This window comes from Acidilutibacter cellobiosedens, assembly GCF_004103715.1.
Classification (GTDB): Bacteria; Bacillota; Clostridia; order Tissierellales; family Acidilutibacteraceae; genus Acidilutibacter; species Acidilutibacter cellobiosedens.
Genome location: NZ_CP035282.1, coordinates 2,652,888 through 2,710,558 on the forward strand (window position 1 = coordinate 2,652,888; position 57,671 = coordinate 2,710,558).

The 57,671-nt window shown below is 32.7% G+C and carries 42 protein-coding genes and 1 other RNA gene (1 of these 43 only partly in view); 4 read left to right on the top strand and 39 right to left on the bottom strand.

Going from position 1 to position 57,671, the window contains the following annotated elements; translation table 11 throughout:
- Positions 1 to 186: 186 nt before the first annotated feature.
- The 34 genes from EQM13_RS12835 to rpoN form a co-directional block, all read right to left on the bottom strand.
- A complete protein-coding gene (locus tag EQM13_RS12835) occupies positions 187 to 8,694 on the bottom strand; it encodes a GH36-type glycosyl hydrolase domain-containing protein (protein WP_128752910.1) in 8,508 nt (2,835 codons plus the stop codon).
- Between the two features lie 27 nt (positions 8,695 to 8,721).
- Positions 8,722 to 11,169, bottom strand: a complete 2,448-nt coding sequence (locus tag EQM13_RS12840; protein WP_128752911.1) for a sugar phosphate nucleotidyltransferase — start codon at positions 11,167 to 11,169, stop codon at positions 8,722 to 8,724.
- A gap of 179 nt (positions 11,170 to 11,348) precedes the next feature.
- On the bottom strand, positions 11,349 to 13,034 hold the full coding sequence (locus tag EQM13_RS12845; protein WP_128752912.1) for an ATP-binding cassette domain-containing protein: 1,686 nt from the start codon (positions 13,032 to 13,034) through the stop codon (positions 11,349 to 11,351).
- Complete coding sequence (locus tag EQM13_RS12850; RefSeq protein WP_128752913.1) at positions 12,991 to 14,724, bottom strand: ABC transporter ATP-binding protein; 1,734 nt, start codon at positions 14,722 to 14,724, stop codon at positions 12,991 to 12,993. Before EQM13_RS12850 ends, EQM13_RS12845 begins: the two co-directional genes overlap by 44 nt.
- A gap of 25 nt (positions 14,725 to 14,749) precedes the next feature.
- Positions 14,750 to 16,552, bottom strand: a complete 1,803-nt coding sequence (locus EQM13_RS12855) for a B12-binding domain-containing radical SAM protein (protein ID WP_128752914.1) — start codon at positions 16,550 to 16,552, stop codon at positions 14,750 to 14,752.
- Positions 16,553 to 16,662: 110 nt separating this feature from the next.
- Positions 16,663 to 16,833, bottom strand: a complete 171-nt coding sequence (locus EQM13_RS18280; RefSeq protein WP_161567251.1) for a hypothetical protein — start codon at positions 16,831 to 16,833, stop codon at positions 16,663 to 16,665.
- An 85-nt stretch (positions 16,834 to 16,918) separates the two neighbouring features.
- Complete coding sequence (locus EQM13_RS12860; protein WP_114218486.1) at positions 16,919 to 17,425, bottom strand: hypothetical protein; 507 nt, start codon at positions 17,423 to 17,425, stop codon at positions 16,919 to 16,921.
- A 25-nt stretch (positions 17,426 to 17,450) separates the two neighbouring features.
- Positions 17,451 to 18,725, bottom strand: a complete 1,275-nt coding sequence (locus tag EQM13_RS12865) for a M16 family metallopeptidase (protein ID WP_114218487.1) — start codon at positions 18,723 to 18,725, stop codon at positions 17,451 to 17,453.
- Between the two features lie 226 nt (positions 18,726 to 18,951).
- Complete coding sequence (istB, locus tag EQM13_RS12870; RefSeq protein WP_114217624.1) at positions 18,952 to 19,716, bottom strand: IS21-like element helper ATPase IstB; 765 nt, start codon at positions 19,714 to 19,716, stop codon at positions 18,952 to 18,954.
- 1 nt (position 19,717) lies between these two features.
- Positions 19,718 to 21,301, bottom strand: coding sequence for an IS21 family transposase (gene istA, locus EQM13_RS12875; protein ID WP_128751667.1), 1,584 nt, complete (start codon positions 21,299 to 21,301; stop codon positions 19,718 to 19,720).
- Positions 21,302 to 21,855: 554 nt separating this feature from the next.
- Complete coding sequence (locus tag EQM13_RS12880; RefSeq protein ID WP_128752915.1) at positions 21,856 to 23,574, bottom strand: phospho-sugar mutase; 1,719 nt, start codon at positions 23,572 to 23,574, stop codon at positions 21,856 to 21,858.
- Positions 23,575 to 23,593: 19 nt separating this feature from the next.
- Positions 23,594 to 24,769 (bottom strand): M20 metallopeptidase family protein, encoded by a 1,176-nt coding sequence (locus EQM13_RS12885; protein WP_128752916.1) that lies wholly within the window; start codon positions 24,767 to 24,769, stop codon positions 23,594 to 23,596.
- 85 nt (positions 24,770 to 24,854) lie between these two features.
- Positions 24,855 to 25,709, bottom strand: a complete 855-nt coding sequence (locus EQM13_RS12890; protein ID WP_128752917.1) for an SDR family oxidoreductase — start codon at positions 25,707 to 25,709, stop codon at positions 24,855 to 24,857.
- A gap of 44 nt (positions 25,710 to 25,753) precedes the next feature.
- On the bottom strand, positions 25,754 to 26,389 hold the full coding sequence (locus EQM13_RS12895) for a flavodoxin family protein (protein ID WP_128752918.1): 636 nt from the start codon (positions 26,387 to 26,389) through the stop codon (positions 25,754 to 25,756).
- Positions 26,390 to 26,428: 39 nt separating this feature from the next.
- Complete coding sequence (locus EQM13_RS12900) at positions 26,429 to 26,830, bottom strand: NUDIX hydrolase (protein WP_206172699.1); 402 nt, start codon at positions 26,828 to 26,830, stop codon at positions 26,429 to 26,431.
- Positions 26,831 to 27,011: 181 nt separating this feature from the next.
- Entirely contained in the window at positions 27,012 to 27,533 is a 522-nt protein-coding gene (locus EQM13_RS12905; RefSeq protein ID WP_128752920.1) for an RpnC/YadD family protein, read from the bottom strand.
- The gene (locus tag EQM13_RS12910) at positions 27,497 to 28,471 is read right to left on the bottom strand and encodes a PstS family phosphate ABC transporter substrate-binding protein (RefSeq protein WP_128752921.1); all 975 of its coding nucleotides are present in this window, start codon (positions 28,469 to 28,471) and stop codon (positions 27,497 to 27,499) included. The genes EQM13_RS12905 and EQM13_RS12910 overlap by 37 nt, the downstream gene beginning before the upstream one ends.
- A 285-nt stretch (positions 28,472 to 28,756) precedes the next feature.
- Positions 28,757 to 29,416 (bottom strand): potassium channel family protein, encoded by a 660-nt coding sequence (locus EQM13_RS12915; protein WP_128752922.1) that lies wholly within the window; start codon positions 29,414 to 29,416, stop codon positions 28,757 to 28,759.
- 15 nt (positions 29,417 to 29,431) lie between these two features.
- Positions 29,432 to 30,082, bottom strand: coding sequence for a potassium channel family protein (locus EQM13_RS12920; RefSeq protein ID WP_128752923.1), 651 nt, complete (start codon positions 30,080 to 30,082; stop codon positions 29,432 to 29,434).
- A 16-nt stretch (positions 30,083 to 30,098) separates the two neighbouring features.
- Positions 30,099 to 32,912, bottom strand: coding sequence for a cation-translocating P-type ATPase (locus tag EQM13_RS12925; RefSeq protein WP_128752924.1), 2,814 nt, complete (start codon positions 32,910 to 32,912; stop codon positions 30,099 to 30,101).
- A gap of 240 nt (positions 32,913 to 33,152) precedes the next feature.
- Positions 33,153 to 33,507, bottom strand: a transfer-messenger RNA (tmRNA) gene (gene ssrA / locus EQM13_RS12930).
- A 13-nt stretch (positions 33,508 to 33,520) separates the two neighbouring features.
- Positions 33,521 to 33,982, bottom strand: coding sequence for an SsrA-binding protein SmpB (smpB, locus tag EQM13_RS12935; RefSeq protein ID WP_071140022.1), 462 nt, complete (start codon positions 33,980 to 33,982; stop codon positions 33,521 to 33,523).
- A gap of 67 nt (positions 33,983 to 34,049) precedes the next feature.
- Positions 34,050 to 36,164: a ribonuclease R gene (rnr, locus tag EQM13_RS12940; RefSeq protein ID WP_071140021.1), complete on the bottom strand. Its 2,115-nt coding sequence runs from the start codon at positions 36,162 to 36,164 to the stop codon at positions 34,050 to 34,052.
- 79 nt (positions 36,165 to 36,243) lie between these two features.
- Positions 36,244 to 37,401, bottom strand: coding sequence for a D-alanine--D-alanine ligase family protein (locus EQM13_RS12945; RefSeq protein ID WP_071140020.1), 1,158 nt, complete (start codon positions 37,399 to 37,401; stop codon positions 36,244 to 36,246).
- Positions 37,402 to 37,418: 17 nt separating this feature from the next.
- Positions 37,419 to 39,044 carry a UDP-N-acetylmuramoyl-tripeptide--D-alanyl-D-alanine ligase gene (locus EQM13_RS12950; RefSeq protein WP_071140019.1) on the bottom strand — a complete coding sequence of 542 codons (1,626 nt, stop codon included), beginning with the start codon at positions 39,042 to 39,044 and terminating at the stop codon, positions 37,419 to 37,421.
- A gap of 1 nt (position 39,045) precedes the next feature.
- Positions 39,046 to 39,813, bottom strand: a complete 768-nt coding sequence (locus EQM13_RS12955) for an alpha/beta fold hydrolase (RefSeq protein ID WP_128752926.1) — start codon at positions 39,811 to 39,813, stop codon at positions 39,046 to 39,048.
- 288 nt (positions 39,814 to 40,101) lie between these two features.
- The gene (gene secG / locus EQM13_RS12960) at positions 40,102 to 40,329 is read right to left on the bottom strand and encodes a preprotein translocase subunit SecG (RefSeq protein ID WP_071140017.1); all 228 of its coding nucleotides are present in this window, start codon (positions 40,327 to 40,329) and stop codon (positions 40,102 to 40,104) included.
- 118 nt (positions 40,330 to 40,447) lie between these two features.
- Entirely contained in the window at positions 40,448 to 41,740 is a 1,293-nt protein-coding gene (gene eno / locus EQM13_RS12965; RefSeq protein WP_114218499.1) for a phosphopyruvate hydratase, read from the bottom strand.
- A 1-nt stretch (position 41,741) separates the two neighbouring features.
- Positions 41,742 to 43,277, bottom strand: a complete 1,536-nt coding sequence (gene gpmI, locus EQM13_RS12970) for a 2,3-bisphosphoglycerate-independent phosphoglycerate mutase (protein WP_071140015.1) — start codon at positions 43,275 to 43,277, stop codon at positions 41,742 to 41,744.
- Positions 43,278 to 43,290: 13 nt separating this feature from the next.
- Positions 43,291 to 44,034, bottom strand: a complete 744-nt coding sequence (gene tpiA, locus EQM13_RS12975) for a triose-phosphate isomerase (RefSeq protein ID WP_071140014.1) — start codon at positions 44,032 to 44,034, stop codon at positions 43,291 to 43,293.
- Positions 44,035 to 44,046: 12 nt separating this feature from the next.
- The gene (locus EQM13_RS12980) at positions 44,047 to 45,240 is read right to left on the bottom strand and encodes a phosphoglycerate kinase (protein ID WP_071140013.1); all 1,194 of its coding nucleotides are present in this window, start codon (positions 45,238 to 45,240) and stop codon (positions 44,047 to 44,049) included.
- Positions 45,241 to 45,329: 89 nt separating this feature from the next.
- Complete coding sequence (gene gap / locus EQM13_RS12985; protein WP_128752927.1) at positions 45,330 to 46,340, bottom strand: type I glyceraldehyde-3-phosphate dehydrogenase; 1,011 nt, start codon at positions 46,338 to 46,340, stop codon at positions 45,330 to 45,332.
- 45 nt (positions 46,341 to 46,385) lie between these two features.
- The gene (locus EQM13_RS12990) at positions 46,386 to 47,408 is read right to left on the bottom strand and encodes a sugar-binding transcriptional regulator (RefSeq protein ID WP_128752928.1); all 1,023 of its coding nucleotides are present in this window, start codon (positions 47,406 to 47,408) and stop codon (positions 46,386 to 46,388) included.
- Positions 47,409 to 47,664: 256 nt separating this feature from the next.
- A complete protein-coding gene (gene rpoN, locus EQM13_RS12995) occupies positions 47,665 to 49,044 on the bottom strand; it encodes an RNA polymerase factor sigma-54 (RefSeq protein ID WP_128752929.1) in 1,380 nt (459 codons plus the stop codon).
- 379 nt (positions 49,045 to 49,423) lie between these two features.
- Between rpoN and EQM13_RS13000 the strand changes: the two genes are divergently transcribed.
- From EQM13_RS13000 to EQM13_RS18285, 4 genes are all read left to right on the top strand, one after another.
- The gene (locus EQM13_RS13000) at positions 49,424 to 50,749 is read left to right on the top strand and encodes a helix-turn-helix domain-containing protein (protein ID WP_128752930.1); all 1,326 of its coding nucleotides are present in this window, start codon (positions 49,424 to 49,426) and stop codon (positions 50,747 to 50,749) included.
- Entirely contained in the window at positions 50,749 to 51,102 is a 354-nt protein-coding gene (locus EQM13_RS13005) for a hypothetical protein (RefSeq protein WP_128752931.1), read from the top strand. Before EQM13_RS13000 ends, EQM13_RS13005 begins: the two co-directional genes overlap by 1 nt.
- Before the next feature lie 275 nt (positions 51,103 to 51,377).
- Positions 51,378 to 52,685 carry a tetratricopeptide repeat protein gene (locus EQM13_RS13010; protein WP_128752932.1) on the top strand — a complete coding sequence of 436 codons (1,308 nt, stop codon included), beginning with the start codon at positions 51,378 to 51,380 and terminating at the stop codon, positions 52,683 to 52,685.
- 2 nt (positions 52,686 to 52,687) lie between these two features.
- Positions 52,688 to 52,852 carry a hypothetical protein gene (locus tag EQM13_RS18285; protein WP_161567252.1) on the top strand — a complete coding sequence of 55 codons (165 nt, stop codon included), beginning with the start codon at positions 52,688 to 52,690 and terminating at the stop codon, positions 52,850 to 52,852.
- A gap of 114 nt (positions 52,853 to 52,966) precedes the next feature.
- Here EQM13_RS18285 and EQM13_RS13015 read toward each other — a convergent pair whose 3' ends face one another.
- The 5 genes from EQM13_RS13015 to EQM13_RS13035 all read right to left on the bottom strand — a co-directional run.
- Entirely contained in the window at positions 52,967 to 54,169 is a 1,203-nt protein-coding gene (locus EQM13_RS13015; protein WP_071140006.1) for an FprA family A-type flavoprotein, read from the bottom strand.
- A 72-nt stretch (positions 54,170 to 54,241) separates the two neighbouring features.
- Complete coding sequence (locus EQM13_RS13020; RefSeq protein ID WP_128752933.1) at positions 54,242 to 54,748, bottom strand: type 1 glutamine amidotransferase domain-containing protein; 507 nt, start codon at positions 54,746 to 54,748, stop codon at positions 54,242 to 54,244.
- A 113-nt stretch (positions 54,749 to 54,861) separates the two neighbouring features.
- Complete coding sequence (locus EQM13_RS13025; RefSeq protein ID WP_373419510.1) at positions 54,862 to 55,791, bottom strand: ABC transporter permease; 930 nt, start codon at positions 55,789 to 55,791, stop codon at positions 54,862 to 54,864.
- On the bottom strand, positions 55,784 to 56,908 hold the full coding sequence (locus tag EQM13_RS13030) for an ABC transporter permease (protein ID WP_071140004.1): 1,125 nt from the start codon (positions 56,906 to 56,908) through the stop codon (positions 55,784 to 55,786). Before EQM13_RS13030 ends, EQM13_RS13025 begins: the two co-directional genes overlap by 8 nt.
- Positions 56,889 to 57,671, bottom strand: partial view of an ABC transporter ATP-binding protein gene (locus tag EQM13_RS13035; protein WP_071140033.1) — the 3' portion only. Its footprint extends 744 nt past the window's final position; only the last 783 of its 1,527 coding nucleotides appear in the window; its start codon lies off the right edge, out of view — the gene reads right to left on this strand; it ends in the stop codon at positions 56,889 to 56,891. Before EQM13_RS13035 ends, EQM13_RS13030 begins: the two co-directional genes overlap by 20 nt.

Here is a 57,671-nt window from a genome sequence, read left to right on the forward strand (position 1 = left end):
AATTTATTGGTGTTTCAACTTATATTTTAATAGGATGATATCTTCTTTTCAACTATATATGGAAATATATTCTATTTCCCTACTGTAATTTTACACTAACTATTTGCCCCTATATACATAAAAATGCAATTTCGGCTAAGCGAAATTGCATTTTTCAAAGGACACATTTAGATTTATATCTTCCTTCTAACTGTCTCTATAACTTCCCAATATTACCTCAATGAGATGTTCCCCTCCGTCATTTTGCAATAAAATATACTTTTCGGCAATTTTATTCCCGTCAATCATTATATAATTAACCCCTCTGTTGACTTTATACGGATTTTTAATCAATATATTATAACGGGTATTTTTATATCTGTACTTAATAGTATATTTATCCCATTTCCTCGGTATACATGGATTTATATACAATCTGTTTCCTTCCTTTTTAAATCCCAATATATCTTCAAGGCCAACTTTGTACATCCACCCTGCCGATCCCGTATACCACGTCCATCCGCCTCTTCCTACATGAGGATTAACGTTATAGACATCTGCTGCCATAACATAAGGTTCAACTTTATAATTGGAACATTCTATGGCACTCCTTGAGTGGTTGATAGGGTTAATCATGTGAAAAAGCTCATAAGTTCTGTCTCCCTTTCCGGTTTTGGCAAAGGCACTTATTACCCATATTGCCCCGTGAGTATATTGTCCTCCGTTTTCTCTCACTCCGGGAACATAACTCTTTATATAACCGGGGTCTTCGGATATATTATCAAAAGGAGGAGTAAACAAAAGTATCATACCCTTATCTTCATTAATTAAATATTTTTCTAATGAATTTAGGGATTTTTCAATTCTGTCCCAATCTCCCATTCCCGATATTACTGCCCAAGATTGAGAGATAGAATCTATTATACACTCACTGCTTTCTTTTGACCCTATGGGAGTCCCGTCATCAAAGAAAGCTCTTAAATACCAATCTCCATCCCAGCAATTTTTTTCAATGGAATATTTAATATCATTAATAACTCCTTTGTACCGGCTGACTTTCTCCTTATCATTCATTTTTTCACATATAGGAATAAATTTCTCAAGTACCGATATAAGGAACCATCCAAGCCATACGCTTTCGCCCTTTCCTTTAAATCCTACTCTGTTCATACCGTCATTCCAGTCTCCCGAACCCATAAGAGGTAATCCTCTTTCTCCGAAGACAAGGGATTTCTCTATTGCTTTTACACAATGCTCATAGACGTTCTCTTCTACATTTGAAATATCAGGTATCTCATATCTTTCATATTCTTCTTCATTTAACGGCATACTTTCTATAAAATAAACTTTCTCATTTAAAATCTCATAATCTTCCGTAATCTTGACATATTCGGCTAATACATAAGGAAGCCATAAAAGATCATCTGAACATTTTGACCTTATTCCCTTGTGGACGTCAGAATAGGGATCCGGATGCCACCAGTGTTGTATATCCCCTTCCAAAAATTGGTGACGGCAATTTAATATAATTTGTTTTCTTGTTAACTCAGGAAACACATATATGCAGTTCATACTGTCCTGAATTTGATCTCTCGCTCCGTAGGCACCTCCAACCTGATAAAATCCTGCCCTTGCCCATAACCTGCAAGCAATGGTCTGATACAGAAGAAAATTATTCATAAGTAGATTCATGGATTCATCGGGAGTTTCTATCTGAATTTTAGTTAACAAATCCGTCCAAAAATATTTGGCTTTCTCCAGCATCATTTTAGAGTATCCAATGTCTTTATATTTGCTTATCGTCTCTCTTCCGCTCTTGACTCCCTTACTTTCACCAATTAAAAAAACCAATTCCTTTTCTTTTCCCGAGGGAACAGTTAAATCAATATTTATTACACAGCAAGGGTCCATGCCTATTCCTGCCATATTAGAAAAGCTGTCTCTTTTCATTCCTTCCGGATTTTCGAAGGAACCTGAACCAAGAAATTCTTTTCTATCTCCCGTGTAGCTTTTGATCTTCTCCGATGAACCCATATATAGGGTACTTCCTCTAAATTCACTATTAGTACTGTTTAGTGCATAAAATATCTCTTTTTTTTCATCCATATATGTTTCAACGTGCTTCCTTTCTTTGCCGTCTTCAACCCCTAAAACAGGTCTTGCGAAATATGCCAAGGATAATTTCCTTTCAAAAGGAGAATTGTTTTTAATCTTTATATAATTAATTTTTATATTGTCTTCCATGGAAACAAACATAGTCAAATTCTGCTCCATTCCATTGCTGTCATGATAAAAATTTGTATATCCCATTCCGTGGGAGATAATATAATCCTCATTTTCTCTTATAGGCCCAGGAGTTATATTCCATATATGCCCTGTTTCTTCATCCCTTATATATATGATCTCCCCCGACGGATCTTCTGCTAAATCATTGTACCAAGGTGTAAGTTTATTTTCTCTGCTGTTATCAGCCCAAGTAAAACTGCTTCCCCTTTCGCTTACTATAAATCCGAATTTGTCGTTGGAAATAACATTTATCCAAGGTAACGGAGTATTGATATCCTTATTTAATTTGATAATATATTCCCTTCCGTCTTGAGAGAAGCCTCCATAACCATTGAAAAATCTTAATTCTAAATTTTTATCCGAAGAATCATACTTTATCGGGTCTTTATTATATTTTTTATAAGGTATGCCAACCTTTTTGTAATTTTCCTTTATATATCCTACAGATGAATCTATCACAATATTTGCCCATTTATAAAAAAGCCCTTTATCCTGCAGAGGTATGTCATTGCCATTTTGTATAAATATTCCTCCTTGTATTTCTACAAAATTTCCTCTATATTCGTAGACCATATCTCTCACATTATCTAACAAAGGTTGATAATATGAGTTTCCATCTTCAATTAAAATCAGCAAATCAATTTTTATACCTTTAAATGTCCAATACTCATGAGCTCTTAAAATAGTTTTTAAGTTATCAATTCCGTCTACATTTTTGATAACTACCAATACCAAGGGAAGATCCCCTGAAATTCCGTAAGCCCATAATCCGTTCTGCCCTTTTTCATTTTTCCTTATTATTTCATCATATCTTCTTTTACTGTTGCCTTCCAGCAGTAAAATATCATTCAGAATATCCTGATACAGCCTAATTTCATTGGATTTCAAGTTTAAATATCCTATTTCCGTCTGACTTCTCGTATAAGCTAATTCCAGCGACCTTTCCATTTGTCCTTGGTCCGAATATTTTTTGCCGATATTTACGGCATTTTCTTTTGTATCGGTAATTCCGGTTAAAAAATAAATTGTTATACTTTCCTTTCCTTTTATCTTAACCCTTTTTCCTATACTCATAATGGGATCCAATACAACTCCGGCCGTATTCGTGAGTCCCTTAGATAAAGCATTGGGATATCTCAAATTTTTTCCTCTGCCAACAAAATTCAGCCTGTTGGTCTCATATTGAAAATTTTCTTCCGCATTTTCGTATATCTTTCCCATATGGTATACCCATACTTTTTCTTCATTTTTATTTCTCTTTCTTCTCTCTCCGAGAAGCATATGGATTTCTTCACATATCTCGGTTTTTATAAATAAATTGTTAAAAACCGAATGGGTAGTATCATTTTCTATCTTATCCCCGACTAATTCCAAATAGCTTGTTATTTCTATTAATGTATCTTCATTGCCGATATTCTTTATAGTAATTTTCCTGACTTCTCCTTCTTCTTCAGGAAGAAGAACTATTTCCGTTTTGGTTTCAATATCCCCGTCCAACCTATAAAAATCAACCTTATGATTTGAAAATTCCACCTTATACTTTTCGGGAATTACATTAGTCGGCTCATAGGTATTAGACCAGAATTTATTCCTTTTCAGGTCGGAAATATATACAAAATTCCCGTAACTTTTAGTTAAAAAATCTTCTCTCCATCTGTTTATATATATATCGCCTTTTTTTGAAAATCCGCTTCCTCTGTTCGTAATCATCAAAGAATAGTCTCCCGATGACAATACATGGCATTTGGTATAGGAAAGACTTCTTTCATCATACCTTCTTATAATATTCATCTCATTTTTCTTGGCTTTTTCTTCTGTACGAATAAGATTTTCGGTTTCCTTTGCCACAATAGCTCTTAAAGGTATTTTTTCCTGAAGAAACAGCTCTCCGCATTTCATCTCCGGATCTCGGTGAAATCTCTTAACCATGGAATTATCCTTCAAAAAATTGTCTATGGATACGAATATCATTCCCTGATGATGGGTCATATAACTTTTAACTACAGCTTTATCCATATTCATAGGAAGTCTGCTGTAAGTATAATCTATGGATTCAAAAAATCCGTATTCTCCTTCCAAGTTTTCCTCTATTAATTTTCTTATATTCTCTAACGCAGCCTCATAGTTTATGTTCAAAGACAGAATAGTAGAATAAGGGGATACTACGGTATCGTCCTTTAGTCCTCTTTTAAATCCCAAAAATGGAACTCCAAAGGCTTTATATTGGTAGTTCAAATTGGAATCAAAGGCAAAGAAACACGACTCGGATATTCCCCAAGGTATCTTTTTATCCGTTCCATAGTCTATATGAATTTTAACCGAAGTTTTATAGGTTTCATCCAAAAGCGTATTTTTGTAACTCTTTATTGTCAAAGCAGGCATCAAATATTCAAACATGGTTCCTGCCCAAGATGCTAAACTTCTGAACCCTTTTTTCACGACCAAAGGTCTCCCCAGTTTAAACCAATGGTCCGCGGGTACTTCTCCTCTCGATAAAGATATATAGCTGGCCGTTCTTGCTTCAGAAGCCAATAAATCGTAATAGGAATTTACAATCTTTTTATCCTCAACATTATATCCAACGGAAAATAAACATTTTTTGTTATCGTATAAAGGTTTGAATTTTGTTTCGGATATTAAATGTTCAATATTGTCTATCAGATTCTTACATCTTTCTATAAAATCCTCAGCATTACATTTCAATCTAAAAAGGTCTTTATATGAATCACTTTCTGCTTCCTCTTCATTAATCAGTTCTTCATAATATTTAACTAATTCTGCAGGTTTTAACTCAAATGTATCTTCTATATTGCTGTCAGAAAAAAATTCGGTATATTCAGCTTTTAGATCTTTGATAAATCCTATAGAATTTTCTAACCACTTATCTTTTTTATTTTCATTATTATCTTTACAAACAATAAATTTATTTTCTATATCGGTTAATTCCTTTTCCCTTATCTTAGACACGGAGTTAAATTCATTCAAAATCAAATTTCTTACTTCATTATCCTCAATTAAAACCCCCGTATCAATAAAGCCGTCAATAATACTTCCTTCAAAAAACGGTCTGTTTAAATATTCCTTAATTCCCTCTTTCAGCACTATCAAATAAGCTACAAAATTTCCGCTGTCTACGGTCGAAATAAAATAAGGTCTTAAGGGTTTTAAATCCAAAGTTCCGTACCAATTATATAAATGGCCTTCCCACTTATCCATTTTGTTAATAGTATAAATAGTTTTTTCTATCAAATCGATCATACGTTTAGTACTTATATATCCAAAATCCCTTGCCGAAAGTACCGCTAAAAGATAAAATCCTATATTGGTCGGAGAGGTTCTGTAAGCCAATCCGTTATATGGATATTCCTGAAAATTATCCGGCGGAATAAAATTGTTTTCTTCATTTGTAAATTCTTCATAATAATTCCAAGTTTTTCGAGATATTCTCCTCAAGGTTCTTAAATCCTTTTCTGATATCATCTTTTTTTCATCTTTATCTTCATTGCTTATTTTAAAAGCCGCTATGGGAGAAATAAACCACAAAAAGCTTATTATCAATCCTATCCATATATTATGGGGATTTAATATATAAACCAACGCTAAAGTCAATACGCTAATTAATACACCTTTATTCATCAACTCAAAATAGCTTTTTATATCATTGGTAAGTTCTTTTTCTACATCAAAAGCTGTGGTCCATTGGATTAAGTTTTTCTTTGTAATAAAAACTCTGCACAAAGTTCTTATTATGGCATCAGCCATCATATAACTTTCATAAGGTAAAAACATGAATGAAAGTGTTCCTTGGTATATCAGCCCTTTCCAGCCTGTAATTATATTTCCGTTAATTTTGATCATACTTATCCTGAAATTTCTATATAATATGGATTCTATAAATCCGATTATAAAGGGCATAAATAAAGAAATCAGACTTATTCCTATCCATATGTATTTATTCCCCGGGAAAATTATAATTCCCAATATCAAAGTCAGCATAGTGGCAATGGGAGAAATACTTCTTCTCATATTATCCCATATCTTCCATCGGGAAATAGCGTTTATTGACCTATCCCGAGAAAACAAAAATTTTATTAGCTGCCAATCTCCTCTTACCCATCTATGTTGCCTCATTATATACGAATTATATTTCCATGGATATTCGTCTACCAATTCTATATCTGAAGCAAGGCCTGCTCTCAAATAAATTCCTTCTATTAAATCATGGCTTAAAATGCTGTTTTCCGGTATCTTATCCTTCAAACCTTGCTGAAATGCATTGATGTCATATATTCCCTTACCTGTAAATATTCCTTCTCCAAAAACATCCTGATATACGTTGGATACGGATGTTGTATAAGGATCTATTCCTCCATGGCCTGCATAAATCCTTGTAAACAATGACTTGTTTGCACTTTCCATATTTACCGTTATTCTCGGTTGAATAATTCCGAATCCTTCACGAACGATATCTCTATATTTATAAACTTCGGGGGAATTTAAGGGATGACTTATAGTCCCTACTAACTTATTAACGCCTCCAATGGGGATTTTAGTATCAGCATCTAAAGTAATAACATATTTGATTTTTTCCGTTAAATTTTCTACATTACCGGAAATAACATAAAATGTAGTGTCTTTTTCTCCTGAAATAAGGTTATTAAATTCTACTAAAGCTCCTCTTTTTCTTTCCCATCCTGTCCATTTTCCTTCAGTTTTTGAATAAACCCTTCTTCTGTGAAAATAATAAAATATATTTTCATCTCCGGCATATTTTTCGTTAAGTTTATTAATCCATTTTAGTCCTTCTTCTGTTATCTCGTGATCATCTTCCATCTCTTCTTTTTCAGAATCCGCAAAATCTCCTATTATCCCAAAATAAATATTTTTCTCTTTATTAGACAGATAATGGGTTTCAAGATTTTCCGCAAGCTCTTTAACCCGTTTCTTATTGGTAATAAGAGTTGGAATAACCAAGAATGTTTTACATTTTTCAGGTATCCCTTCTTTAAATTCAATTTTAGGAAGAAGTTTCGGTTTGTATACTTTGGAATATATTTCATTAACAACTGCAGTTGAAATAGTCATAAAGGGAATAAATACAGTTAAAAATATAACTACTCCCATACTCGTTCCATTTCTTAAAAAACCATATCTCGCCAATATACCACTCATAAGCAGAGATAATAATACAATCGGAATTATATAAAGAAATGAATTGTTCAAATACATAAGTGATGATTTCCCTGTATATCCTAAACTTTCAAATATTTTTTTTCTTCCCTTATCAAGTATATAATATCCAACGTGACTTTCTCTGCCCATATTTTTCTTGTCATTTTCTTCTTTCGCCAATTCTATAGCTTTTCTTGCTATAAAAGTCTCCTGAGTATTTAATTTTTCGGCTAATTTTTCTACCTGATATCTATAATAATTTTTGGATTCTTTATCCATATTTTGATATACTTCCATAGGGTCTTCCTTTAATATTTTTTCTACGACGCATAATGATTCAAATATGTAATTCCAATCCAAGTTCGATATGGATTTCATACTTGTTATTCCATTCCCTATGGATATTTTCATATGGCCTTGTTTTTTATATTCTTTCTCCAATACTGTTTTTATATCTGTCCCCAGATAAGTAATCTTCTTCTCCAACAAATTTGCATACAAATTTCCATCTTCTTTTTCTTTTTTCACTCTTTTAAGAAGATGTTCAATAAAGGAGGTATTTACCTTTCCATACTTATCTATATACTTTTCAATTTCATCTATATCACTTAATGGTACTTCTTCTGCTTCCTTCCACACTCTTTGAGTTTCGTCTGTTTTTATTGAAATATTTCTTACATATTCCATAAGGGCAAGAGTAAACATAAGAGATAAAGCTGATATTTCCTTTATGGAAAGAATGGTTTCTCTTTGATAAAAATTTATGAATTTAATAATGTTTTCCTCTGTAATTATTCCTTCAGAATGGGATATCAGCTCTAAGGCTACCCTGTACACTCTTGGATAGCCCTTAAGAGGCCCTGCAGTCAAAGTTCTGAGTTTGAATTTTTTTTCTCTTTCAAGATTTTGTCTGACCATTTTATATTGAAGTTCAACAATATAGAAATTGTCCAAAAGCCATTCGGAGGCTTTTGGCAATTCTCTTTTTTTATTAAACTCTTCATTCAGATTTAAATATATGTCCTCAATATCTTCAAAATTTCTATCTAATCTATTGAGCAGACAATATTTAACATCCATACTCTTTTCCCCTACATCTATTCTTCCGATTTCCCTCGCATGTTTAAAAAGTTCTTCATTATTTAACAATACATCTGCCACTTCAATATATTCTTTGTTATCCTTTCTTAAATAAATAACAATGTATATGATAAGCAATAACAAAGTAGCAAAATACATGAAAAAAAGCTGCCACATGAATATTTCTTCCTCCCAAACAAAATATTATCTTTTGTCTTCCAAAAGTCTTTTAATTTTTTCATAGTAGAAATCCGATATTTCTTCTGCAAATTCTTCGGTACTACCTTCAGCATATAAATTAAAAGTAGGTTTCTCAATATCAGGAAGTATTAATGCCCAACCGTTTTTATCTAAAAACCTTACTCCTTCAAACATCTCCAGTTGCTGCTTTTTATCTTCCGACAAAAGTCTTACAATCTTCCCTTTATCTTCCCACTTGCATGGTATTTCTTTCTTTATAAAATGAAAATCCGGTATCTCTGAGGCAATATCTTTCAACTTTATATTTTTATAGGATACATAATCTATTATTTTCCCTGCAGCAAATAGAGCATCAAAACTTAATATATATTGGAAATGCGAATCATCTTTTTCCATTTCCTTCATTATCTCAGACACATTCGTTTTTGTTATAGATATACTTCCTCCGTAATTTTCCGCCAATGAAACAGCTGTCCTTGGAAAATTATAAGGAATGACTATGTTTTTAATCTTCTTAGTTTCCAATCCTATCAAAAAAGTAAGGAAATTATATTTTTCGTCTTTTATAAAATTTCCTTCGTGGTCAATTAAAATAATATTTTCCCCATTCTGGAAAACTATTATACCCATATCTCCCTTTACAGATATAATTTTTTCTTTTATCTCCTTTAATTCTTCTTCTAATATGGAAACAGTATTACAGCCTATATTCTTTAAATATTTCTCTGCCAGACCAATAATATATTTTGATTTTGAGCCTATAACGATTTTAGGCCTTTTCTCCTTTATTGATGAAATATGATCAAGAATCTCCTCTCCGTATTTTAGATAAAGAGACGAAAAATTTGAAATTTCAATTATATCCTTTATTTTGCCCCCATTTGTTCTATTAAAATCTCCGATAGAAAATTCATTTTCAATTTTTCTTTCTTGAGTTCTGTCAATATTTTTCCCTTTATCATCAAAAAACTCTATTGATATTGTGTCTGAATTTGAATCTCCGCAGCTTACAAAAATACCTCCGTCTCCTTTAAGGTAATTGACAGCATATCTTACCATGGGAACAGTTCCTACACGAATATCCACCATTCTTCCTCCCGCGGAAACTACTCCCGAATTTAATGCATTTTTTATGATTTGAGATGAATCTTTCTCATCGGAAGCTATGACAAATAAACTTTTTCCTTGATATAATGAAGCAAATGCTCCTCCCAATTTTGACGAAAACTCCGTTGTTATATCCTGATTAAATATTCCGGATACGCCTCTTTTCCCAAATATATTTTTAGAAACACCGGTACCCCAGATCAAATCATTTTTAACAACCATATCCCTTTCAACTCTTTTTTCAGGCCATACTTTAACATTAGATTTTATAACAGCGTTATCCTTAATTATGGATGAAGTGCCTATTACCGAATTTTCAAATATCCTTACTCTATCGGATATCCTCACACCATCACACAAGACCGATTTTCTTATCTCGGCATTGTTACATATATGGACATTCTTCCATAGGATACTCTTCTTAACAGATGTATTTTCGCCTAAGTAGCAATTATCCCCTATTACGGTACAACCATAAATCTTTGAATCCTTCTTTACTATAGTATTTTTTCCTATATAAACAGGAGGAAACAGTTGAGCGCCTTCTTCAACTATTGTTCCCCTGCCTATCCATATGCCTTTTTTTACTTCTTCGGCATCCTCTACAGGAAAAACTTTTTTCTCCAAAAAATCAACGTGAGTATTCATATAAGAATGTAAATCTCCGACATCACACCAATAATCTGAAGTTATATATCCATACATTGGAATACCATCTTTAAGCAAACGAGGAAACAAATCCTTGCCGAAATCAAAATTTTCTCCGGCCTTATAATAATTCATTACTTCCGGTTCAAGAATATATATTCCCGTATTGATAGTATCGCTGAATACTTCTCCCCAACCGGGTTTTTCTAAAAACTTCTTTATCCTCCCATCTTCGCCGGTAATTACTACACCATATTCTAAAGGTATGGGCTCTTTTTTTAAAATTAAAGTAGCTTTTGAATTATTTTCCTTATGGAATTTTACGGCCTTGGTTATATCAATATTTGTAAAGGCATCTCCACTTATTACTAAAAACGTGCTGTCTAAAAATCCTTTAGCATTTTTTACACTTCCTCCAGTTCCGAGAGGGACATCTTCTATAAAATAACTCATATGAACCCCATATTTTTCTCCTTCGTTGAAATATTCCGTTATTTCGTTGGGTAAATAATGAAGAGTCACAGCTATATCATAAATATTGTGACTTTTCAAAAGTTTAATTATATATTCCATAACGGGTTTATTAAATATAGGAACCATAGGTTTTGGAATCTGACATGTAAGAGGTCTGAGCCGAGTTCCTTTTCCTCCGGACATTATTACTGCTTTAATTTTTATCACTCCCATCTTATTCATATAAGAAATATTCTTTGATAGAAAGCAAAAATCTATTCATGAAAAAGAAAAAACCTTGGAATATACCAAGGTTCTAAATCAAAACTATTTTTTGAATTATCCATCATAATATAGGTGGCTCTCACCGTACCGCACTGGCGGCTCTGCTGAACAAGAATATTTCCCATTATTTAAACACATCAGTTTCCAAAATATAATTGATAAAAATGGCTTTTCTTATCTATGAGATCTTCAAATCTTCCATTTTCAACTATTTCTCCATTTTCTAAAACAATAATATCATCATATTTTTCTAAAATATTTTTATCTAGTCTATGGGTAACTGTAATTAATGTTATATCTTTTTCTAAAATATTATTTTCAACTATATTATAATTTTTACCATCTAACGCAGATGTGGCTTCATCTAAAATAAAAATTTGTTTACCCTCTACTACGGATCTGGCAATACCAATCCTTTGTTTTTCACCCCCAGAAAGTTCTGAAACAGTTCTATCTATTTCAGTATCTAATTTATTAGGTAGGCTCTGTATTTTCTTGTATATATTTGCAAATTCTAATACTTCTGTTAGTTTCAATTTTGTATTTGATTTAAAATAACTTAAATTATCTCTAATTGTTCCTTGGAAAAAGGATACACTTTGTGGAACATATGAAATATTGTCATATACACTATTTATATTTATAGTTCTCAATTCTAACCCATCTACAAAGATATCCCCGGAATAGTCGTAATAATATCCCAATATACTCTTCACTAACGAGCTTTTACCGCTCCCGCTCCCACCTACTATAGCATATTTTTTACCAATTTCAAAAGTATAGTTAACATTTTTTAAAATTGGTTTATTGATAGTTAAAAAGTAATTTTTAAATTCTATACCTTTATTAATATTGTTCAGTTCTACTAATTCATCTTTCTTATATTCTTCGTTATTGAATTTTTGAATGATTTTTTTACTGCCTTTAATATTTGAAAAATTGCTACTAATTGTACTGAGAGGAGCTGTAATATTACTGGATATAAAAGTTATAGCAAAAACTTCACCTACTGTTAGAATACCGTGAATAGATAAAAACATGCCGATTAATAATGCTCCCATCATTACAAAAATCGAAGTTATGGCTGCAATATTGGATACAATCCCCAAAAAATTATATGCATTTCTTTTTGTAGTCAAAGCTGCTTCATTGATTTCATTATGTCTAAACTTTATAGAATCCTCTGCATTATAAGTTTTTATTACATCATAACCTTCTAATAGTTCATTTAGATTCATAGTGTAATTAGATATACCGACACTATAGTTTGAAAATTTTTCTGATAGCTTTTTTGTAAAAAGGTTTGGTATTAATACAGGGATGAAACTAGCAATAATTATAAATATAGTGATTCCCACATTAATTTGTATTACAAACACTATAGCTATTATCAGCTTAATCACATGATTATAGGTAAGCCTTACGGGGTTAAAAAATTGTTCTTCTAATAATTTTACATCATTAATAAGTGAAGAGCTATATTCTCCACAATCCTTTTCAATAAATTTATATAATGGTTTCTTACCTATTTCATTAAAGATACCAAGCCTAGTTCTCTTTAAAGTTTCAAAATAATATTTTTGCTCAAATACATTGGCTAAAAATTGAAATGCCAATAAAAGTGCAAGAGTTAGAGTTATTTTAATAGCATAATCTTTAAAATCATTAGTTGATCCGCTGATTCCAATATCAAATGCAGTTCCTAAATCCTTGCTTAAAATGTTTACAAAAATTGCCGTAAATATGTATAATATCGTAAGTCCAAGTATCTTTAAGGGACTATGAAAAAGTGCTTTCAGAACTACATTGTTTCTTTTCTTCATCGTTTTCCCCTCCCTTGCTATCTTGGATTAGATTGTAAAAATATGTGTCTTTCTTAAGCAATTCATCATATAAACCGTGTTCCGCTATTTCTCCATCTTTAAAAACTATAATATCATCATATTTATATAGATTATCGTTAGGTCTATGGCTAATCATTATTATAGTCTTATCAATGTCCAAAATATTCTTTTCAATTTCCATAGAATTTTTATTATCAAGTGCAGAAAAGCTTTCATCTAATAAGAAAATAGATTTATCTGATAGTAACGCCCTAGCCAATGAAATTCTCTGCTTTTCTCCTCCTGAAAAATTCTTTCCGCCTTCCTCTATATATGTATCGATACCATTAGGTAGGCTTTTTATTAATCCATCAAGTCCTGAAAATTTAACGGCTTTATTTATCTCATCATCTGTATATTTATTTGAGAATAAAGTTATATTATCCTTTAAGGTTCCACTCATTATGAACACTTTCTGTTGAATATATGCCATTTGTTTCCAAAGTGAGCTGTTTTTAATTGTTTTCAGCTCCATATCATTAAAAAATATCTGACCGTCATAAGTTTTATAAAAACCCATAATAAGTTTTATCAATGTACTCTTACCGCTGCCGCTGCCACCAAAAATTGCATATTTATATCCTTTATTAAATGTAAAATTAATATTTTTTAAAACTTGTGTATCATTATAGGAAAAACTTAGATTTTTAACATCTATTCTTTCAATATCATCAATATCGTCTAATGAATCTTCAAAATCATTTCCCTCATTTAAAAAAGTATCTACTTTTTCTTTAACATTTTTACTTGCATTGATTTTTTCATAATAGTCCAGTATGGATGATACAGGGTTACCTATATTATTTGCATATCCAAACAAGGCTGTAGCTGCAGAAACTTCTATTAATTTAGCTACAACATCATTTACAAAGACTATCAAAGCTCCAACTTTTAAAAAATAAATTACAACAGCTGCCAAAACAAAGTTTATTGCACCTAGGAATTTTTCATTATATCTGGTATCCTCCAATTTAAAAACATCATCTTTAAATTTTTCTTGAAATATAGTATGTTTATTGCTTGTTGTGATTTCTTCCATACCATAGATATATTCATTAGTTTTATCATTGTATCGAGTCATTGCCTTTGAACTATTAAGCCCAGCTATACCAATTTTTTTCTTAAGTAAAGAAGGTTGTATTAGAGAAGGTATGGTCAATAGCAAAATAATAAATACATACTTTAAATCAATTTTTGCAATAAAAAATATCATAACCAAAATTTGAATTACTTCTCCAATGATATCGACTAAACTCATATAGTATTCATTTTCTAGAATATCAACATCATTTACAATCATGGAAGAATAGTATACATTATCCTTCTCATAGAAACTATTATAGTTTAAATCAAGTAATTTGTTTACCATATCTCCCCTTAAGGATTTTGAAACTCTATAAAGAATATATCTTTCAATAAAAAACATAATGATTACAAAAATTAACATCCCTAAAAGCATTAACATAACTTGAATGGTAACAACTTTTCCTTGAGCAAGATCATTATTTAATGCAATATCTGTTATCCAAGAATATGAAGTAAATATTAAAGTTAGAAAAGCATAGGTCACAAGGGAAAATATCCCATAGATAAATAGAAGTAATTTGTTTTTTCTTAAATAATTAATCATTGGAACCCCCTTAATAAAATATTTATTATATCTTTTTTACACTGACTTTATTGTTTGGCTTTTTACTAATACATACTTTTGTAGTTTTATACTCAACAGACTTAGTTTTTGTATTTTGTAGCGAAATAACATCAACTGGATATTCAACTATAACTTGAGTTTTATACTTATCAAAATTCAGCATAAATGCTTCCTTACCTAGATGAAACATAAATATAATATTTTTGTTATTTGTATGACTTGCCAAAGAATAAGAAATAATTTCAATAAATTTAAGAACTACTTGAAAAAATTCATCTTTTAAATTTTTATATGTCGAGTCAATATCAACATTATTAATAATATTAATTAAATCACTTTTATAATAATCATAAATATCATAAATGTATTTGTTTTCAAATTCTCTTATTAAATAATAATAAACGTAGTTAAAAAACCTATATAAAAATACTAATGAATATACAAACTCAGAGAGATAATCAGTATTTTCTCTAACCGGAGTATTAAATTCACAAAAATTTGTAAAACAATTAATATTATTGGAAATAAGAGATTCATATTTTTTTATAAATTTTTTATCATAAAAAAAACCATTAATTCTATTTTTATCAAAGTATAAATCATTTATAACCAAATCTAATTCTGTAGTACTTGGAAAAGGTGTAAATCTATGCAACTGTATATTACTAATTTTTAATTTTATCATCTCATTAATAAAATACAGTGTAAGATGTAGGTCTTCGAGTGTCTCTTCTTTAAAACCGTACATGAAGGACATAGTTATCTTAACATCTTTTGTACTTAACATCTTGATTTTTGTTAATGCATCATTTATATTGATGTTTTTATTAATTATTTTCTGCATACGTTGAGAACCCGTTTCAATACCAATATAAATAGCCTTGCAACCAACATCAAGCATTATATCAATTAGTTCTTCATCGATAGTATCTATTCTTGCAGAACAACTCCATTCAATATCAATATTACTTTCCTTTAGTTTTTTACAAAAATCAATCACTAAATCCCTATTAACAGTAAATAAATCATGTTCGAATGTGAACGTATTAATATTATAATTATTTTTAATATATAATATTTCTTTAATTATGTTATTATTAGTTTTTAATCTAAATTTGCGATTCCAAAACTTGCTAGTGCAACAAAAACTACAGGAAAAAGGACAGCCTCTCCCCACATCTATTGGATAAGACACTATTTTCTCCTTGACAATAAATTTATCTAAAAATATGGGTTCAATAAGTTGAATTGAATTAACATCTACCATAGATGTATCTCTATCGGTAAATAAAATTTTACCTTTATTTCTATATGCTAAATTAGGAACAGACTTCAATTCATCTAATGAATTATTCAAAATTGATTTCACAACAGCTAAAATATTTCCTTCTCCTTCTCCAATCATTATCATATCAATACATAAAAAACTTTTCATGGTATCTTCAGCAGATAATGAGGCTTGTGGCCCTCCTAAAATAATATAAATATCATCTAATTTGTCATTTTTAATTCTATCTTTAATTCTATTAGATAAATCAATAACAAAGGGGTAGTTATCATTCATAGCCGTAAAACCTAAAACTGTTGGGCTTATATCAATGATATCATCAACTATTTGTTCAAGGATTTCATCATGTACATTTGAAAACTTCTTGTTATTAACGTACTTTTCATAAGAAAAATCATATATATCCACTGCAATATCGTTTCTGTATAAAATGCTTGCTAAATTTAGTAAGCCAATATTCGGAAATTCGCGGTAATCGGCGTTCCCAATATTTAAATTATTAACTAACAACATATCCATCTGAATCCCTTTACCCCCTTAAAAAAATAACGGTCTCTGTATAAAGGATCATATTTATCTACATAAATTTACATATACTAAAATTTAGACGTTAGATACTATTGAAAAAACTACGTTATTTCAATACTAATCTTGATACCGTCTTTAGTTTCTTCTCCATCAATTAAAAATTCCTCAGATTCAATGGCATTTGCTAATTCTTCATTATCAATAATTATTTTACCATTGCTAACATTAAGATCATTTTCTTTTATAAATACATCTTTCCTCTTTTTAGTCATATTTTCACCTCCTCTGCTATTATATCAGAGACCATTATTAACATAACTAACACCGTTAAAGTTTGTATCAAAGTTTCAAAACGGTTTAAATTTTTTTAAATTTCCCAATTGCAGATACAAAAGCATATGAGTCTTCTGAGTTTGAATCTTCTATACTCTCAAATTTCTTCAATAGCTTATTATATTCTTCAAGAAAGCTATATACTGTGTCTTTATTACATTTAATAATTATATTATGTGCAGTCCCAAATTCATCCGAATATATATTATTTATTAATTCTTTAATAACATCAGAAAAATATTTTATCATTTCAATAGTATCGCTAAACTTTCCATTATCAATGAAGTCTAAATTCTCTTGTAATTTATACGTTTTCTTTATCATATTATTTGAGTCAATATCAGATTCAACAATTATGAGACCGTTTTCATCAAGTGAATTCAATATTTGTTGAACTTTGAATTTGGAGATATTTGTTTCATTACATATAGAATTTATGCTTTTGTAATCATTAAAAATAGAAAGTATAACATTGAATACGTTCTTATCAACAATATTTATATTTGGTAACGATTTATTAGCTATACTCATAATTACCCTCCTATAGTAATTATATTTAACTAATCTTTTCTAAATTTTCTATAACTATATCCATATTAGTATCACCTATTATAGCTAGTCCAAGATTATTATACCTTAAAATATTTTTACTTTTCTTAACCACATCATCCAACTGTATTTTCTTAATCTTCCTTATAGTATTCTCTAAAAAATACAGCTGATTATATGAAGCATATTTCCCAAAATATATCAACTTTTTACTTAGGTCATTAAAATCGAGATTTTTTTCAGTAATAAGAGACATTTTGGCTCTATTAAATTCTTCATCATTAATACCTTCTCCTAACAAATGATTAATTTCTTCAACAATAATACCAGTTGCTTCTTCAACATCTTCATGTTTACAAACCACAGAGATTGCAAGGGTTGAAAAATCTTCATATTCAGTAACAAAACCTCCAACATTGTACGCAATACCCTTTTCTTGTCGAATCTTTTGAGTAATTCGTTGGCTCATTATAGGATCTGCAAGAATTTTAATTAACATTTCAGATATTAAAATATCTTCTATATTACCATTCTTAACTTTAAAACCTAACGAGAGAACGCTGTTGGAAGTATTGGGAGTTTTTTTGTAATAAATGCCAGGTGTATCGATAATATTTTCATTAATCTTAAACGTTGGAGTGTCTTCCCAATCTTCAAATATATCCTCGATTAATTTTATACTTTTATCATAATCAATATCCCCTATCAAAATTAGAACAGCATTTTCTGGTGTGTATGTATTCGAAACTATTTTTTCAACATCTTCAAGTTTTATATTGCTAATATTATCTAAAGACCCTAAAATATTTCTTCCAACTGAATAGTTGCCATAAATTGCTTGATTAATACATTCAACAATTTGATTAAAAGATGCATAATATGACCTAGCTTCTTGAAGAATTACTTTTCTTTCATTAAGAAATATTTCCTTATCAAATTTAGTATTATTAACAACAATAGATTTAATAGTTTTTAAGCAAATATCAAGGCTCTCTTTTAAACCTTTAAAATGATAGTATGTATACTCCTTTGTTGTAGTGGCATTATAAGTAACTCCAAAATCATTTAAACTTTGGAAATTTCTCTCAATATCCTTGTTATTACTATTATTTCTATTAAATGCCATATGTTCTGTATAGTGAGAAATTCCATTCATTTCATCGTTTTCATTCTTGCTGCCTTGTTTTATCCATATTCCAGTAGCTATCATTTTTATATTAGGAATTTTATGTAAAAGTACTTGTAGTCCGTTTTCAAGATAGAAGTTCAAAACCTCATTCATATATTATCACCTCCCTAAACCATTATCTATATATATATTTATGAATAAATATTATATATACTCGTTCACACTTATAAATACTATATTAATTTTACTGTATAATTAATATTAAGTTACTATATTTGTATTTGTCAACCGAAAATTAGGTCAAAAGACCATTTAATTTTAGGTCACTTTCTTGTAAATAAATGTGCCTCTAAAATTTGTGTACAAAGGCACAAATACTTTAAGCTGTTAAAGATTTAATAGATGCACCATTTTCTCTTAATGTTTCTCTTAGCCGATAAGAATCACCCTCCATGTCGACAAGAATTGCCTTGTAAGTAAGTCTATCTATCATCGCACTTGTAACTGTCGGATCACCGAAAACCTCAATCCAACGCTCAAATGAAAGGTTAGAAGTAATTATTGTTGATTTCCTTGCTGCCCTTAAAGAAAGATTATTAAACAGCAGATCTGTCCCTTCCCGGTCAAACGAGGTGTACCCAAGTTCATCTGCCACTACAAGGTCATATTTTTCAAATCTATTCTCAAAATATCTCAAGGTCTTAGCGCTATTGCTTTCCTTCAATGTAGTAACCAGTAGTGGAATTGTCGTGAACAGAACCTTATAACCTGCCATGCAAGCCTTTAATGCTAAAGCAATACTAACCATAGTTTTTCCGGTTCCCGGGTTACCGGTCATTATGATATTTTTGCCTTTTTCGATAAAATCAAGTGTTGCTAACTCAGGAAGTCTTTTCTGCATATCTACTGGGAGACAGTCAATTTCAATATCTTCAATATATTGCCTGTAAGGCAAATGTGCATTTCGAATACGACATTCAATGGAACGCTTATCCTTTTCTTCCATCTCATAAGTTAAAAGCTTATGAAGAAAATCCTCATAATCAGCCGCTTCAGATATTACTTCTTCATAGTGAGTTTTAATTCCTTTAAGTTTCAATATATTACAGTATTCTTTAATCTCTTCATTTAATTTAACCTTCATACTATACAGCCTCCTTGTTAAGCTTTCTTGATTGGAGTGCTGCAAGTTTATCATAAATCGATAATGTGCTCCTTGATTTTTCAGTTAGATGATCATTTAATGGAACAGTAACGCAAATTTCTTTTTCCTTTCTACTTTCACAAATCACCTTAACCTTATCAGCACTCATATCCATTGGTGACAGTTTTTCAAGTTCCCTTAAAGCTTCTGTCACAGCATGGATTCCTTTTTCATAAATAATTTCTAAAACTTGTAGAAATGTCTTGGCATCTTTGGTATAATACTGTTCATAGATATATTTGATCTGGGTGTCCGTTTGGAGCAGTGCTGTGCTTCCTTTGAGGGCACCTGGTTTTTTATGTAGAGTTCTAAGATAATGATGAATCTCAATTTTCCAGTCATGCAGTTTAAAACTGCGGTCATGTTTAGCTACAATGCTGTTATCGTAGTAGATAATTATCTTATCTGTAAACATCTTCACTTTTACCATTTTACCAACTAATGTATCCGGCACAGAATAATGATTTTGACTTACCGTTACGGTCGAATATTTGTCAACACGGTTTTCTGAATAAATACTGCTTTCAAACTTAGGTAAGTTAGGAAACAAGTGTTTTTGCTCTTCTTTAAAGATTTCCATCGGCACCAATCCGTTAGATGTTTCTTTATTATTAAGCTTCATACATTCTTCAAAAAGAAACTTGTTTGCTTCTGCAAGAGTGTCGAATTTGTCATTACCCGGCTCACTGAATACTTTTCTTCTAACATATTCTACACTTCTCTCAACGTGGCCCTTTTCATTGCCTTTTGCAATATTCGTGAACCTAAAGTTGAATCCATAGTATATTGATAATTCTGTCAATGCTTTTGTTGGCTCTTTTTCGAACAATCCAACAAATTTCTTAACTGCAACCCTCATATTATCATAGACCATTGTTCTAAAATTACCTTTGCAAAATGAGAAAAATTCTGCATGTGATTGTTGAAATGCTGGAGTATCTTGAGATTTAAAAAGCATTGAATATCTGATTCCGCTTTTAGCAGGAGTAAAAACTGCCATTTGATAAGCTTTATATCCTTCTCCCCCTATATCTAATTTTGCCGTACCCCAGTCAAATTCACATACATCTCCAAGAACATATTCTTGTCTTATGAAAGCTTCACGATGCCTATCCTCGATTGTTTTAACTAATCTTTTAACTGATGAATAACTAATATTAAAATTTTTCTTTAACAAGTATTCATGAATATCAATTTTTCTCATTTGCTGCTTTGACATACCGTTAGCACGCTTCCATTCATTAACCTTTAAGCATTCTTCAATTACTTCAATCATCTCAGATGTTACCTTGTTTGGCCCTCTGTTTTCAGAATTGTATTTTGGTTTTTCAACAATTGCTTGAATTAATTCTTTTGTATCTGTTTCAGGATTTTTTGCTAAAAGTTCTTGCTTTTGATTTTCATACTCATTTACATATTTATTTACAGTATCCTTGCTCATGTGAAGCTCACTGGCAATGCTTCGATTGCTCATACCGTCAATATGTTTAAGTATGATTTTTTGTTTTTGATTCAATTTTATCACTTCCTTCTCTTCCTCCTCCCAGTTTATACTGAAAGGATACCATATTTTCTTAAGAAAGTGACCTAATTTTCAATGAGCCAGCTGACCTATTTTTAGATTAGCATAAACAATATTCAAATCTCGCTGTAGTTTTAAGACTTATTTATTAAATTTTATTAATTATGTCTATATTTAAAAATTTAATAAAAAATAACACTCATATTTTACACGATATCTTTTCCGTTAAACTAACGTACTCTTCAAATTTAACTAACTAATGATATTATATCAATAATATCATAAAAATTATAACGAGTAAAGATATTTCCGTAATTTTTTTTACTTATCATAACTTTTTAAAAATTCTCTCAGATAGGCATCGTCACGGAGCTCCCCAAAATTCATATCAAAACAAATCATGAAATTAGAACACAAATATTTGGATAAACTGCTACTTCTGGGAATGAGTAAAAAAATGAAATTAGCAAAATATTAATGTATTTAGCAAACGAATTTTTTTAAAATAAATTTTGACGGTAAAAATTTTATCTTTTTACCGTCATGAATAATTCAGGTTATTTTTTAATTCTATCCATAATCTTTCTTTCAATAAGGGATATGTTCTCATTCGAATGGTTTTCGCTTTTACCTGTAGAATAAATATATATTTTGATTTTGGGTTCCGTTCCCGAAGGCCTTATCGCATACCAGCTGCCGTCATCAAATTTATATTTAAGTACATTTGATTTTGGCATATGAGTTTCCTCTACAATCCCTTTCTCTAAGTCTTTAATCTCTCCATTTAAATAATCCATAGTCATAATGAGTTTTTTGTCTCCGATTTGAGTAATGGGATTTTCTCTGATTTCTTTCATTATACTTTCAAATTTTTCTTTACCTTCCAATCCTTCCAATACTATAGATATCAGTTTTTCTTTGTAATATCCAAATTCCCTATATAACTCTTCCAACACATCCAGCAAGGTTTTGCCTTCTTTTTTATAATAAGCGGCCATCTCTGATATAAGCATGGAAGAAATAACTCCGTCTTTATCTCTTACCATCGTTCCATACACATATCCTATACTCTCCTCAAACCCAAATATAAAAGTATGTTCCTTAGTTATATCAAATTCGTTGGCTTTGCTGCATATATGTTTAAACCCCGTTAAAGTTTCTATGGTTTCCACATTGTACTTCTCTGAAATTCTTCTGCTTAAATCTCCCGTAACTATTGATTTTACTATCACTCCATTTTGAGGAATTGTATTTTTCCTACTTCGTGATGATAAAATATAGTTTACCAAAAGAGCTCCTGTTTGATTTCCGTTCAAAAATACATATTCTCCCTCTTTATTTTTAACCATGCATGCAACCCTGTCACAATCAGGATCTGTTGCTATTAATATATCTCCGTCTACTTCTTTACCCAATTTTTGAGCGTAATCGAATACCTTGGGATTCTCAGGATTGGGATAACCGACTGTAGTAAAGTCAGGGTCAGGATTCTCCTGTTCCGGCACTACAAATATATTTTTAAATTCTCTCTCTTTTAATACTTCTCTTACAGGTCTGTTGCCGGTGCCGTTTAACGGAGTATATATAATATTTATATTTTTATCTATATTGTCATTAAGAGACAATCTTAATACATTTTCTATGTATTCATCTTCTACTTCCTTCCCTATTATATTTAAAAGTCCTTTACCCAGGGCTTCTTCCTTACTCATAGTCTTAATATCTTTAAAACTTTTTATAGCCTTAATATTTTTTAGTATTTTCTCGGCTATATTATCAAGTATTTGAGAGCCTTCTTTCCAATATACCTTGTACCCATTGTAATCCTTAGGATTATGACTTGCCGTAATGACTATTCCGGATAATGTCTTAAGTCTCCTTATTGCAAAGGAAAGTTCCGGCGTAGGAGCTATATCCTCAAATAGATATACTTTGATTCCGTTAGCGGCTAAAACCAAAGAGGCTTCTGTTGCAAAATCTTTAGAATAATGTCTGATATCATAGGCTATTGCAACTCCCATTTTTTTTGCTTCTTCCCCAAAACCAGCTATAGTATCCGCTAATCCTTGAGTTGCTAAAGATACGGTATATTTATTCATTCTATTTGTTCCGGCTCCGATTTTTCCCCTAAGCCCTGCAGTTCCAAAACTTAAATCCGTATAAAACCGATCTTCTATTTCCTTAGCATTATCTTTAATAGATAAAAGTTCTTCTTTGGTATTTTTATCAAAATAATCTTCTTTTAACCATGATTTATACTTATCTATGTAATTCAAAATAATGCCCTCCTTTATTTTAATTTCTATTTAAAAAATTTAAAACATTTTGCACTTGAACCATTACCCCATAAACAAGACAATCTTCATCTATATCAAATTTAGGGGTATGATTTCTATATACAATATTTTTTTCTTCATTTTTAGAACCAAGAAGGAAAAAACCTCCGCTGCATTTTTCCGAGAAAAATGAAAAATCCTCCACCCCGAAACTGGGATATTTTATTTTTATCACATTTTTCTTTTCAAGAAATCCTTCTCCGCTTTGCTTTATGATATCTACCATTTTATCATCATTAATCAAAGCATTATAACTTTTTCTCCTTTTGATTTCTCCTTTTCCTCCCATACTTTCAGCTACTTTCTCAACTATATTTTTAATTCTTTCTATAGTCCTTTCTCTCGTCTCCTCATCTAATGTCCTGACTATTCCTTCAATTTCAACTCTATCAGCTATAATATTACCTGCATATCCTCCATTAATAACGCCGAGAGAAATTACTCCTGAATTTCTGGGATCGGTATTTCTGCTTATGATAGTTTGAATTGCGGTTATTACATAAGCAGCAATAGCTATAGCATCTACTCCCAAATCAGGATATGCTCCGTGGCTGTTTTTACCTTCTATTATTATTTTAATCATATCCGATGCAGCATTCATTTGACCGTATCTTATTCCTATCTGTCCCGCATCCAATCCGTTATCTACATGAAGTCCAAATATTCCGTCTACCTTTGGGTTTTCCAATACTCCTTGTTCTATCATGGGCTTTGCACCGCCTGTCGTTTCTTCGGCAGGTTGAAAAAATAATTTAACATTTCCTTTTAGTTCATCCTTTATATCGTTTAATATTCTGCTCACTCCCAATAATATGGCACTATGAGCGTCATGGCCGCAAGCATGCATCTTTCCTTCAACTTTTGATTTGTATAAAACATCATTTTTCTCCTTTATGGGAAGGGCATCCATATCTGCTCTTAAAGCAACAGTTTTTCCTCCTTCCTTTCCTCTTATAATTCCTACAACTCCTGTGTTGGCAACTATTCTATATTCTATACCGATTTCTTTTAAATTTTCTATTATTTTATCTCTGGTCCTGTATTCTTCAAACCCTAACTCCGGGTGCATATGAAAATCTCTTCTTATACCTATGACCCAATCCTTTATATCCATAGCTCTGCTCTTTATATCCATATTATGCCTCCATATAATTATTCTTTTTTCACAATAATTATTATAATATTTTACCTTTCAAATTCATACAGCAGTTTTTAAAATCTCATATTATTATATCCGCTCCTGTAGCATCAACGCTAAGTTGCCACAATTTATCGGCTATTTCTTTGTCGTGGGAGAGATTTGAAGTCCTTTTTATTTTCTTTCTTATAAAATATTTCCCCGTAATTTTCTCGACCTCCGGAGAACATGCTAAATATACTAAGGTCTCACAACCTTTTTCCGGCGGTATAGCAAAGGGATTTTTCAATCTCCTTATAAACTTACCATTACCATTTTCCCTATTAATTCCTATTTCTGTCCTTACAAGTCCGGGGTGGAGGGCATTAACAGAAACTCCTTTATCGGCCAACTTTTCTGAAAGGCTTTCGGTAAAAAATATAACTGCTAATTTTGATTGGGTATAGGCTTTATATTTGGAATATCCCCTATTAAAGTTAATATCACCAAAATTAATTTTTCCGTATTTATGCATAGCCGATGAAACGTTTATTATCCTTGAAGGTGTACTTTTAATTAACAAGTCCAGCATAAGATTTGTAAGAAGAAATTGACTTAAATAATTCACTTGAAACTGCATCTCATATCCGTCTTCTGTTATCTTTCGTTCCAGCTGATTCATTCCGGCGTTATTAATGAGAACATCCAGCCTCCCATTCCGCTCTTTAAATTCTTTAGCAGCTCTTCTTATACTTTTAAAACTGCTCAAATCACATAATATATATTCTATCCTATTATTGCCCGTTTTTCTTACTATATCCTCAACTGCTCTTTTTACTTTTTCTTCATTTCGAGAAAATATGACTATCTTCCCGCCTTCTTCTGCCAACTTTATTGCAACAGCCTTTCCAATGCCTCCGCTTCCTCCAGTAATAATTGTCACCTTATTTTTATTCACAATAATCCCTCCAATAAAGGGTAGTAAATAAAAGGTAAAATTACCTAACGAATAAAATTCATAGATAGTTTCCCTTCTGCCTCCGGTTCCTTAACTCTTCCCTTTCCGTTTTCAACTAATTTCATAAGCCATGCCATATTTTTCCCGAGAACTCTCATTATCTGCATACCCTCTTTATCTCGTAAAACCTCTCCGGGCTCTTCCCCATAAATAACATTCCAATAATTTGAATCCGGCATTAACATCTCCGAATATCCAATATAATTATTTAATTGGTTAAAGGTCGGCATCCCGCCACAGCGCCTTACCGCAACAACCGATGCTCCGACCTTATGTCTCAACATCCTGTTATTCCCACCTGCAACATAAAAAGTTCTGTCCAAAAAGCATTTCATAGTACCTGCAATTGATGAATAATAAACGGGAGAACCTAAAAGTATCCCATCTGCTCCTTTCATCTTTTGAATACATTCATTTACTCCATCATCAGGAAGAATACACTTTTCGTCCTTGTTTTTTCTGCATTTCTCACAGCCAATACATCCTCTGATTGGTTTTCCGCCTATATGAACTATTTCCGTTTCTATGCCTTCCTTTTCAAGCTCTTCCAAAACCATTTTTATTGCATAATAAGTATTTCCCTTCTCATTAGGGCTTCCGTTAAAAGCCACAACTTTCATTTATTTTACCTCCTCTTTAATAAATACTTTCTAAATCTTTTATTTTCCCATATTCTCTATATGTTCGAAAAGCTTAGGAGTTATATCGGGATAAGTTAAATCCTTTGGGAGTTTATCAAATGAGTTTACTTCCTCCATTTCACTCTCAGGCATATTACCTAATTTAACAATGTCGGCAAAGAAAACCATTCCATTTGCCCCGGATATCTCATCCCCTGCCCAATAATCAAAAACCGGCTTTATAGAAAATTCAATTGCTCCGGATTCCTCAAATAATTCACGTTTTGCGGCATCTAAGGGCGCTTCCTCTTTTTCTATATGTCCTCCTTGAGTTTCCCAGGAATTTCTGCCTTTGTGTCTGCTCAGAAGCCATTTTCCCTTAAACCGAGATATAATCACAACAAATTTATAACTTTTAAGCTCATTTAATTTATGTATCATACATTGCATAATTTCATCCCTCTTTTTTGCCATAATATTATCCAATTAATTATATCATAAAATAAAAATCATAACATTACCTGAATCGGCAAAACCCAAGGCGATAAAAAATGGCATCATGTTTTATCATAGTAACATGATGCCATTTTTTATCATAGTAAGTTAGTATCGAAGAAAATGTTTATTCCATTTTCTTTGCTATTTTTTTTACTTCTTCATATGGTAATCCCGTTATATATACTATTTGTTCTAACTTCATATCCATTTTAACTAATTTTCTTGCTACTTCTATCTTACTCTGTCTTGTTCCCAGTTCCAACCCTTTCTCCATTCCTTTTAAAAGTTCTCTTTCTTCTCCTTCTTTCCTGAGCTTTTCGACTAAAGTCATCGCTACCTCACTTTCTTCCGGATAAATACTTTTAACCCAATCCATGTAATATATTATTTCAACATAAACTCCGATTAACTTTGCTGACTTTTCAGAAATAACAAAAATCTTAAAACAGCAACTTCTTTGATTATTTATCATTTTAATAAACTCTTTCAAACAAACTGCCTGGCAATTGGGATGAACAACCCTTTTATCGGTACGAACATCCTTTTTATCGGGATGAATTATTTTTTGGCATTGATATAAATAAGTCAGCAGTACTTCGATCTGTTTGTTTAAGTTACAGGATATAATCCACTGCGGCGAATGCATTTTCCCCCGTCATCTGTTTTCAGCCATTCAATTATTTTACGTGCTGCATGATCTTTAGGCAAATCTTTTCTTACGACCGCATAATAATTTGAAACTAAAGGGTAGCTGCCATCTTTAATGGTTTCCGAAGTAGCGGGAATGCCCTCATAATTTAAGATTCTCAATTTTTCGCCGATGCCGGTAATCCCGTCTACATTTTGCAGATAGTGATACAAAGTATAGCCCAATCCAAAACATTCTTTTTCAGAGACATTATGATAAAAAGCCACTTGTTCCAGCAGACCATCCATAGTAAGTTCCACAAAATTCTCTTTGATCCGTTCATTCATAGGTTGACCTTTTAAGATCAGGTTGTCAAGCTGAGACTGACTGCCGCTGTCTGCGTTCCTGCATAAGGGTATCAGTTCCTTGTCTGGCCCTCCTATTTCTTTCCAGTTATCTATTGCATAATCAATATAAATGTTGCGTACCTGTTCTTCAGTGATATTTTGTGCTGTATTATCATTACTTGTAATGAAAATCAAAGCTTCTGTCGATACGGGAAAAAATTCCAATTTCACCTCTTGAGTTTTCGCTTCTTTTAAAATATCCTGGGAAGCATAAGGAACAAATATCATATCTACTTCTCCGGCAATTAATTTTTTATAGGAAGGTACTGTTTTCGATGGGGTTTGAGGTAAATTCAACCACTCTTCTCCTTCTCCGGTTGGTACAACCATAGCTTTGTAGATTTCCTGTACAAGAGGCAGAGTAGAAGTTGAACCATCTATAGAAGGGTAATTTTCCGACGTGAGTCCAAGCTCTAAACCTGTATTACTAACAGCTATACCTTCTTCTGATGGCTTTATCGATTTGGTATCTTCATCTTCCTTACAGCCAGCTAACAATAAAGATAGCATAAATAAGATACATAGAAATATTCCATGCCGCTTTTTCATTACATCCTCTCCTCATAAATAATTTCACTTCAACAAATATCATATCTATTTTTAAATGTCATATTTATAAAAAAGGTTTTCTATTAAAATTATAAATTAAGGATGCCTTTTTTGAAACCCACTTAACGGAAAATTTATATTAAGGAAATCTTGATTTTCCTATGGGTTATAAAAAGGCCGTATATAAAATTAGCATATATACGGCTTTTTCAACGTTTTTAAATAAAAAACGCAAAAAGGACAAATGAAACGTCCCCACGTCTTGCCCACGTCTTGCGTCTTGGTTTAGCTGAAAATTTTCTTCAATTCTTTACGGCCATTTTCGTCTGTCAATGCCAATATACCATCATCAGCTAAAATTTGTGTGTTTCCCTTTGGAATCAATACGGATTCATTTCGGATAATCGCAATAAGTACCGTTTTACTCGAAATAGACAGATTTTTTAACAATTGGTCGGCAGCCTTAGCATTTTTTTGAACTTTCATTTGAACTATGGAATAATCTCCGCGGCCGAGCTTTAAAATCGTAAACATATCCTTCATATTCATTTCTTCTACCACGAAATACGATATCAGTTCTGCTTGGTTAACGCCTATATCCACACCCATTGTACTGTTAAACAGCCAAGCATTTTTAGGATTGTTAACGCGGGCAACTACCTTTGGTATGCCGAACTCCATTTTGGCAAGAGTAGAAATCACCAAATTAGTTTCATCAGCTCCGGTAACGGCAGCTACTACATCAGCCGAATCAATGCCTGCTTTTTCCATTACTTCAGGATCCGAACCATTGCCGAAAATCAGCATTTCATTAGGCAGTTCCTTCTGCAAATTTTTATATATATTTTCACGATTTTCAATTATACGTATCTCATGACCATTAGATGATAATAAGGAGGCAAGGTAGGCTCCGACTTGACCTCCACCTACAATTATGACTTTCACACTAATTCCTCCTTTTTATATTAATCCCAACATTGATCTCAATTTATTAGCGGCAGAAGAAATGACCGAAATATAGAGGATATCTTCTGCATTCAACTTGGTCCCGGTTGTTGGAATAAAAGTTTTATTATTACGATTAATGGCAACCATATGGATTTCACCAATAACCGTTAAATCATTTACGGTACGATTAACTAACAGAGACGGTACTTCAACGCGTACTATATTCACATTCCCATTTCCTATTTCATATACGCTGTCTAATTGACGATATGATAAAATCTCTGATGCCCTTTCAATTCCCCAAGTTGTCGTAGAAATGGTTTGAATCCCTATTCGATGATAAATATCCGCCTTTCTGGGATCATAGAGCCGTGCAATCACATAAGGCACACGATAAATATTTTTTGCTATCCTTGCAATAACAACATTTGCTTCGTCGCTTGCCGTACATGCTACTATAGCATCTACTTGGTCTATTTTAGCTTTTTTTAATACATCTCGGTCAAAGCCGATACCGGCTATTTTCAAGCCGTTAAAATTTTTCCCCAACTTTTTAAAAGTTTCAGGGTTCAAGTCAATCACTGTTACCTGATGACCTTTTTTTACAAGATCAAGTGACAGGCCTATACCCATTCTTCCTAAACCTACTACAATAACTTTCATGCCGTTCACCCCTCTATTATTTTTGATAGTTCTTGGCATTTTTTCTGTAACTCCATGCTTTTCTTACTTCTTCAATCAACAAGATCAGCGGTGGCCAAACACAAAGTAAAAGCCAATCTGACGAATCCAGTCCTAAAGTATGAAAAACGGATTGGAGTGGTGGTAAATAAACCAATGCAATAATTAATGCAACCTCAAAGATAATACCAAAGTTCACTTGTTTATTACTGAATAATCCAACTTTAAAGACAGACTGCTTTTCTGTACGACAATTGAACACAGCTCCGATTTGACTAAAGACAATAGCCGCAAGAGTCATAGTAGTCGCTTTGATATATACCGGATCAATTCCCCGAGCAAGAGGCACTGCCGGCCAGCCGTTTTCCATATTGACAAAGAAATAAGAAAAAGTGGAAGTAATAGAGCCCAATAATCCGTACCATAAAAAAGCTTTCATTATTAATTTTTTAGTTAGTAACGGCTCTTTTTGATTTCGCGGCGGTTGGTCCATAACTCCCTTTTCAGGCCTTTCAGTTCCTAAACCTAATGCAGGCAACATATCGGTACCTAAATCAATCGTAAGAATCTGCATTACTGTCAACGGCAACGGAATAGCTCCACGAGAAAACAGAAACAGAGCAGAAGGCACAGCTTCCGGCATATTTGAATTCAAAATATACAACAGAAACTTACGAATATTACTATAAACAGCACGACCTTCTTCAATAGCATGAACAATAGAAGCAAAGTTATCATCCGTCAAAATCATATCTGCTGCTTCCTTCGCCACATCTGTCCCAGCAATACCCATGGCAACCCCAATATTTGCCTTTCTTAAAGCCGGAGAATCATTGACGCCATCCCCTGTTACAGCAACAACTTCACCCATTTCCTGCAGATTGGATACAACACGTAATTTCTGTTCCGGTGCCACACGAGCAAAAATAATTTCATCCTTTAAATATTCCTTTAATTGCTCGTCTGAAAGTTCTTCCAGCTCCAATCCTGATACCACCCGAGGATTAGTACCTTTTACAATTCCAATACGTTTTGAAATACTTTCGGCAGTTAAACCATAATCTCCGGTAATCATGATGATACGAATACCGGCATGATGACATTCTTCAACGGCAGCCGCTACTTCCGGACGTGGAGGATCAGCCATTGCAATTAACCCCACAAACACCAGATCATGCTCAATAATTTCGGGAGTATAGGCACTCATAGCCTTTGGAATATCATCATCTTTATGAAGTAAACGATAGGAAACTGCCAACACACGTAACCCTTCACGAGCATATCCGTCATTTGCTTTCATAATTTCTGCACGCATTTCTTCCGTAATAGGTTGAACTTCACCGTTTATGCGGATAGATTCACTTAATTTCATTACCTCTTTAGGTGCTCCCTTTACGTATGCAATACGTACAGTACCTTCAACAGGCTCGCTCAATTGGTGAATTGTCGTCATCCTTTTACGACGTGATTCAAAGGGCAATTCTCTTAAACGCGGAGTCGTTCTTATCTGTTCCTGTACATCAATACCTGCTTTTTCGGCTACAACACCTAAGCAGGCTTCTGTCGGATCTCCTAATACAGTATATCGCGGAGATTCTTCATCCGGCGGCAATAGACGGGCATTGCTGCATAAAGCTGCAGCTGTTAATAAAAGCTTCATATCTTCATCATCGTCAGCCACAAATTTTTTTCCGTCCTTTAAAATATCACCTTTAGGCTCATATCCAACACCCGTAACTTCATATTCCTTTCCTGCCAGCCATAAATGATTAACTGTCATTTCATTTTGTGTTAAAGTACCGGTTTTATCAGTGCATATAACAGAAGTGCTTCCCAATGTCTCAACAGAAGAAAGTTTTTTTACTAATGCATTTCGTTTGACCATACGTTGTACAGCCATAGCAAGGGACAATGTAACTGTTGGGAGTAATCCTTCGGGTATAAAGGCAACGACCATACCTAAAGCAAATATAAATGAAGAAGCCATAGGTTCTTTTACTAAAAATAATGCCGCAGCAAAGAAAAAAATTCCAAAAGCAATAGCAATAATCGATATTTGCTTTGTCAGACGATTCAGTTCCCTTTGTAATGGGCTATCCTCTTTTTTCATATTTTGAGTTAAATCTGCAATCTTTCCAAATTCGGTTTTCATCCCAATTTCTATGACTACGGCTTTCCCGTTGCCTGCGGAAACACTGGTTCCTGCAAAAATTAAATTAGGAATTTCAGCTCTTGTTAAATTATTCTTTAATATAGAATCATTTATCTTCGAAACCGGATTCGATTCACCGGTAAGTGTCGATTGATTGACTTGTAAATCATTGCATCCAACTAATCTAGCATCCGCGGAAATCTTATCGCCCTCTTCTAATAAAATTATATCACCGACAACTAGATCTTCAGCTAAAATCTTTTCTTCTTTTCCGTCACGAATAACTCGCACATATGAAGGCAGCATATTCTTCAATGCATCTGTTGCCTTACCGGCACGATATTCCTGCCAAAAACTAAAAACACCGTTAATAATGTTTACTAACCAAATGGCGATTCCCAATTGAGGCATACCAGCCACAAAAGCTACTGCACCTCCAACCCATAGTAAGATAGCCATTAAATGGGTGAAACTTGCAAGGAAAATAAGTATAGTAGACTCTTTTTTCTTCTCATCAATAAGATTTTTTCCTTCTTCTTTCTGCCTTTGTTCGGCTTGAGCCTGCGTTAATCCTTGAGGGCTTGTTCCTAATGCCTCATAAACTTCATCAACTGAAATTTTATAAATATCTTTTCTAATATTTGCTGTATCTTTATCCAATTGTTTTGTCAACCCTCCCTTTAATGATAGATAAAAAAGTAAATATTCTTTTAACCATATTCTATCATATATTTAAAAATTCGACATTTCAAAATAAGGTACATGTTTTATTATACCACAAATTAAATTAATTACATCATTAATTTAATACCACAATAAAGTGCATGATCTCCATAGGAAAAAGCCCAGCACCGCTGGACTTTTTCACCGTTCATTATCACATTTTATTGTGGATTCGGGTAGTGGAGGCGGTGGGTGTCGAACCCACGTCCAAAAATATTTCCACAGAAACCTCTCCGAGTGCAGTCAGTATTTTTATATTCCCTCGGCAAGACCCCTACTGACAGGGTTCAGGCTTTGGTAGCTTCATTATTTCCGTTCCTTACTCAAAGCTTTGTAGGGCTCGGTTCCCCACTACGTTGACGCCCTATTCCAAATCGTGGGATTTTTGGATAAGACGAGCTGTCTAACTAGGCAGCTAAAGCGTAATTATTATCGTTTGCGTTTAATTTTAATTTGCCATTTTTAACGTTGTTTGGCGACAACGACTCGCTATTTCCGCTTCTATATCCCTGTCGAAACCAAATTCGCCCCCAAATAATATAAAATCAATATCTTTCTTTAACCTGTCTTTGAATCCTTCTTTCAGCATCCTTTTTTGCAATATCTTCTCTTTTGTCATACAGTTTTTTACCTTTTGCTACGGCTAATTCTATTTTCACCAGTCCATTCTTAAGATAAGCCGATAAAGGAATTATCGCATACCCCTTTTGCATTATAAGGGAAGATAATTTTCTGATTTCTCTTTTATGAAGAAGAAGCTTTCTTTTTCTCATAGGATCTACATTATAAATATTTCCTTGTTCATAGGGGCTAATATGCATGCTGTAAACAAATACTTCTCCATTTTCTACAATAGCATAGCTATCTTTTATGTTCATCCTTCCTTGTCTTACAGATTTTACTTCTGTTCCCGTAAGAGCAATGCCGGCTTCAAAAGTATCTTCCACGAAATACTCATGTCTTGCTTTTCTGTTTGTTGCAACTATCTTTATATTTTCTTTATTCATATTTACCACCACAACTTCTATAGTCCATTTTACAGTTTAACAACTTTTTTTCAGTCTGTCAACTTCTTTAATCTGTTAAAACAAAATCTACTGACCTTCTTACGACATCTGCACCAATTACCTTAATTTTTACCATATCTCCGATTCTATAAATTTTATGAGTTCTTTCCCCTACAATACAATATTTATCATCATCAAAATAATAATAGTCATCTACCATATTGCTAAAATGAATTAAACCTTCAATAGTATTATCCAATTGAACAAACATTCCAAAGTGGGTGAGAGATGAAACCATTCCCTCATAAACACTTCCTATTCTTTTAGACATATATTCGGCTTTCTTTAAATCATCTACATCCCTTTCCGCTTCATCAGCTATTTTTTCCATTCCCGAGGATTGATCCGCAACCATCGGAAGCCTTTTTTCTAAATATTGAATTTTGTCAGGGGTCAATCTTCCGTTTATATAACTTTTTATTATTCTATGAATCTGTAAATCGGGGTATCTCCTTATAGGGGAAGTAAAATGGCAATAATATTTTGCAGCCAAACCAAAATGTCCTTCGGCTTTGTTGCTATATCTGGCTTTTTTCAGGGATCTCAACATCAAATTGCTAATTAATGCTTCCTCTTTTTTGCCTTCAATTTTTTTTAACAATTCCTGAAGTTCTTTTGGATGAATTTCTTGATTGCCCTTTAAATTGTATCCAAAATTGTGTATGAATTTATTAAAATCACCTATCTTTTCCGAATCCGGATTTTCATGTATTCTGTACACAAAGGGAATATCTGCCCATGTCATATCTTCTGCTACGGTTTCATTGCAGGCAAGCATAAACTCCTCTATTATTCTATTAGCTATTCTTCTATCATCTTTTTTTATATCAACAGGCTTTCCATCATCGTCTAATATTATCTTTGCTTCTGGAAAATCAAAATCTATACTTCCTCGGAGTTCTCTCTTATCTCTTAGTATGTAGCATAACTTTTCCATGTTCTTTAAATCTTCATATATATCTTTATACTCCCTGACTATATGTTCTTCACCTTTTTCCAGCAAATCCGAAATATCATCATAAACTAATCTTCTCTTGCTTCTTATAACACTCTCCTGTATTTTATGATCAACTATGTTGCCATTATTATCTATTTCCATAAATACACTTAAAGTAAGCCTATCAACATTCGGATTCAAACTGCATATTCCATTGGAAAGTTCCAACGGAAGCATAGGAATTACCCTGTCAATTAAGTACACGCTTGTTCCCCGTTTCAACGCTTCCTTATCCAAAGGAGAATTCTCCTTTACATAATGAGTTACATCCGCAATATGAACTCCAAGCAAAAAATTTCCATTATTCATCTTCTCTACGGATACCGCATCATCAAAATCCTTTGCATCTTCTCCGTCTATTGTAAAAATATTTTTCTCTCTTAAATCCAGCCTTCTTCCTATCTCTCTTTCTTCAATTTCTTGAGGGATAGCTTGGGCCTGAGATATTACGTTATTCGGAAATTCTTCCGGTAATTTATATTGTTTAATTATAGAAAGGATATCCGTTCCCTTTTCTCCCGTATATCCTAATATTTCCGTTATTTTTCCTTCGGGACTTCTTCTGTAATCACCCCAGCTGAGTACTTCCACAACTACCTTTTGGTTTGTTTTAGCACCGTTGATATAGGCCTTGGGAATAAATATATCCACATTTATTCTTCGATCATCGGGAACAACAAAGCCAAAATTTTTATTGTCTTCAAATGTTCCGACAATCTCCTTATTGGCTCTTTCTAATATTCTTATTATCTCTCCTTCTTCTCTCTTATCTTCATCTTTTTTTCTTGTTATTCTTACAATTACTTTATCTCCGTTGAGAGCTCCATTAATACTGTCTGCAGGTATAAATATATCCTCTTCGCCTTTCTCTTCAGGCACTACAAAGCCAAATTTCTTTTCCGTTCCGTCAAGTATCCCTACTACAAGATTCATCTTTTCCGGAAGTCCGTACCTGTCGCTTCTTGTTTTAACTATTATTCCTTCCTTTTCCATGCTGTTTATTACTTTATAAAAAACTTTTAGTTCCTTCCTCCCTATTTCAAAAACTTCAGCAAGTTCTTCCTTAAGCATGGGTTTATACAGTTTTTCTCTCATCAGATCTATAATATTATCTCTTATACTCATATTTTCCTCCAATATATTGCCTGAGCATTCAATATTTTTTTCATATTATAGGTTACCCCTTATGAACCATTTTTAATCTTTATGCTTTACCCCCAAATTGTATTTTATTAAATAGATCTTCATTATAAGAATACATATTCTTATTTTTATCATCATGTGCTTTAAAAGCTATATCAATCATTTTATCAATCAAGGTTTTAAATGAATATCCTTTCCCTTCCCATAAATAATAAGCAATAGACCCGGGCATTGTATTGATTTCATTAATATAGATCTTCTGATTTTTATCAAGGAGAAAATCTATTCTTGCATTTCCTCTTCCATCTATTACTTGGAAAGCATTTTTAGCTATCTTTTCGATTTCGGCTCTTATTACATCTTCCAAATCCGCAGGTATCCTTCTTTTTTCGGTTTTGTTGTTTTTTATATTGCTTTTTATATATTTATCTTCATAGGATAAAAGTTCTTTCCAGCCCAGGGGTTCTTCACATAATGACACATCCACATTATCTTCATATCCCATAACTGCACAGTTAATCTCTCTGGGTTCTTCCACGGCCTTTTCTATAATTATCTTTCTATCATATCTTACAGCAATTTCAATAGCACTTATCAGGCTGTCCTCATCCTTTGCTTTAGATATCCCCACGCTTGAACCTAAATTAGCGGGCTTTACGAAAAGAGGAAATTCAAGTTTATTTTTTATATTATTTATTATTTCATTTCTATTTTCTTCCCACATAGATCTATAGAACCAGACATAATTTACTACAGGAAGGTTATTTGCTTTAAACACATCCTTCATAAGTACCTTATCCATTCCAACACTTGAAGACAATACTCCGCCACCAACATAAGGAATATTCATTAATTCAAAAACTCCCTGAATTGTTCCGTCTTCTCCGTTTGTTCCATGGATAACTGGAAAAGCAACATCAACACTCTCTATAATTTTTTTCCCAAACAATCCGACACTTTCAGGCTGTGTATATAAATTATAATCATTATTTGTGGGAACAACTACTATTTCCTTTAAATCATTCAAATTATTTTCCTTATAATTTTTAAATTTTCTCAAACTGTCCCCCGTAAACCATTTACCTTCCTTATTTATATAGAGCGGGACAGCTGTATATTTACTCTCATCTATATTTTCAAGTACCTGAAGTCCGCTTATAACCGACACCTCATGTTCAACACTTCTTCCGCCAAATATAACTGCTACCTTTTTTTTCATCTATTTCCCTCCTATATCTATTCATTATAATTGTCAGGCAGATCATTTTCAAAAAGTACAATGTCCTTAGGCTTAACTATTTTTTGGATTTGATCCGTAGCTTCATTTAAATCATTTACAACAAAAATATTTTCCTTTGTATATCCAAATTCCATTAATCCTCTATATATTGGTTCTGTTCTTTTTTCTCCCACCAAAATTACATAATCGCAAACCTTGCCTATTTGAGTTCCAAACTCTTTATTGGCAGCCTCTTCTCTTTCTCCCAATTCTACCATTCCGGGAGTAACTATTATCTTTTTGCCTTCTTTAAATTGGCTGATAACATCCAAAGCCGCTTTTGCCCCAATAGGATTTGAATTAAAAGCATCATCTATTATTATAATTCCCGTACTAGGGGTAATTATATTTAATCTGTGTGGAACTGGTTGAATCTCTTCAATTCTATCCCTTATTTCTTCAAAAGACAATCCCAAGACTCTTCCAACCGCGACTCCTGCCAATATATTATATATATTGTGTTTCCCTAATAACTTCGTTGTACATCTTATCTTATTTCCGTCTTTATCGTTAATGTTAAAAGATGAACCAAGCTCAGATATCTCTATATCCGTAGCATATAAATCCAATTTTTCGGAATCTCCAAGACCATAAAGCAATTTTTCCTTAAATGTCTTATCGGCTAACTTTCTAACATATTCATTATCATAATTAAATATGGCCACTCCATCCGCCGGAAGCCCCTCTATAAGCTCATATTTAGTTTTCATTATATTTTCTAAATTTAGGAATGTCTCCAGATGAGTTTCTCCTATTGAAGTGATTATCCCTATTTTAGGGTGAACAAGTTCAGTCAGTTCTTTTATGTCTCCAATATTTCTTGCTCCCATTTCTGCAACAAATATTTCGTAATCTTCATTTAAATCATTGTTTATAACCTTGCTTATACCCATAGCCGTATTATAGCTTTCCGGAGTATTTAAAGTTTTAAACTTCTTTTCAAGTATTGTGGCAACTATAAATTTAGTACTGGTTTTCCCAAAACTTCCTGTTATACCTATTGAAGTTAAATTCTTTAAAGATTTTATTTTCGCCTGTGCTTTTAAATAAAAATGTCTGTTAATTTTTATTTCTATCGGTTCTACTATCATATTTCCGAGAATAATATTCAATGGTTGAAAGTAATATATTAGTGTCTCTGCAAATAAAATAATAGGAAAGTAGTATTGTCTGTTATTTACCGTCATAAAAAATACAGCTAAAATAATTCCTATCTCAATCAGATCTACAAAAATCAAACTTACATACAGCCTCATTGCTCTTTTAGTAAATACCAACTCTTTTTTTACTTCTTCCTCTTTCCATTGAACCGAATAATCCATAAATATGATCCATATTACAAGGTATCCGTATAATAGGTAATTATTTTTCAAAAATATTGATAAAAAAATATACACTGCCGTAAAAAAAGTCAGAACAGAAACAGATACTCTAACTTTTCTCGGGTATACTCTCGATGAACTATTCATCCATTTAATAAATTGTTTGTTTTTATATCCTTCAATCTGAAGCATATGAAGAAAAAATTTACCCCTTTTAAGAATTACAATTACTCCTACCAAAAAAACCAAAATACTAACCATTTCATTTACCTCCCAGTAAAAAGGCATTTAAAACAATTGAAAATCTTCTAAAATCTTCAATATAAGAATAATGTCCTGCTCCTTCAAAAACTACTAATCCACTATCCTTTATTTCCCTTTTCATTCTCTCTCCCATATAAAGAGGAGTCGCCGTATCCTTCTCTCCCCAAATGATTAAAGTAGGTGCCTCTATATCTCTTAATAAATATTCAAAATTCTCATTAACAGCTTTAACAAAAATTTGGCGCATAATTCCCGATGAATTTTTATAATCCTCCGAGCCAAATTTGTCCTGAAATTTTTTCATTGCCTTATCTTTATTTCCCCAGGAAAAACATGACTTATACAATAATTTTAATATCTTGAAACTATAAACCTTTATATAATACTTTACAGTTCTTTTAGGAATTAATCCAGCACTATCAATTAAAACTATCTTATCTATAATATTTTTATACTTGCTTCCAAGTATTATCGATATTTTCCCGCCAAAAGAATGGCCTATAATCACTACCTTTCTCATTTTTAACTTATTCATAAAATCATATACTATCTTTGCGTAATCCTCCCCGCTAAAAACCTCCTTTGGCTCATCACTTTTACCAAACCCGGGAAAATCTATTGCATAGACCTTAAAATTTTTTTTTAACAGATTAAATATGGGCATTACAGTTTCAATACTGCATCCCCACCCATGAAGAAGTAAAACTTCAAAGCCTTCCCCTTCAACAACATAATTAATATTAAGACCGTCTATATCTATGATCATATATGTAGTACCTTCCTCATAAATTAATTCCCTTAAATAATAATATTATCTCATACTATATGATTATAACAAATAATCGCATTTTTTAAAACCATAATTCTTATAACTATAAAATTATATAATATATTTAAAAAAGCTGGTAGAATTTTCCCTCTGCCGGCTTTTATATGTAAAAATTTAAAATTAATAGTTTCCACTTTTATGCAAAAACAAATTGCAGTAGGAAATTAATCACTACCGCTAATATTGCTGAGAATATAATTCTATGATTCGAATTTAATTTTATATCTATTGAAGAGATGCAAGTATTAAAGAAGATACCATAAATATAACAGCACAAACTATAGTTATTCTCTTAAGAGTATCTTCAAAATTTCTGCCTTTATTCTTTCCCCATGTACTTGTATTTCCTCCGCCTATTGCCCCTAATCCTTCGGATTTACTGGGCTGCAACATTACGGCTACAATCAATACAATACCTACCACTAATACCAATATCGATAGAAAAGTATTCATTAATTCCACCTCCAAAATAAAATTATATAATTTCCCCTTTAAACATTATTATTTTAACATAGCCCGTTTATAAAAGCAATAGTAAGTCACATAAAAAGATAGTAAGGCCTAAGGCCTACTATCTTTTTACGCTATAAAGAGCTTTTTCCCCTCTAAATTCTGATATGTCTGCAAGAACATCTTCTATTCTTAACAGCTGATTATATTTCGAAACTCTATCTGTTCTTGAAGGTGCACCTGTTTTTATTTGGCCTGCATTAATTCCCACTACCAAATCAGCTATAGTGGTATCCTCAGTTTCTCCCGACCTATGGGATACTACGGCTGTATAACCATTAACCTTAGCCAATTCTATAGCATCTAAAGTTTCGGTCAAAGTTCCTATTTGATTAAGTTTAATAAGCACAGAGTTTGCTACTCCGAGATCAATACCTTTTTGGATTCTCTTCGTATTAGTTACAAATAAATCGTCTCCTACAAGCTGAACCTTCTTTCCAAGTCTTTCAGTAAGAAGCTTCCAACCGTCCCAATCTTCCTCTGCCAATCCATCTTCAATAGATATAATCGGGTATTTTCCAACTAATTTTTCATAGAAGTCAATCATTTCTACCTTTGTATACTCTTTTCCCTCTCCAGCCAGTCTGTATATATCTCTCTTTTCATCATACAGTTCGGTAGCAGCCGTATCTATTGCCAAAGCTACATCTTTTCCCGGCTCATAACCAGCTTTTTTAATAGCTTCCACTATAGTCTGAAGAGCTTCTTCATTACTCTCTAAATTCGGAGCAAATCCTCCTTCATCACCAACTGCAGTATTAAGTCCTTTGCCTTTAAGAACGGATTTTAAATTATGAAAAACTTCTGCTCCCATTCTTAACGCTTCTTTAAAATTCGGTGCCCCTACAGGCATTACCATGAACTCCTGAATGTCTACATTATTATCTGCATGCTTTCCACCGTTTAATATATTCATCATTGGAACAGGAAGTACCTTACCGTTTACTCCCCCGATGTATTTATATAAAGGTAATCCTAATTCATCGGCAGCAGCCCTTGCAGCAGCCAAGGATACTCCTAAAGTTGCATTCGCACCAAGTTTACCTTTGTTTTCCGTTCCATCCAATTCAATAAGCGCTTTATCTATCTCAACTTGATCAAGAACATCCATGCCTATTATTTCAGGAGCAATTATCTCATTTACATTGTCTACTGCCTTAGTTACTCCCTTTCCAAGATATCTTGATTTATCTCCGTCTCTTAATTCCACAGCTTCAAAAGCTCCTGTAGACGCTCCTGACGGAACTATTGCCCTTCCAAAGCCGTCCAACTCAGTGTAAACTTCAACTTCGATAGTCGGATTTCCTCTGGAATCAAGTACTTCTCTTGCATATACATCTGTTATTAAACTCATATTAATCCTCCTTCAAAATAAGTGATTTGCCTGTCATTTCTTTCGGTATTTGAATATTAGCCATATCAAGCAATGTAGGTGCTATATCGCAAAGCTTTCCCTCACGAAGCTTTACATTGCCGGCTCCTACGATTATGCAGGGAACCTCATTTGTGGTATGAGACGTAACGGGAGTATTGTTTTCATCCAGCATACATTCCACATTTCCATGGTCTGCAGTAATCAGTATCTTTCCTTGTCTCTTAACTATTTCTTCCACTATATCTCCCAATAGTTTATCAACAGTTTCCACAGCCTTCACAGCAGCAGGTATACTACCTGTATGACCTACCATATCGGGATTTGCAAAATTCAATATGATAAAATCATACTTATCCATTCTTATTCTTTTCAATACTTCTTCTGATACTTCTATTGCACTCATCTCCGGCTTTAAATCGTAAGTTGCAACTTTCGGAGAAGGAATGAGCGCTCTGTCTTCTCCTTTAAAAGGCTCTTCTCTTCCTCCGTTAAAGAAGAAAGTAACATGAGCATATTTTTCGGTTTCAGCAATTCTCAACTGAGTAAATCCAAGTTTACTTACATATTGACCGAAAGTATTTTCAGGAACTTCTTTTTTATAAACTACGTGAACATTTTTAATCGTCTTGTCATATTCAGTCATAGTGACAAAGAAAGTATTTACTTTTTTCTTTCTTTCAAACCCGTTGAAATCCTCATCAACTATAGCTCTTGTCAACTGTCTTGCTCTGTCCGGTCTAAAATTAAAAAATACTATTGAATCTCCGTTTTCTACTGTAACCGAATCTTCACCAGATTTTTTTATAACTGAAGGAATAACAAATTCATCAGTCACACCATTATCATAAGAGTCATCTATTGCTCTGGCGGCAGAGGAAAACTCCTTGCCTTGCCCAAACACTACTGCATTATATGCTTTTTCCGTTCTGTCCCATCTTTTGTCTCTGTCCATGGCATAATATCTTCCCGATACAGTAGCAATTTTCCCTACTCCTATTTCTTTGATTTTAGCTTCTAATTGTTCCAAATATGCCTTTCCACTTTTGGGAGGAACATCTCTTCCGTCAAGAAAAGCATGTACATATACCTTTTTAATACCTTTTTCCTTAAGAAGCCTGAGAATTGCATACAAATGGGTATTATGGCTATGAACTCCTCCGTCAGACACCAGGCCCATTATATGAAAATTGGAATTATTATTTTTCACATTGTCTATTGCTTCCAAAAGTTCTTTTTTTTCAAAAAAATCCCCATCTTCAATGGATTTTGTGATTTCAGTAAGTTCTTGATATATAATTCTTCCCGCTCCAATATTTAAATGCCCTACCTCCGAATTTCCCATTTGTCCCTCAGGAAGTCCAACAGCTAAGCCGCTTGCTTTAAGTTTAGTATTGGGGTATTCCTTCAAAAGCTTATCATAATTTGGAAGTCTAGCAAGGGAAAGGGTATTGCCTTCATATTTTTTCCCTATTCCCCAGCCATCCAAAATGGCAAGCATTACTAATTTTTTTGTCATATTTACTCCTCCATCAAAAATTTATAAGCTTTAGAAAATCTTTTGTCAGACTTGCCCCTCCAACCAATGCTCCATCTATTTCTTCTTCTTTCATCAATTCGGCAATGTTGGATGGTTTTACACTCCCACCATATTGTATTCTAATTTTATCCTTTGTTTTTTCACTATATATCTCTCCTATAGTGTTTCTTATAAAACCTATCATTTTGTTAGCATCCTCATTGGATGCTGTCTTTCCTGTCCCTATGGCCCATATGGGTTCATAAGCAATAACTATTTTTCCCATTGATTCTTCTTCTATTCCATCAAAAGCTTTCTTTATCTGATTTCCCACTATAGTTTCTTCAATTCCCTTTTCTCTTTCTTCTAATGTCTCTCCTACACATACTATCGGCTTAATATTATGATTTAAGGCTGATTTAATTTTTTTGTTTACAGTATCATCTGTTTCGTTAAAATATTGTCTTCGTTCAGAGTGACCGATTATCACGTAATCTACCCCTATTTCATTGAGCATCAAAGGAGAAATTTCTCCGGTAAAAGCTCCTGATTCTTTCCAATGCATATTTTGAGCACCCAACTTAATGTTGGTTCCCTTTAAAGCTTCCTTCACACTGATCAAATCCGTATAAGGTACACAAAGTACTACTTCCACACTATCTTTCTTCTCGCCATTTTTGATTATTTCAACTAATTCCAACGCTTCTTTTATATTCTTATTCATTTTCCAGTTTCCAGCAATTATTGGCAGACGCATATTAATGACCTCCTATTTATCACTTATAGCCGCAATCCCCGGAAGTTCTTTCCCTTCAAGAAACTCAAGACTTGCTCCTCCTCCGGTAGATATATGGGTTATTTTATTTGCATACCCTGCCTTTTCAACAGCAGAAGCACTATCTCCTCCGCCAACTATGGTTACAGCAGCAGACTCGGACATTGCTTTTGCTATGGCATTAGTACCCTTGCTGAAGTTTTCCATTTCAAAAACTCCCATAGGACCATTCCATACTATAGTTTTCGCTGTTTTAATTTCATCGGTAAATAATTTTATTGTTTTTTCTCCGATATCCAATCCCATCATATCATCCGGAATAGCATCCGAATTAACTGTTTTAAACTCGGTATCATTTTTTAATTCCTTACCGACTACTGTGTCCACCGGAAGAAGTAATTTAACTTTCTTCTCTTCGGCCTTTGCAATTAACTTCTTAGCAAATTCCACTTTATCTTTTTCCAAAAGAGATTTTCCTACATTATATCCCTTTGAATTTAAGAAGGTAAATGCCATTCCTCCGCCAATAATTATAGTATCAACTTTATTTAACAAATTCTCTATTACACCGATTTTATCAGAAACTTTTGCTCCTCCAAGAATTGCTATAAATGGTCTTTCGGGATTTTCCAATGCTTTTCCCATAACTTCTATTTCCTTTTGAACTAAGAACCCAGCTCCGGAAGGTAGATAAGTCGATAATCCTACATTAGAAGCATGAGCTCTATGAGAAGTTCCGAAAGCATCGTTTATATAAATTTCTCCGAGAGAAGCCAATTCCTTTGCAAATTCTTCTCCATTCTTTTCTTCTTCTTTTCTATACCTTGTATTCTCTAATAAAACTATATCTCCGTTTTTCATTTCTGATACAATATTCTTTACCTTGTCACTGACTACTTTATCGTCTTGTGCAAATATTACATTTTTTCTCACAAGTTCAGAAAGCCTTTTAGCCACAGGAGCTAAAGAATATTTTGGATTCGGCTCTCCCTTTGGTCTTCCAAGGTGGGAAAGTAGTATTATTTTTGCGTCATTATCAATTAAGTATCTTATTGTAGGCAAAGCACTGACTATTCTTCTGTCATCCGTAATATTTTGATTTGCATCCATAGGTACATTAAAATCACATCTAACCAATACTTTTTTTCCTCTAACATCAAAATCCTTTATAGATTTTTTGTTTAACATAAGATCACCTCGTTATAATTAATCCATTCCGGTTTTAACGGAAAACTTTTTTAGCTTACCTAAAACCGGAATGGTTTTAAATATCAGAATTATTTTTCTTTATTTGCAATATAGCTTGCAAGATCCACAACTCTGTATGAATATCCCCATTCATTATCATACCAAGAAACTACTTTTACCATGTCGTCAATAACCATAGTTGATAATCCGTCAACTATTGATGAACGAGGATCTCCCTTATAATCTACTGATACTAAAGGTTCATCTGAATATCCAAGGAATCTTGATATCTTGCCTTCACTTGCCTCTTTAAGTACTTTATTTACTTCTTCAGTTGTAGTCGGTTTTTCAACTTGGAACACCACATCTACTACAGAAACTGTAGGAGTAGGAACTCTCATTGCAAAACCATTTAATTTACCTTTAAGTTCCGGTATAACCAATGCAACAGCTTTTGCCGCTCCGGTAGTTGTAGGAATAATCGATTCCGCTGCTGCTCTTGCTCTTCTAAGATCTTTATGCCTCTTATCAAGAATTTGTTGGTCATTTGTGTATGAATGAACTGTAGTCATCAAACCTTTTTTAATTCCAAAATTCTCAAGAATTACCTTTGCAACAGGAGCAAGGCAGTTAGTAGTACATGAAGCATTTGATATAATGTTGTGTTTATCCTTATCATACTTTTCTTCATTGACTCCCATAACTATAGTAATATCCTCATTCTTTGCAGGAGCAGTAATCAATACCTTTTTAGCTCCGGCTTTTAGATGTTTCGATGCTCCTTCTCTGTCTCTAAATGCACCCGTAGACTCAATTACCAATTCTACTCCAAGATCTTTCCAAGGAATTTCTTCAGGATTCCTGTGATTAACAACCTTTATTTTCTTTCCATTTAAAATTAAATAATCGTCTTCAACTTCTATTGTGCCTTTAAATTTTCCATAAAGAGTATCGTATTTAAAAAGATGTGCTAAATCCGGTAAATTACCTGAAGCGTTAATTGCTACTACATCAAAATCTTTTATGCCCTCTTGAGCATAAATTCTTAATACATCTCTTCCTATTCTTCCAAATCCGCTAATACCAACCTTCATTGTCATAAAAATTCCTCCTTGTTTTTTATTAATAAACTGTTTTAAACAGTTTTAAACCAAATTTAATATTCTTCTTCCTGCACCTTCATCGGTTATTAAAACTAAGTTACTTTTTAAAGAACAAATAGAAATTATTGCTTCTGCCTTACCTTCCCCACCGCCAACTCCTATGACATTTTCAATACCATTAAAATCGGCAAGAGAAAGCCCTACTGTTGTTGCTTCTCCTACTATATTGCCTTTCATGTCGAAATAATGCCCAAAAGCCTCTGCTACAGCACCTCTGCTCAATAATTCATTTATGGTTTCCTCTTTAAGATTCCTTCTTCTTGCCATAACGTCTGCTCTTCCCATTCCGAAAACCAAAATATCAATTTTTTTAATCATATCAATAATTTCTTTAATTTCCGGATTTTTAATCATAACCTTTAAATCATCCTGTTTTATATTGTCAGGCATATGGAGAAGTTTATAACTTCCGCCCAGCTTATATGCCAATTTGGCGGCAATAATGTTGGCCTGAGTTTCCACTCTCTCTCCAAGTCCTCCTCTGGCAGGTATTACAACTATTCCTTCCTTTTTCTTTTCATCAGGCATTCCTTCAGCTACATAAGCCATAGTACTTCCACCTGTAATTCCTATAATCTGATTGTCATTTATAATGTTTCTTAAGTACATAGCAGTAGTTTTTCCCATATCTTTTAAAGCTAATTCATCCTCATCACAATTTCCAGACACTATAATCGCTTTTTTTATCTTTAATGCCTTTTCCAGTTTTCTTTCCAAATTGTCAAGGCCTTTCATTTCATAGATGACGCCCTTTAAATCATCTAAAAGCTGCTTTCCTTCCTCCGTTAAATACATACCCATTGATTCAATTTTTATTAACCCTTGTTCTTTTAAAATATTAACTTCCGTTCTTGCAACCCTTTCTCCAACTTTAAGTTCATTGGCAAGAGCTCTTCTTCCAATGGGTTGATGATAAAAAATAATTTTTAATATTTCATATCTTTTTCCCATAATTTCTAAAATTTCCGGCACTATTTTCTTTTCAGTCTCAATCAGCCTATTCATAAGAACACCTCTTATTAGTATATATAACACTAATATTATGTATATATTAACCTTTAATAATTCAAAAATGTAAAGATTAGGGCCTTAAAATGTCCCTTATATTGTAATAATTGTCCCACCGTCAATCTTATTATAAAATACCTTATATATTTTTTCAAGCTTATTTTACAGAAATAAAATATTATTAATTTGTGATAAAACCAGAGCTTTTCTATGTGTTATAAAATAAAGCCTGTAATATTTAATTACAGGCCTACTAAAATCTTCTTCTCATAGATGAAGAAGCTATATTCATTTCCTCTCTATATTTTGCAACAGTCCTTCTCGAAATACTGATACCCTTTTCCTTAAGCAAATTAGATATTTGTTGATCACTCAACGGTTTTTTATGATTTTCATTTTCTATTAAATCCTTAAGGGTTGATTTAATGCTAATCGCTGAAACATCTCCCTTTTCTCCGCTTACACCACTGGAAAAGAAATATTTTAATTCAAACACTCCCCTGGGGGTTTGCATATACTTTCCGTTAGTTGCTCTGCTTACGGTAGACTCATGAACTCCGATATCATCAGCAACTTCTTTTAAGGTAAGAGGTTTAAGAAATTTCTCTCCCTTTTCAAAAAAGTCCAACTGAAATTTCAGTATAGATTTTACAACTCTGTATATTGTCGTTCTACGCTGTTCAATACTTTTTATAACCCACAAAGCGGAATTCAATTTTGAATTTAAAAATTGTGATATCTGAGGATCGTTAGTTTTAGATACCAATTCCTTATAAAAGCTATTAATATTCAATCTGGGTCCTGTTACATCATTTAAAACTACAATATATTCACCATCCACATGCTGAAGAGTAATATCAGGAACGATATATCTAATATTATCCGAACTTCCGCCGAACCCTCTGCCGGGTTTTGGTTCCAAACTTCTGATAACATCACATATTTTTTGAACTTCCTTAATATCAATGTTTAACTCCTTTGATATTTTCATCATTCTGTTATTGGCGATATCCTCAAGATAGTTTTCAACGACAGTAAATACATTTGGGTCCTCAATCTTTCTATCTATAAGCTGAATAATTAAACACTCTTTTAAATCCCTTGCCCCTACTCCTACCGGGTCAAAGGTTTGAATTTGAAATAAAACATTTTCCGCATACTCAAAAGAAACACCCAATTCTTCAGCAATGGAATCTAATGAAACGGCAAGGTATCCGTTTTCATCTACGCTCTCAATTATAAACTGTCCTACATTTTTTTCCTTCTCGTCCATATTAGTTAAATTCAGCTGAGATAACAAATATTCCTTTAAAGATGGAGAATAACTAATAAAATTTTCATAGGTAACTTCTTTAATATTTTTATCTCTTCGCTCCGTATAACTTATGTCGTCATATTTACCAAGAAATTCTTTCCAATCAATATCCTCAGCTTCTTTCCCAAGTTCTTCAATATTCTCATGTTCAATAGAATTATTTGCTACTTCCAGCATGGGATTTGATTCCATCTGGATTTCCAAATATTCATTTAATTCTAAACTATTATATTGAAGCAGTTGAATAGCCTGTCTCAACTCAGGCGTCATTACCAATTTTTGAGCTTGTTCAAGAGTTAAATCATAACCTAATCTCATAAAGCTCTCTCCCCCATCAATCAATTAATAATCTTTATTTAAAATATTATTTCTTTAATTATATTATACCAGATAGTATCATAAAGCACAAAAATATTTATTTTCCAATAAAAATAAATATCATACAACTATTGATAACAATACTTTTCAAAATAATTATAAAATAATGTAGTAACAGGAAATAAATTATAATAATTTAAATCAAGAAAATTTTTGATCTATTTATTAATTTTTTGTAACAATTAATAGTTTAAATATAATTATGTATTTCTCACATATTCCAGCAACGGATTTATTTTGATAAAAAAGTAATTTCCTTTACTTAAAAATATCTTTATGATATAATTAATTAAAATAAATTTTACTGGGGATTGATATTATGAATGAGAGTATAAGTCTGTCTGTCGGACAAAACTTAAAGAGGATTCGAAAGGAATTGAATTTAAAACAGTATGCCATCACCGGAGGCAAAATTACCCGAAATTTAATAAGTCTTATAGAAAACGACAAAACTCCATTGTATGAAGATAACGCAAAGATAATCGCGGAAACTATGAATATCGCATTGGAAGAAAAAAAATTGGATATCATCATTGAGCCGGAAGACATCTTAAATCCAGCTCGATACGACGCCAAAAAAAGAGCTGACGAATACATAGAAGAGTTAAAAAACTTTTTAGATGAAAAAAATTTCGAAATTAAAGAGGAAAAGCTGGAAGAAATCGAAAGATTTTTAAATCATTGGAACTTAAGCGATAAAAAAGCTACCATATATGAACTGATAGGCGATTTATGTTATTACAAACATGATTTGGACAACGAATATAAGTATTTGACAAGGGCTTTGGATTATTCCTTTATATATCCTCAAAAAAAAGATGTTTATAAAATAGTATTAAAGTTAGTAGCCAACTATATTAATACCGGAAAATATGAAGAAGCTATCAGATTAGGAAACTTCGGCCTTGGGAGCCAAAAAGAGATGACAGACCGTTCAAAGGGGTTATTCTATTACAATATAGGACTTGCTTACAGCCATTTAAAGAGGCCTGATAATTGTTTAGAACAAGTAAATATGGCAAAAAAATATATTAAGAATGTAAATGATAATGTAGCAATAAGAATAATGATATTGGAAGGCAATTCCTTTACAAAAAAGAAAGAATACGATAAAGCTTTAGAAGCATATGCTCATGCTTTAGAAATGTTAAGAGATCATCAAAATGACTATGAGGGGTTGTATTTAGTATATATAAATTCAATAGAGGTATTTATAAATCAAAAAAATCATTCTAAAGTTACCGAATATTTAGATCTTATCATGAATGTTTTCCCTCATTTAACAAAAATGCCACACTATATAACAAATGCTTACTTAGATGTCTCTGATGCATATTCTTTTTTAAAAAAATATGATTCTTGTGAGAAGTATTTAAAAATTGCATTAAAATCAGCTAAAAACAAAAATGAAAAAGAACTACAGTCAAGAATTTTGTTGAAGATGTTCGACTTTTATACTGAAAGAGATGAAGATGAAAAAGTTGATTATGTCATGAGGGAATTAACAGAATATATATCAAATATTCCTAAAGACGACAAAACCGCGTTATCAGCGAAGTTAATTTTATATTATCTTAAAGATAAAGATGAAGAAAAGGCTAAGAAATTAGCTCAAAAAATAATAAATAAGGGAGGAAATGTATAATGAAAGATCATAAAAGGTCATTCATAAAATTACTGGTATTATTTATGATATTAATGAGTATATGGATCATGAGCCCATTTAGCACAGGTCCAGACCCCATTAGAGCTGAAGGAACCTTCTCTGACACAGGTCCAGATCCTATCAGAGCTGAAGTGAACCTCTTCACCGTAGGTCCAGATCCTATCAGAGCTGAAGTGAACTTCTTCACCGTGGGTCCAGATCCTATCAGAGCTGAAGTGAACTTCTTCACCGTAGGCCCAGACCCTATCAGAGCTGAAGTGAACTTCTTCACCGTAGGCCCAGACCCTATCAGAGCTGAAGGTATTATGAGCAATTATACCATAAATATTTAGGCCTCTCTATCCCATTTAAAATTTTTATAATTAATTTACAGACTTTATTCTACAAAAGAGTTTCTAATTTAAAATTAGAAACTCTCTTTATATCCAATAGGAATGTTCTATTTACTTTAATATACCGATGTTTTGATAAAGGTTTTTTTACATAGATACATTTTCCTATTACATATAAAATTTTATATAATTTTTTATATATTTTAAGTAAATCTCTTTACTTGTATATCTAATTATGATATAATAAAATAAAAACTGATAAAGGGACTGATATCATGGTTAAAGATGAGAATATTACTGTTGGTCAAAATTTAAAAAGAATCAGAAAAGAATTGGAATTAAAGCAATATTCAATAACTGGCGGAAAGATTACAAGAAATCTAATAAGCCTCATAGAAAATGATAAAACCCCATTATATGAAGATAATGCAAAGATAATTGCAGAAAATATGAATAGCAATGCAATGGAAAAAAATATGAATATATATATCGAGCCGGAGGATATATTAGATCCAAAGCGATATGATGCTAAAAAAGATGCAGATGTATATATCGAAGGATTGAGGAAACGTTTGGAGGAAAACCATCTTGAAATCAGACCTGAAGAACTGCAAAAAGTAGAACTGTTCTTAAATAATTGGAATCTAAGCGATAAGAAGATAATAATATATGAACTCTGGGCAGATATGTATTATAAGGCTCGCGATTTTGAAAATGAGCATATGTATTTGACAAAGGCTTGGGAATACTCCTTCATGTACCCGAAGAGAAAAGGAAACTACAGAATAATATCAAATCTAATATCCAATTGTATCAACAGCGGAAAATATGAAGAAGCAATCAGACTCGGAAATCTCGGGCTTTTAAGCCAAAAAAATTTGACGGACAATGATAAAAAGGTATTCCATTACAATAATGCCCTTGCCTACAGCTATTTAAATAAATTTGATGACGGATTAAGAGAATTAGCAATTGCAAAAAAATATAATTTGAATGCAAACGACAAATTGGAACGAAAGATATTGGTTTCGGAAGGATTTTGTTATGTAAAAAAAGGAGAATATGGCAAGGCTTTAAATGCTTATAATCTTGCATTGAGAATGTTAAACACTAACAAAAATTATGATGAATTATGCTTAATCTACACAAATATGATGGAGGTTTTCGTAAAAAGTAAAGACAGCAAAAAAATTTCCGAATATTTAAATCTTGTTATTAATTTATTGCATGATTTAGAAGATAACTCTTCTTATATAATAAAAATTTATTTAGAAATAGCTAATGCATATCTTTTCTTAAAAAAATACAATTCCTCGGAAGAATATTTATTAAAGGCTCTTAAAGTAACACGAATTAACGATGAGAAAGATTTGCATTCAAAGATTCTATTAAAATTATTTAATTTATATATTGAGAAAAATGAGATCAAAAAAATTGATGATCTTATGGAAGAATTTGTTCAGGAAGTTTCAAACATTCAAAAAGACGACAGGTTTGTTTTATTACTAAACTTGATTTTATATAACAAGGAAGAAAAAAATAAGGATTTTGTTCAAAAAATACTTAATAAAGGAGGAAAATAAAAATGAAAAAATGCAGGAAATTATTTGCAGTATTATTCTTATCACTTATACTATCAATAGGCTTAAACATAGTAAGTCCTTCAACAATACTTCCAGATCCGGAAAGAATAAACAGTATAATTATAGTAAATCCCTTAGGAATACTCCCGGATCCGGAAAGAATTTAAATTTCAAAACTCATTGTGCTTAACCCCCATTTAAATTTTTTTACTATTTAACTAAATCTAAAGATCAAAGTACCTGTCCCCCTTTTTGAGGACAGGTACTTTGATTTTCACCCACTATTTCATCGAATTGCAGATGGACTCTGCCAATTTATCGAATTCCCCTTCCTGCTCTTTTTTCATAGATGATTTAATTTCAAGGGGCGTACCGACAATTTCCATGTTCTTCATTCCTTCAAGGAGTTCCTCCATTATTTTTACAGCTCTGTTAGCCCATGTACCATTGCCGATTAACGAAACTTTTCTCTTTTGAAAATTCAATCTCGCCATTTCACGGATAAGAAATTCCATTCCATAATATAATCCCATATTATAAGTGGGAGAACCAAAAACAATGTTGCTGTATTTCCATGCATCCGCAATAATGTAGGAAGGATGAGTTTTGGAAACATCATATATTCTCATATCTTTAACTCCCCTTTCCGACAATTTATTGGCAATAATACTTACGGCATTTTCCGTGTGCCCGTACATAGATGCATAAACTAATATAACTCCCTGTTTTTCCGGTTCGTAGTTACTCCATTTATTGTATTTATCTAAAATATAATTTAGATTTTTCCTCCATATGGGTCCGTGAAGAGAGCAAATCATGTTTATATCGGTATCGGAAAGTTTTTTTAATATATTCTGTACTTGAGGCCCATATTTTCCTACAATATTTGTATAATATCGCCTTGCTTCCGAAAGATAAACAGGCTTAAAATCAATCTCATCACTAAATATGTTGCCGTTTAAAGCTCCAAATGTACCAAAGGCATCGGCGGAAAATAAAATTTTCTTCTTTGTTTCATAGGTAAACATAACTTCAGGCCAATGAACCATAGGCGCAAAATAAAACTTCAAAGTATGTTCTCCCAAACATATTTCGTCCTGTTCCTTTACTTCATAATAATCATTTTTTTTATCAAAATTAAAGAGCTGTTCTATAAATTGAAAAGTTTTTGAATTACCGACAATCTTTACCTTTGGATATCGGAATACAATATCTTGAATATTGGCACAATGATCCGGCTCCATATGATTAATAACCAGATAATCCAATGTCCTTCCATTTAACACATGTTCAACATTTTCCAAATACAAACTGCTGATAGAAGAATCTGCAGTATCTAAAAGAGCTGTTTTTTTATCCAAAATTAAATAGGAATTATAAGAAATACCGTTAGGCAATGGAAACATATTCTCAAAACGCTCCAATCTCCTATCGCTGCCTCCTACCCAAAAAATTTGAGGACTAACTTCCTGAACACAATACATAATACTCCTGACCTCCCACATAAAATTATTTCTATTATTATTTGAATTTCCTTTTCATATATTCTTCAATATTTATTTTAACATATTAATAACGGATTTCATAAACAGCACCAAATCCTTGGGAGTTCTGGAAGTAATTAAATTTCCGTCTACTACAACTTCCTTATCCACGAATATTGCTCCCGCATTTGTCAAGTCATCCTTTATGGATATAAATGAGGTAACCTTTTTTCCCTTTAATTTACAGCAGGAAGCCAGCATCCACGGACCATGACATATAGCTCCTATGAGTTTTCCTTCTCTGTCCATTTCCTTTACAAATTCTACAGTTTCCTTACATCTCCTCATGTAATCCGGAGAATATCCACCAGGAATTATTACGCCGTCATAATCTTTGCTGCTTACTTCTCTCGAAGCATGAGTACTTTTCACGGGATATCCGTTTTTCCCTTTATAAACTTTATCTTTTTCCGTTCCTACCACATCAACTTGATATCCCTCCTCCAAAAGACGATAATAAGGATACATAAGCTCCATATCTTCAAATTGTTGTTCTGCGAGAACAGCTATTCTTTTCATATTATAAAACCTCCTTAATCTCATTGATTTCACTTATCTCTTTAATATCAATCTTACCCTAACTTTTATGCTTGAAACATTAAGCTCCTAATCTTAAGATTAAGAGCTTTTTATCAGCCTTGATTCTTCTCATAAGGAACACCGTCTGCAGCAGGCCCTGAAGATTTCCCTACAAAACCCATCAGGACTATTATTGTTAATACATATGGTATCATTGCAAGAAGTTGAGACGATATTTGAAGTTTTGTTCCTCCTAAGTACACAACCAATCCTTGCGCCATTCCAAACAAAAGACAAGCCCACATTGAACCTTGAGGTTTCCACTTTCCGAAGATCATAGCTGCCAATGCTATAAATCCCTGTCCCGAAATAAGTGTAGCTCTAAAATTTGAAACCACCGCTATACTCATTGCAGCTCCTCCAAATCCCGCAAATATTCCGGATAAAATAACCGAGATATATCTTATTTTAAAAACATCAACTCCCAAAGTATCTGCCGCTCTCGGATGTTCTCCGACAGCTCTTATTCTCAGCCCCAGCCTTGTTTTATATAAAATAAACCAAAGAACAAATACCAGGATAAAGGCCATGTATACCGTTGCATACTGATTGAACACCAAGTCCATAAAGCTTCCCGGAGAAAATATTCCATTTAAAGGCCTGGGCATCTTATCTTCCAATTTTATGGTTAGAGTCATTGTCGCCCCGTTAAAAAATATTCTGCTTAAGAAAAGAGCAAGTCCGGGACCTAAAAAATTAATGGCAGTTCCCGATATAATCTGATCGGCGCCAAAAGTGACACTTGCTATGGCATGAAGAAGAGCAAGAACTCCCGCCGATAATCCTGCCGCAATAAATGCTAACCATGGACTATGGGAATAATAGCATACTGTTGCTCCTATGAATGCTCCCATGGTCATCATACCTTCAAGGCCTATATTAACTACTCCCGAATTTTCAGATATTACTCCTCCTAAAGCCGTATACATAAGAGGTGCGGCATACATTAAAGTGATCCCGATTATAAGTCCCAAATCATTTATCAGATTCAACTTTTTCACCTCTCTTCACAATCTTAAAATTTCCTTTTCTATCAACTATCATCTGAACAAATTTAGGCATAGCTATAAAAAATACTATAGTACCTATCATTATATTTATTACTTCGGAAGGTGCTCCCATTATAGGCTGCAGCTTATGGCCTCCATAAGTTAATCCTCCGAATAAGAGCCCTGCAAATATGCAACCTATGGGATTATTCCCTGCAATAAGAGAAACCGCCATACCGTTAAATCCATTGCCTTCCATTGCGGCGAGAACAGATATTTCATTGGAAACTCCAAGTACATGAAGAGCTCCTGCCGCTCCTGAAATTGCCCCTGATATCATCATAGCCACTACTATATTTCTTTTAACATTTATTCCTCCATATTCTGATGCATCCTTGTTGAATCCGACTGCTCTCAGTTGATATCCCAATGTGGTGTTATTTAATATATAATTTATAAGAAAAGCCAATAATATGGCAACTATAAATCCTATGTTTATAGGAGGATCAATAAATCCACCGATCAACGGGTGATTTGATATCCAAGTTCTTCCGGCCTCTGTAAGTTTCCAATTAGTGAGTATACTGCTTTGAGCACTTTCAAGAATTTTATATGATGCCTCGCTGTTAGGCCTTTTAAATTTATCCCAAAATATAACATAATTATTTAAATAAAGAGCTATCCAATTCAGCATTATAGATGTAATTACTTCATTAATCCCAAATTTTGATTTTATGGCTCCTGCAATTCCTCCCCAAATTGCCGCTGCAATACAAGCTGCAGAAAATGCAACTATTACATGTACAATAGGAGGGAGGTGCCAAAAATAACCTACTAATGTGGCTGCCATTGCTCCGATTATAAACTGTCCTTCCGCACCTATATTGAATAATCCCGTTCTAAAGGCAAATGCTACAGAAATACCCGTAATGATAACAGATGTAGATCTTATTATTGTCCAGGAAATATATTTTGAACTGCCAAAGACTCCGGTGATCATTATCCAATATGCTTCAAAGGGATTAAATCCGCTTACTCCAAGTATAATTGCTCCTACTATCAAACCAATTAAAATTGAAATAGCAGTATATTTAAATCTGTTTTTTTTCATCTTCTGAACCTCCTGCCATAAGGTATCCCAATTTTTTCTCATCAACTGTTTTGGCATCTAAAACATCAACTATTTTCCCATTAAATATTACTGCGATTCTATCGGAAAGATCTACTATCTCATCTAATTCAAAGGAAATAAGAAGAACTGCTTTACCATTATCCCTTTGTTCTACCAAGTACTTATGAACAAATTCTATAGCTCCTACATCAAGCCCTCTTGTAGGCTGAGCCGCTATAAGTACTTCCGGATCATTGGATATTTCTCTTCCGATTATTACTTTCTGCTGGTTTCCTCCTGAAAGGGAGCCCGCCTTTGAAGTTTCATCTATAGGCCGTATATCAAATTTTCCTATAATTTCTTTCGCATATTTTTTTACTTCTTCTCGATTAATTCTTCCTTTATAAGAAAACGGCTCTTTATCATACTTTTCAAGAATCATATTTTCCGATATATCAAAGTCTAATATTAAACCTCTTCTCTGCCTGTCCTCAGGAATGGCACACATTCCTCTTTCTATTATTTTTTTAGGTATGTAATTAGTTATATTTTCGTTTTTTAAATAAACTTTCCCTTTCTCAATTTTTCTTAATCCCATCAACCCTTCAATTAACTCGGCTTGTCCATTTCCGTCTACTCCCGCAATACCCAATATCTCTCCTTTATGAAGGGTAAGAGAAAGGTCATTTACCACACTTAAATTTCTATTGTCCTTGATTACAATGTTATTTATCTTAAGTATTTCTTCGCCTTTTTCTTTCTC

Bases quoted from the DNA above. Each gene is read 5' to 3' on its own strand.
- secG (WP_071140017.1), bottom strand. From the start codon at position 40,329: ATGAATACTTTTCTATCGATATTGGTATTAGTGGTAGGTATTGTATTG.
- istB (WP_114217624.1), bottom strand. From the start codon at position 19,716: ATGAAGGTTAAATTAAATGAAGAGATTAAAGAATACTGTAATATATTG.
- EQM13_RS18280 (WP_161567251.1), bottom strand. From the start codon at position 16,833: ATGACTAAAAAGAGGAAAGATGTATTTATAAAAGAAAATGATCTTAAT.
- EQM13_RS12980 (WP_071140013.1), bottom strand. From the start codon at position 45,240: ATGTTAAACAAAAAATCTATAAAGGATTTTGATGTTAGAGGAAAAAAA.
- EQM13_RS13030 (WP_071140004.1), bottom strand. From the start codon at position 56,908: ATGAAAAAAAACAGATTTAAATATACTGCTATTTCAATTTTAATTGGT.
- EQM13_RS12950 (WP_071140019.1), bottom strand. From the start codon at position 39,044: ATGGTTAGTATTTTGGTTTTTTTGGTAGGAGTAATTGTAATTCTTAAA.
- EQM13_RS12845 (WP_128752912.1), bottom strand. From the start codon at position 13,034: ATGAAGAAAAGAAACAATGTAGTTCTGAAAGCACTTTTTCATAGTCCC.
- EQM13_RS12920 (WP_128752923.1), bottom strand. From the start codon at position 30,082: ATGAAAGTTATTGTAGTAGGTTTAGGAAGAATGGGTATAGGCCTGTCA.
- EQM13_RS12945 (WP_071140020.1), bottom strand. From the start codon at position 37,401: ATGAAAAAAAAGGTAGCAGTTATATTTGGCGGAAGAAGTGTTGAACAT.
- EQM13_RS12885 (WP_128752916.1), bottom strand. From the start codon at position 24,769: ATGGATATAAAGAGCAGAGCTATGGATATAAAGGATTGGGTCATAGGT.
- EQM13_RS12905 (WP_128752920.1), bottom strand. From the start codon at position 27,533: ATGCATTCGCCGCAGTGGATTATATCCTGTAACTTAAACAAACAGATC.
- gpmI (WP_071140015.1), bottom strand. From the start codon at position 43,277: ATGACAAAAAAATTAGTAATGCTTGCCATTTTGGATGGCTGGGGAATA.
- tpiA (WP_071140014.1), bottom strand. From the start codon at position 44,034: ATGCGTCTGCCAATAATTGCTGGAAACTGGAAAATGAATAAGAATATA.
- EQM13_RS13010 (WP_128752932.1), top strand. From the start codon at position 51,378: ATGGTTAAAGATGAGAATATTACTGTTGGTCAAAATTTAAAAAGAATC.
- EQM13_RS12910 (WP_128752921.1), bottom strand. From the start codon at position 28,471: ATGAAAAAGCGGCATGGAATATTTCTATGTATCTTATTTATGCTATCT.
- EQM13_RS13005 (WP_128752931.1), top strand. From the start codon at position 50,749: ATGAAAGATCATAAAAGGTCATTCATAAAATTACTGGTATTATTTATG.
- gap (WP_128752927.1), bottom strand. From the start codon at position 46,340: ATGACAATGAAGGTTGGTATTAGCGGATTTGGAAGAATAGGAAGAGAT.
- EQM13_RS12900 (WP_206172699.1), bottom strand. From the start codon at position 26,830: ATGATACATAAATTAAATGAGCTTAAAAGTTATAAATTTGTTGTGATT.
- EQM13_RS12850 (WP_128752913.1), bottom strand. From the start codon at position 14,724: ATGATTAATTATTTAAGAAAAAACAAATTACTTCTATTTATCTATGGG.
- EQM13_RS12955 (WP_128752926.1), bottom strand. From the start codon at position 39,813: ATGATCATAGATATAGACGGTCTTAATATTAATTATGTTGTTGAAGGG.
- EQM13_RS12840 (WP_128752911.1), bottom strand. From the start codon at position 11,169: ATGAATAAGATGGGAGTGATAAAAATTAAAGCAGTAATAATGTCCGGA.
- EQM13_RS12865 (WP_114218487.1), bottom strand. From the start codon at position 18,725: ATGAATGAGGTTTTGAACTTCTATCTTGAAAACGGACTACAAGTACTT.
- EQM13_RS13015 (WP_071140006.1), bottom strand. From the start codon at position 54,169: ATGTATTGTGTTCAGGAAGTTAGTCCTCAAATTTTTTGGGTAGGAGGC.
- EQM13_RS18285 (WP_161567252.1), top strand. From the start codon at position 52,688: ATGAAAAAATGCAGGAAATTATTTGCAGTATTATTCTTATCACTTATA.
- EQM13_RS12990 (WP_128752928.1), bottom strand. From the start codon at position 47,408: ATGAATAGGCTGATTGAGACTGAAAAGAAAATAGTGCCGGAAATTTTA.
- eno (WP_114218499.1), bottom strand. From the start codon at position 41,740: ATGAGTTTAATAACAGATGTATATGCAAGAGAAGTACTTGATTCCAGA.
- rnr (WP_071140021.1), bottom strand. From the start codon at position 36,164: ATGAGTATAAGAGATAATATTATAGATCTGATGAGAGAAAAACTGTAT.
- smpB (WP_071140022.1), bottom strand. From the start codon at position 33,982: ATGAATAAAGAAAATATAAAGATAGTTGCAACAAACAGAAAAGCAAGA.
- EQM13_RS12860 (WP_114218486.1), bottom strand. From the start codon at position 17,425: ATGAGTATAGCTAATAAATCGTTACCAAATATAAATATTGTTGATAAG.
- EQM13_RS13000 (WP_128752930.1), top strand. From the start codon at position 49,424: ATGAATGAGAGTATAAGTCTGTCTGTCGGACAAAACTTAAAGAGGATT.
- EQM13_RS12855 (WP_128752914.1), bottom strand. From the start codon at position 16,552: ATGGATATGTTGTTAGTTAATAATTTAAATATTGGGAACGCCGATTAC.
- EQM13_RS13020 (WP_128752933.1), bottom strand. From the start codon at position 54,748: ATGAAAAGAATAGCTGTTCTCGCAGAACAACAATTTGAAGATATGGAG.
- rpoN (WP_128752929.1), bottom strand. From the start codon at position 49,044: ATGAGATTAGGTTATGATTTAACTCTTGAACAAGCTCAAAAATTGGTA.
- EQM13_RS12835 (WP_128752910.1), bottom strand. From the start codon at position 8,694: ATGTGGCAGCTTTTTTTCATGTATTTTGCTACTTTGTTATTGCTTATC.
- EQM13_RS12895 (WP_128752918.1), bottom strand. From the start codon at position 26,389: ATGAAAGTTGTGGCTTTTAACGGAAGCCCTAATGAGAAGGGAAATACT.